The sequence below is a fragment of the Halomonas sp. DP5N14-9 genome (assembly GCF_019802175.1).
GTDB classification, from domain to species: domain Bacteria; phylum Pseudomonadota; class Gammaproteobacteria; order Pseudomonadales; family Halomonadaceae; genus Halomonas; species Halomonas litopenaei.
In genome coordinates, this window is sequence record NZ_JAHVHR010000024.1 from 1 (window position 1) to 56,452 (window position 56,452).

A 56,452-nucleotide genomic window follows, 5' to 3' on the forward strand; every position below is an offset into this window, starting at 1 on the left:
GACCATAGCGAGTGGGAACCACCTGATCCCTTGCCGAACTCAGAAGTGAAACCGCTCAGCGCCGATGGTAGTGTGGGGTCTCCCCATGCGAGAGTAGGTCATCGTCAGGCATTTATTCAGAAGAAGCCCAATTCCGAGAGAAGTTGGGCTTTTTCGCTTGCATGGGGCAGACCCCGCTTTTTATATGTGGGGCCGCACTGCGTGCGGTCCGGCCGCTCGCAGGCTCGCGTCGTTCGTCTCCCCTTGCGGCGTTGCCGCAAAAGCTCGGGGTGACTCACCCCCATGCGAGAAACATTGTTATCTTGGTGGCGTCATCCGAGAGTCTTCTGGGGAAAAGAGGTGGCCTGGACTGCAGAACGATAGGCCGGCCCGTCCGTCAGGCATTTATTTAGAAGAAGCCCAATTCCGAGAGGAGTTGGGCTTCTTTCGTTTCTGCTTCCCATGCGGAATGCTGCTCTGGATGGAACAAAGGTGCTAAAGAAAGATCGAAATGGCATATTCATCGTACACAGAGCGAAGGAGGTGCCAGATGCAACGAATTCGTCATTCCGAGGGACGGCCACAGGTGACGGGGTTCTTCGATACCGCGACATCGAGCGTCCAGTACGTGGTCACGGACCCCGATACCAGACGGTGTGCCATCATCGATCCGGTGCTTGATTTCGATGCGGCCTCCGGTGCGACGTCCACCGCCAGCGCGGATGAACTGCTTGGCTACGTGAAGGAGCACGGCCTCAAAGTCGAGTGGGTGCTGGATACCCATCCCCATGCCGATCATCTGTCGGCGGCGCAGTATCTCAAGCAGCAGACGGGGGCGCCGACGGCGATTGGGCAGAAGATCACCGAGGTACAGGCGCTGTGGAAGGATATCTATCATTGGCCGGAGTTGGCCTGCGACGGTAGTCAGTGGGACAGGCTGTGGGCCGAGGGGGATCGCTTCTCCATCGGTAGTCTCGAGGTCGAGGTGATGTTCTCTCCCGGGCATACCCTGGCGTCGGTGACCTACCGCGTCGGTGATGCTGCCTTCGTCCACGACACCCTGTTTCAGCCCGACTTCGGCACGGCCCGGGCAGACTTCCCCGGTGGCGACGCCCAGGCCTTGTGGCAGTCGATACAGGATCTGCTTGCCTTGCCGGAAGATACCCGCATATTTACCGGGCACGACTATCGCCCTGGAGGCCGGGAGCCCCGGTGGGAGAGCACGGTGGCTGAGCAGCGCCGTGACAACATCCATCTCCAGGGTCAGCACGAGGCCGGTTACATCGCCATGCGCAATGGACGCGACCAGGACTTGCCGATGCCTGCGCTGATGCTGCCATCACTCCAGGTGAATATCCTTGGAGGACGTTTGCCCAAGGCAGAGTCCAACGGTCGTCGCTACCTCAAGATCCCACTCAACGCCTTTTAAGCGCGGTGACGGCTGCTGAGAACGGCCTCCGAGAGCGGAGTCCATGAATATCCCTGCGGCGGGCGCTTGGGCATGCGTCTCTGGTGAAGTGTCTGCTTTCACGCTAGGTTGGTCAGACGGTGATTGGCTTGCAAGCTCACAAAGGAGGCAGCATGCCCCGTCTCGACCGCTATGGACTGGCGACGCGCACCATCCATGGCCAGCAACAGCGTGATCCCTTCGGCAGTCCCCATATGCCGATCTACGACACCACGACCTTCGCCTTCGATGATACGGCCTCTCTGCGAGAGGTCGGAGAAGGGAAGAAGCGTGGAGGATTCTATTCGCGCTATGGCATGAATCCGACGTTGTACGCCCTCGAGGACGTGTTGGCAGGACTGGAGGGCGCCGAGGCCGCCCTGAGTTTCAGTGCAGGGATGGGGGCCATCAGCGCCTTGCTGCTGGCCCACGGTAAAAAAGGGGTGGTGGGCTACGGTGAGATCTACGGTGGCACTCTGGGGCTGATGGCGAAGGGATTGCCAAGCCTCGGTTATCCCGTCGACCTGGTGTTGGACGATGAAGGCGACGCTCTCGAGCGGAGGCTACGCGAGGGCGTTGGTCTGGTCTTCGTGGAGACACCGAGCAACCCGACCCTTGCCATCACCGATATTGAAAAGCTGGCGAGGCAGGCGCACACCCATGGCGCACTGGTGGTGGTGGACAATACCTTTGCTACGCCGGTCAATCAGTTGCCGCTGCCACTCGGCGCGGATCTGGTAGTGCACAGTGCCACCAAGTATCTGGGAGGGCACAGTGATCTCACCGCGGGGGCGGTGATGGGCTCTCGGGCGTTGCTGGAGTCTATCGATTGGTGGCGTCAGTCGCTGGGCAGCGCACCATCGCCGCAGACAGCGTCAATGTTGTCGCGAAGCCTCAAGACCCTGTCGGTTCGAGTGGCGCAGCACAACCGTTCGGCCCAGACGATCGCCGAAACGCTGCAATCGCATGCGGCGGTACGTCGTGTCCACTATCCTGGCCTGGCGAGTCACCCCGGGCACGAGGTGGCCAGGCGGCAGATGCGTGGGTTCGGTGGCATGCTGACGCTCGAACTGGAGGCGGACCTTTCGTTGACGGAGAAGATCGCGGAATCGCTTCGCTGGTTTGCCTTGGCACCAAGCCTGGGTGGCGCCGAAAGTCTGGTGACTCAGCCCCGCACGACCACCCACGTGGACTTGAGCGACGAGGAACGCCAGCGCAGAGGTATTACGGACAGCATGTTGAGATTGTCGATAGGGCTCGAGGACGTGGAAGACCTGCTCGAGGATCTCGATCAGGCGCTGAGGCTTGCTTGAAGCAGCATGAAGAAGGTGGGGCAGGTCGACGCTATCTCGGCAGGGCGATCGTCTTGCCTGTATTTTTCAGCTTGGCCTGCGCGCGTCGGTGGTGACGCCGATCGTGTGACGGGCGCTTATGCCTTCGGCTCCAGGGCGATTGATGGAGTCCAGTGTCAGGAGAAAGGGATGTTCGATACGCTTGGTCTTGCCCTGGTGATCGGTGTCGGCGGGACGGCGCTGCTTGATCTGTGGAATTGGCTGTTGAACAAGTCGATAGGGCAACCACTGCCACCCTGGCATCTGGTCGGCCGCTGGTTTTCGGGCTTGCCCAAGGGGAGACTGGTCCATCGGCAGGGGATCGCTTCCTCGCCTGCGATCGGCGGGGAGCTCGCCATCGGCTGGATCATGCACTACGTCGTGGGCGTGAGCTTTGCCTTGGCGCTGTTGTTGGTGTGGGGAGATGGCTGGGCGTTGGCACCGACCTTTGGCCCGGCCTTGGTAGTGGGCCTGGTGACGGTAGGCGCGGGCTGGTTCATCCTGCAGCCTGGCATGGGAGTGGGGGTTGCCTGCTCGGGCGCTCCCAACCCGAGCCTCGCCCGCATGAACAACGTGGTGGGCCATATCGTCTTTGCCCTGGGCATGTATCTGACGGCGCGTCTGATCACGGCGGGCTGAGCAGATACCTCGGGGTGAAGCGAGGTTCCAGATAGACGGTCTGGGCCGTCAGAGCAATGCTCTCGAGTGCCTTGTTCAATCGCTCCGGTGTCAGATCGGCCCCCGCTGCGGCCAGGGCTTCTCCGAGCAGGGCGCCAAGGGCGTAGCCACGCAGGGCTTCGGGCCCCTGATCGTGGAGGGCGGCCCAGCTCAGGGCGTCCTGGTGCGGTATGGCGAGGATAACCTCATGGCCGGCTTCTGCCAGGGCAGCGGCGTGTTCGCCGAGATGATCCAGACAACCGACCAGGGTTCTGGGGGTGTCCAGCAGTTCACCATTTTCCAGTTCGTCGACAATATTGTCGCTCGCGACCAGGGTCACATCGGCTGCCGCCGAGAGCGGAAGACTCATGGTCATCAGCCGAAAGCGAAATTCATCGCCATGGCGGCCGAGCAGGCCCACGCGCTGTGCGCTGGTATTGCGCACTTCCCTGACGGCGGCCACCAGGCAGGCCGTCTGCAAGCGCTCTTCCAGCCGGTCGTCGATCTCGGTCAGGGTCGTCAACACGTCAGGCCGCGTCGTCACCTCGATACGTCGACCAAAAGCGCCGCCCTGGCTATTGAAGGTAGCAATGGCCGCGCTGAAGCCGATATCCAGGTCCGAATTTCCGGAGATGCCCACCAGCACTCGTGTGGGTTCGATGCCGGTGTCCGTCGCCGCCGAGAGCTGTTGCAGGTGGTCGATCAGCGAGTCCAGAACGTCGTCGTCCAGTGCATAACGTGGCATCTGCGCAGACAGTCGGCGTTGATCGGGAGCGATGCCCTGACTCAGTGCCTTCAGCAGACTCGTTCGATCATAGCCAGGCTGGTGGTCTTCGCTGGTCAATGCCGTCCAATGGACAGCAGGTGCAGTGCCATCGATCCCCAGGCCATCGACACCGTGGCAGCTTGCACAGGAGGTATGAGTCGACTCGCCGTGGGTTCCCTGCTGGTAGAGGGTCTGTCCTGACGTCAGAGGAGGGGAGTCGGCGGCTCGGGCAGAAAGCACGATGCATGAGGCCATGACGGCAAGTCGAATGCTGGCTCTCAAGGCAGGGTGCCCTCCCGCTATTGCGTGTCCATGTACAGTAACGCAGCTTCCGAGTGACTGGGCAAGCTACCATCGTCCCCTCCCCCCGCTCCTTGCTGCCCACACACTGTAGCCGGGATTGCCGACTCAGGGCGGCTGACCTCAGAGTTTGTGGTCAGTCGACACAGCCTCTGTCGGATGCTAACCGCCAACCTGTCGGTGCGACTCGAGGTGTTCCCGAAGCCGCACGATTTGGCACGTACCGAGCAAGAATCTGCCAATTGGGTCCGCCCGAAAATGACGTTCGTCCCAGTGCTGGCGGTCGCTACCTGGCGTCTCCTGGACGAGTCCGACTGGCTAGCGTCCTCAAGCGTTCGCAAAGCGCTCTCGCGGGTTCACTGAGCAAGCTTTCTTCCCGTAGCCGTCTGGCCTGGGAGTAAAGCCCAGCAGGAGTGGAGCAGAATTGGGCAAAAGACTCGGTAGACTTAGGCGATCGTCGGCTTCGGGTTGCGGATCTTGAACAATAAAACCATCCTCGTACAAGTTTGGTATATGGAAGAGCCGTGACATCGCCATGGAACAGACGCCGTCGACGGCGCGATCCTGGCTTCGCTTCGACAAGGAGGAAGAGATCCGTGACCATCTTTGAAGCCCTGCGTGAGAGCCACGACAAGCAGCGCCGCCTGCTGGAACTGCTGGTGGAGACCGAAGGCGACAGTGACGGGCGCGATGAGCTGTTCAAGCGCGTCAAGGAGGAGCTCGAGAACCACGCTGGCGCAGAAGAGCGGGCCCTGTACATGCCGATGATGGAGCATGACATGACCCAGGAGAAGGCGCGGCACAGCGTGGCCGAGCACCACGAGATCGATGAGCTGATCGAGGCGCTCGAGACGACCGACTACAGTTCACCGGGCTGGCTTGCCAGCGCCAAGAAGCTGCAGCATCTGGTCACTCATCACCTCGACGAGGAAGAGCAGGAGGTGTTTCAGCTCGCCGGACGCGCCTTTGACGATGCCACCAAGGCCAACCTCGCTGAAGAGTATCTGCAAGACATGCAGGATCGGGAAGCCGGCTGAAGGCAGACGTTTTTCAAGCCGCTTGCACAAAAGGCGCTGGAGGGAACTCCAGCGCCTTTTTCATGGAGAGCCATCAGACAGCCATATGGTCGCAGAATGGTCAGCTGTCTTGCTGCTCGTCGAGCAGGTGGCTCAGGGCGTCCTTGCGGTTTTCGTAGATGTGCGGTGCATCGGCACGGCGCTCCAGCGCGTCGCCGAGCTTGAGGCGCAGGAAGGCACTGGTGGTGTAGCGAGTGACGCGCTCGTAGAAGCGCTCGGACAATCCGCAGATCATTTCGGTGTAGCGCTCGACCAGGTGCGGCGCGATGGTGAAGTTGTCGTAGTTGACGATGGCATAGACGGGACGGCCCAGGGGCTCAAGCAGGCGTTCTACCTCCCTCTCGATGGTGGCGATGGTGTCATCGTCGTTGACCGCCAGTCCCTCGAAGTTGATGAAGAACTGGTGGGTGTCGAGATCGACGCTCAAGCGCTCGGCGATCGGGCGCTCCAGCAGGGTCTCGAGCAGGTCCATGGAGGCGCTGTCGAACAGGCGGGGATCCATGGTGGCAAGGGGCTCGTCGATGTGTGGCCGAAAGTCCATCAGCGCCAGGATGTCGCGCTCCAGTTCCACCCCCGGGGCGATCTCGATCAGCGTCAGCCCTTGCGCACGCAGTTCGAACACGCAGCGCTCGGTGACGTAGAGCACCGGCTGGCCGCGCTTCGCCGCCAGGGGGCCGCTGAAGGTGCGGTGCTCTACGCGCTCGACAAACTTGCGCTGGCTGCCGTCGGCGTCGATCTTCAGTCTTCCAGAGTCGATGGACAGCTGGGCACCGGCGGTGAAGGTGCCGACGAACACCAGCCGTTTGGCGTTCTGACTGATGTTGATAAAGCCGCCGGCGCCGGCAAGCCTGGGGCCGAAACGGCTGACGTTGACGCTGCCCTCCTGGTCGACCTGGGCGAGACCGAGAAAGGCGATGTCCAGGCCGCCGCCATCGTAGAAGTCGAACTGGCTTGGCTGGTCGATGATCGCCTGGGTATTGATGGCGGCGCCGAAGTCGAGCCCGCCCGCCGGCAGACCGCCGATGACGCCGGGCTCGGCGGTCAGCGTCAGGTACTCCAGTAGCCCTTCCTCATTGGCCACGTTGGCGATGCCCTCGGGCATGCCGATGCCCAGATTGACGATGCTGTTGGGCCGAAGCTCGAAGGCGGCGCGGCGAGCGATGACCTTGCGCTCGGTCAGCGAGAGGCTGGCGATGTCATTCATCGGCGCCTTCAGTTCGCCGGCGAAGGCACGACTGAACTGGGTGGCGAAGGTCTGCCAGTGATGCTCGGGCTGTGCCAGCACCACGGCGTCGACCAGCACGCCGGGGATCTTCACGTCCTTGGCCTTGAGGGTGCCTCGTTCGGCCAGACTCTCGACCTGGACGATGACGATGCCTCCGGAGTTGTGCACCGCCATGGCAATGGCCTGCATCTCCAGAAATAGCGCCTCACGCTCCATCGTCACGTTGCCGTCGGCGTCGGCGGTGGTCCCGCGTAATAGCGCGACCTGAATCGGCTGAGCCTGGTAGAACAGGTACTCCTCGCCATCGATGGGCATCAGCCGCACGCGATCCTCGGTGGTGCGCTCGTTGATCTTGCCGCCCCCCTGACGTGGGTCGACAAAGGTATCGAGCCCCACCTTGGTCAGGGTGCCCGGCTTGCCGGCGGCGGTGTCGCGAAATAGATGGGAGATCACGCCCTGTGGCAGGTTGTAGGCCTCGATCTGGTTGTCGATGGCCAGCTTCTGCAAGCGGGGTACCAGCCCCCAGTGGCCTCCGATGACGCGCTTTAGTAGTCCAGGGTGACCGAAGTGATCGACGCCACGGCCCTTGCCGTCGCCCTGGCCGGCGGCGTAGATCAGCGTCAGATCACGAGGATGGCCGGACTCCACGAAGCGTTGCTCCAGCGCTACCGCCAGTGCCTCGGGAAAGGCCACCCCGACGAAGCCGCCGGTGGCAAGGCTGTCGCCGTCACGGATCAGCTGTACCGACTCCTCGGCACTGACCACCTTGTTGCGTTGGCGACTGACGCTGGGAGGAGTGCGATGGGGCATGGGTGTTCCTTTTCAAGCCATGGGGATAGGGGGCACGTCGGCACGAAGCGCCTATGGACCAGTGTGAGCGACATGAAGGCGGCGAGAGGTCGAGATGCTTGACGGTGCAAAGGAGAGAGTCGTTGCTTGGCCCTTGAAGTCAGTCGCTGACTATCCCAATCTGTACAAAAGTGGTACACAACCTTCACATCACGTGCAGAGAATGGCTTCTGCCGTAGATGCCAGTTGCGTACCGCCGGCCCCCAGGGATGCCCGTGGTGGCGGGGGCCATGACGTTCGCCATGTCGATGAGCCGAAGGAGTGGATCCATGTCTACACAGCAACCCCCTCAGCAACAGCATCGTCAGCCCGGCAGCGAGTCGGCCATGCAGCCCGAGCCGGAGGTGATCCGTGACAGCTACCGTGGCAGCGGCAAGCTGGACGGCAAGGTGGCGCTGATCAGCGGCGGCGACAGCGGTATCGGTCGCTCCGTGGCGGTGCACTATGCCCGTGAGGGCGCGCACTGCGCCATCGTGCATCTGGAAGAAGATCAGGACGCCGAGACCACCCGCCAGATGGTCGAGAAGGAAGGCGGTGAGTGCCTGGTGCTCAAGGGGGACGTCGGTGATGCCGACTTCTGTCGTCAGGCCGTGGCCAGCACCATCGAGCGCTTTGGACGGCTCAATATCCTGGTCAACAACGCCGCCGAACAGTATGACTGGTCCGATATTACCGAGGTGGATGATGCGCAGCTGGAGCGGACCTTCCGCACCAATGTCTACAGCCACTTCTATCTGTCCAAGGCGGCGGTGCCCCACCTCGACGCCGGCGATACCATCATCGCTACCTCCTCGATCAATGCCTTCAAGGGCAATGACACCCTGCTCGACTACACCGCGACCAAGGGGGCGGTGCAGGCACTGGTACGTTCGCTGGCGGCGACCCTGATGGATCGCGAGATTCGCGTCAACGCAGTGGCGCCGGGGCCGGTATGGACGCCGTTGATCCCGGCGAGCTTCGACGAACAAAAGGTCGCCGAGTTCGGTGGTCAGGTGCCGATGAATCGGGCAGGCCAACCCAGCGAGATGGGGCCCGCCTATGTCTATCTGGCCAGCGAAGAGTCGTCCTACATGAGTGGCCAGACGCTGCACCTCAACGGTGGCGTGGTGCTCAATACCTGAGATGCCGCAGGAGGCTGCGCGACTCGCCTCTCCAGCGGCAGCGATGAAAGGCGGGATCGAAATGACAGGCGAGCCGGCACGGGCCGGCTCGCCTGTTGACCGTCTGGGCGACGTTACTGGTTTAGTTCCTGCTCGGTGAACAGGTCAGCGAACAGCGCCGAGCTCAAATAGCGCTCAGCGCTGTCTGGCAGTACCACCACGATATTCTTGCCGGCGAACTCAGGCAGCTTGCTGACACGCACCGCAGCCTCGACCGCTGCCCCGCAGGAAATGCCGCAGAGGATGCCTTCCTCACGCATCAGTCGATGGGCCATGGCCATGGCGTCCTCGTTGGTGACCGTCTCGACGCGATCGACCAGATCCATGTCCAGATTGTCCGGCACGAAGCCGGCACCGATGCCCTGGATCTTGTGGGGAGCGGGCTTGAGTTCCTTGCCTTCCCTGGCCTGGGTCAGGATGGGGGAGTCGGTGGGCTCCACCGCCACGGTGGTGATCGCCTTGCCCTGGGTCTTCTTGATGTAGCGCGAGACCCCGGTCAGGGTGCCCCCGGTGCCGACGCCGGCTACGAAGACATCGACCTCGCCGTCGGTATCGTTCCAGATCTCGGGGCCGGTGGTGGTCTCGTGGATGCGCGGGTTGGCCGGGTTGGAGAACTGCTGGGGCAGGAAGTAGGTCGACGGATCGGACTTGGCCATCTCTTCGGCCTTGGCGATGGCGCCGGGCATGCCCTTGGCCGGTTCGGTCAGCACCAGTTCGGCGCCCAGGGCCTTCAGTACCTTGCGCCGCTCCAGGCTCATGGAGGCCGGCATGGTCAGGGTCAGCGGGTAGCCCTTGGCGGCGGCAACGAAGGCCAGGGCGATGCCGGTATTGCCGCTGGTGGGCTCGATGATGGTCATGCCCGGCTTGAGCACGCCGCGTTCCTCGGCATCCCAGATCATCGCCGCACCGATCCGGCACTTGACGCTGTAGGCCGGATTGCGCCCCTCGATCTTGGCCCAGATCGTGGCGCCTTCATTGACCCGGTTCAGCCGCACCAGCGGGGTGTTGCCGATTGCCTGGGCATTGTCGTCGTGGATGCGAGCCATGTCTGACCTCCGTTGCAGGGCCCCAGGTAGCCAGTACAGGCGAGTCGACCAGGGGCAGATGATGGATGCGAAAGAAATCTATCGAGCGTCCACTATGCCTCAGGTTGGCGCCCGCCACGAGAGAGCGAGGGCTCGCTTACCGCCAGGGGAATTAAAGCGGCTGGCGAAACAGCACGCGCCCGCATCAAGCGGGCGCGTGATCGGCATGGTGAACGCCGTCGCCGTTCAGGACCCAAGGTCGGGTCTTCCGGCGAGCAGCGCTGACAAGGGCGGAACCTCCTACTGCTGGTCCCACGCAACGAAGGCGTCGACCACCTCCTGTGGGCGCTCCAGCGGATAGAAGTGGCTGGCGTCCAGATATTCCCAGGTGGCGTGGGGCATGATGCGGGCCAGCGCCACGCCGGAGACGTAGGGCGGCTGGAAGGGGTCATGCACGCCCCACAGCAGCATCGCAGGCTTGTTCCACATCACCATCTGAGGTGAGGCCTCAAGGGTGAGGCGGTTATCCATGGCCTTGAGGTACTCGATGAAATGGTTGCGGGTCGACTCGTTCTCGGCATAGTTGCCGTAGAGGTCCTCGAGGATCTCGTCGGTCAGGGTCTCCTCCGGCTGCATGAGACCTGCCGAGGCGAAGTTCTTGACGATCTCGCGGACGTTGTCGGCACTGAAGATCTGGCTGGCCTCGGCGGACTTGGCCTTGGCGATGGCGGCGTTGGCCTCAGGGACCGGCCACATGTCGAGCACGGCGGAGTTGCCGATCACGATCTTGCGGACCTGGTTCTGCTCCTTGAGCTCGGGATCGGTCACCATGATCTGGGCGATGCCGCCTCCCAGGTCGTGGCCGAACAGGATGTAGGGGCCGGGCATGACCTGATTGGCGAAGTCGGTCATGATTTCGGCCTGGCCCTTGAGCGAGTGGTCGGCATCCATGGGGCCGTCGGTGTAGCTGAGCCCGAGTTGGCCGGGCGCGAAGACGTGATAGCCCTGTTCCGCCAGCAGCGGGCCCACCCGGGAGAACAGCACGCTGTTGAGCGGAATGCCATGGATCAGCATGACCGCCGGGTCACCAGGCTCACCCCACTCGCGATAGGCGACGCGAAAGTCTCCTACATCAGCAAACTGGCGGCCTGGCATCTCGTCGGCAAAGGCCGCAAGTGGTGTGACGGCAAGCGGCGGGATGGCAAGGGCGAGCGACAGGGCAAGGGCGTTGATCGTGCGGATGGGCATGGCGGCTCCTGGGATGGTTATCGATAGCGCTGGCGCCGATGAGCACGGTCGTGATGGCGGTGGTGCAGGCACGAGTGTCAACGGCGGTGCTGACATGGGAGACGGTGGCCGGCCGAGGGCCGAGGCCAGTCGCTTCAAAGGCACTTCATACTCTAGATCAGCGTTACCCGATAAGAAGCCCCCCTGGATTGTCCAAGCATGTTTGAGCATAACGTGATGAAAGCTCGAGTCTGTGCCTTCTCTCCGAGGCCTGTGCCTCTTCACCATGGTCGGGGCTAAAAGAGCACAAGATCGAGCACCTACCTCGAAAGGTGAGTGCCATCTTCGAATTCAAACGCGCTAGCGTGGTAACCGAATCCATGAAATAGGGAGCTTGGCCGTTGAACCATCAAGGGACTGAAAGGTGCGTGCTGGTGACAGGGGCGTCGTCAGGGATCGGCGAGGCGATCGTCACCGCGCTGCTCGAGCAGGGGTTTATCGTCTATGCAGGCGCGCGTAGGGTCGAGCGCATGAGCCACCTGGCTGATAAGGGCGCCCGGGTGCTGGCGCTGGATATCACCGACGCCGACAGCATTGCCGCGGTGCTGACACGTATCGAGCGCGACGGCGTCGAGCTCGATGGGTTGGTCAACAACGCCGGCTACGGCAGCTATGGCGTGCTGGAGGAAGTCCCGATCGAGGAGGCCAGGCGTCAGTTCGAGGTCAACGTGTTCGGGCTGATGGCGTTGACCCGGGAGGTCTTGCCCGGCATGCGACGTCGACGGCGCGGTCGCATCGTCAATATCGGCTCCATGGCCGGACGTATCTGGTTTCCGGTGGGTGGCTGGTACCACGCCACCAAGTACGCGTTGGAAGCGCTGAGTGATGCCCTTAGGGTCGAGACGCGCCCCTTTGGCCTGTCCGTCAGCCTGATCCAGCCCGGGGTGATTCGCAGCGAATGGGCGGCGATTGCCCGCAAGCCCTTGTGCGAGAACCCTCCCGAGGCGCCCTATGCGCGGATCAAGCGCGGCATGGCCGAGATCCTCGCCGATCACTCCCGGGCCGGCACCCCCGAGATGATCGCCGAGGCGGTGGTCCATGCCCTGACCGCCAGTCGCCCGCGTCGACGCTACGCGCGGCCTCGGGACGCCAGGATATTGATCTTCCTGCACTGGCTTTTACCCACCTGGGCGTGGGAGAGAGGCGTCAGGTGGTTGCTGGCGCAGTACGCCCGCAAAGCGAGTGATAACGGCGGCGGTGCTAGTGTCGACGGAGACGAGGCCGGCCCTGACAGCGGCCCGGAAAACAGCAACGAAAGCGGTAATAAAAGCGACGGCGAAAAGCGAGGTGAGGCGGAAAGCTGAGCCGACGCCGGTCAGAACAACGTGGGAAGCATCAAGGAAAGCATCGAGGGAAGCTACAAGGGAAACCACGAAGGAAACGACAAGGGCCCGCCATGCTCAGGCGGGCCCTTGTGATTGCCATGCCGGTTACAGGCGGCTGGCGGGGCGCAGATCGTAGTCGAAGTACTGCTCCATCAGGCGCTGGAAGGTGCCGTCGGCGTAGACCTCGTTTAGAGCCTGGTTGAAGGTCTCTGCCAGGGCTTCGTCGCGGGGGCGCACGGCGATGGCGTTGCCGCGCCCGAAGATCGATTCAGGCGAATTGATACGCTCGCCGACCTGGGTGAAGTCGCCGTCCTCGGCCTTGATATCCAGCGCCTCGATGGCCACCGGGTAGTTGATGAAGGCCAGGTCCAGGCGACCGCTTTCCATGTCGAGGGCGACCTCGTCGGCGGTGGCGTAGCGGCGGATATCGAGGGTGTCGCGATAGCGCCCGGTGATGTAGGTGTCCTGGGTGGTACCGCGCTGGACGCCGACGGTCATGCCCTCGAGGCTTGCCAGGTCTTCCGGGTCGACGGCCTCGCCGCGACGGGCCACCCAGACCTTGGGCGACATGGCGTAGGGCTCGCTGAAGCGAACCTGGCGTTCACGGGCTTCGGTGATGCGCATCGACGACAGGATGGCGTCGTACTTGCGTGCCAGCAGGCCGGGGATGATGCCGTCCCAGCCCTGGACGATCCACTCGCAGTCCAGTTCGGCGCGTTTGCACAACTCGTTACCCAGATCGATCTCGAAGCCCGCGAGTTCGCCGTTGGCGTCGCGGTATTCGAAAGGTGGATAAGGCACGTCGACGGCGATACGCACCTGGCGAGCCTCGTCGGCGAAGGCGGCGGGCATCGTCAGCATCGTCGCGCAGGCGATGGCCAGGGGGGACAGCAGACGCTGGGAGATTGAGCGCATGGGGAACCTTATCGTCAGGGAAGAAGGGGGAGGGGTTATCGTTATGGTGACCGTCGACGGGGCCACCAGGGCCCCGTCGATGGTCTGTCGGGTGATTGGCACCCAGGCCGTCAGGCCGCCTGCAGGCGCTTGGCGCGACGGTGGTGGCGTACCGCCAGCACGATCGACAGTGCCGCCAGCAACAGCAGGCCAAGCGAGATCGGACGGGTGAAGAACAGCATCCAGTTCTCGTCGGACATCAGCGCGCGGCGCAGGTTGGTCTCGGCGATGGGGCCGAGAATCACGCCCAGTACCAGCGGTGCCAGCGGGTAGTCCAGCTTGCTGAGCACATAGCCGAAGACGCCGACGCCGAGCAGCAGGTAGACGTCGGTGACCCGGTTGTTCAGCGCGAAGGCGCCGATCACGCAGCACACCAGGACCACCGGCACGATGATCGACTTGGGCACCTCGGTGACGCGCAGAAACCAGCGCATGCTGAACAGACACACCACCAGTACCATCAGCGCGGCCACCAGCATCGCCATGAACATGCCATAGACCAGATCTCCGTGATCCATGATCAGGCGCGGCCCCACGCCGATGCCGTGGACCATCAGCGAGGCCATCAGCACCGCGTCCACTGCACTGCCGGGGATGCCGAGGGCGATCATCGGAATCAGGCCGCCACCGGAGGTGGCCGAGTTGCCGGACTCCGAGGCGATCACCCCTTCCGGCGTCCCGGTGCCGAAGGCCTCCGGGGTCTTCGAGGCGCGCTTGGCCTGGTCATAGGCCAGCAGGTTGGCAATGCTGCCGCCGGCGCCGGGCACGGCACCGATGAACACCCCGACCAGGGAAGAGCGCACCAGGTTGACCGGATAGCTTAAGGTTTCCTTCAGCGCCGCCATGGGGTTGAAGTTGACGTCGTCGGGCATCAGCGCCTTGCCGTGCTTGACGCCCTCGGCGTCTTCCACCTCGGACAGCAGCTGGCTGACGGCGAAGATACCGATCAGCACCACCAGAAAGGGGAAACCGTTGGCGAGCAGGTCCGAGTCGAAGGTGAAACGGGCCACCCCCATCATCGGGTCGGAGCCGACGGTGGCAATGAACAGTCCCAGCAGGCCGGTCATCAGGCCCTTGAGCATGGACTTGCCGACCAGGCTTGCGACCACCGTCATGGCGAAGATGATCAGCGAGAAGTACTCCCAGGCGCCCAGCTTGACGGCGATCAGCGCCAGCGGCGGGGCGGCGATGATCAGCACCACCACGCTGACCAGCGCGCCGAAGAAGGAGGCCCAGATACCCAGCGCCAGGGCGCGGCCAGGCTCGCCCTTGCGCGCCATCGGGAAGGCGTCGAAGGTGGTCGCCACCGACGACGGCGTGCCGGGGATGCCGAGCAGCGCGGCGGAGATCAGGCCGCCGGTATAACCGCCGACATAGACCGCCAGCATGGTGGCCACGCCCTGCAGCGGGTCCATGGTGAAGGTCAGCGGCAGGGTCAGCACGATGGCCATGGTGATGGTGAAGCCAGGAATCGCCGAGGCGATGACGCCGGCGATGACACCCAGCAGCATGGCGATCATGGTCGAGAGCGTAAACAGTTGGTCCATGCCGGACAGCAGCGCATCCATCATGAGCAATTTCCTCGAGGAGTCGTTGCCGCCTCAGCCGAACAGGCCGCGGGGCAGGCTGATGACGAAGACGTCGCGGAACAGGGTGTCGACCCCGAGCGAGAACACCAGGGCGACCACCACAGCGATGGCCAGGGCCTTGAGCGAGCGCGCGCCCAGAAGCCATTGACCCGCCAGCAGGAAGGCCAGCGAGGCCAGGCTGAAACCCAGCCAGGGCAGGGCGATGATGTACACCGCAAACAGCGCCAGCACAGCGAAGGCCAGCCGGTGACGCCAGATCCAGGCGCCGACCTGGCCTCGCTCACCGGCGCTCTGGCGCAGGAAGGCACGCGCCTCCTTGAAGGCGATGGCCAGGTTCAATGCCACCAGCGCCGCCAGCACCAGCCGCGGGAAGCTGCCCGAACCCAGTGGTTCCCACATCGACGATGGCAGCGCCTGGGCCATGACAAAGAGCGCGGTGAACAGCGCCGCCAGGGCGATGTTCAACAGCACATGGGCCAGGGGACCACCCCGGCCCGGGGCGTGCCGCTCCCCGGAGGGGGAGCGGTCGGTGGTGCTCTGGCTCATCGTGCAAGCTTCCCTGACAGACGCTCGATGGTGGCGTTGCTGGTCTCGAGGTACTCGGCGAACGCCTCGGGGCCTTCGAACACCACACTGGCGCCGGCGTTGTGTACCGCCTGGGCGAAGGCCTCGTCCTGGCTCATGGCCTCGAAGGCCTCGGCCAGGGTGTCGATGCGTTCTTCCGGGGTGCCCTTGGGTGCCAGAATGCCGCGAATGATGTTCAGCTTGAGCTCAGGATGGCCGAGCTCGGTGAAGGTCGGTACGTCCGGCGCTTCGGGCTGGCGCTCCTCGCTGCCCACCGCCAGGAATCGCAGGTCACCGTTCTTGACGAACTCGCCGCTTGAGGAGATGTCGCCGATGGCGGCGTCGATGTGGCCGCCGACCAGGGCGCGGATGCGCGAACCTGTGCCCTCGAAGCCGACGTAGCGGAATTGCAGGTCTTCGGCTTCTTCCATCATGGCGGCGTGGATATGCGGCACGCCGCCCAGGGTCACGCCGAAGCGGACCTCTCCCGGATTGGCCTTGGCGTACTCGACGAACTCCTCGAAGGTGGTGTACGGCGCGCCGGCAGGAACCGTCAGGTACTGGGGCGACTGGGTGACGCCGGCCACCGGTTCGAAGTCATCGTAGTTGAGCGGAGTCAGGCCGGTGTGATGGGCCACCATCAGGCCTTCGTGGACCTGACCGATGGTGTAGCCGTCGGCGTCACGCCGGGACAGTTCCTTGAGGCCAGTGGTGCCGCTGACCCCGGGCATGTTGATCACCGGGATAGGCTGACCAAGCTGGGATTCGGCGTGGTTGGCGACCAGGCGCATCAGGGTGTCGCTGCCGCCACCCGGCGACCAGGGCACGATGAATTCCACCGGCTTGTCAGGGTAGGCGTCCTGGGCCACGGCCACACTGGCGGCGGTCAGGGCGGAGGCAGAGACCATCAGGGCCAGCGCGGTCCGGGTGCAAGAGCGGCGGGAAAGAGCGGTCTTTGACGGGGTATGGTGCAGGGTCATGGGATTGTCCTGTGCGTCGAGGGCTTTTGTCTGTGATTGTTGGGATGGATGGTCGGGTTGATTGTTATGGGTGGATCGAAGGTCACGCGTAGTTGTTGTGGATGGATCGGTGGTGTCGTGTCGTCTCTCAGCCCAGCAGCAGGGCGCCGTAGCCCAGCCCGAAGCACACCACCAGGGCCGGGTGTACGCGGGTCTTGAGCAGCAGCAGTGCTGCCACAGCGGCGATGATCAGGGTGTGCACCAGGCCCGAGGTCGCCATGCCCTCCTTGAGGAAGCTGACGGTCAGGTAGGCCATCAGCACCATGACGACAGGACGGACCCACTGACTCATGGACTTGACCTTGATCGAGTCACGGTAGCGATAGAGGGTGCCCAGGGCCGCCAGCATCAGCAGCAGCGAGGGTCCGACGGTGGCCAGTACCGCCACCATGGCACCGCCGGCGCCGGCTACTTCATAGCCGATGTAGCCGGCCATCTTGGTGGCGATGGGGCTCGGCAGGGCATTGCCCAGCGCCAGCGTCTCGGCGAAGCCCTGATGGGTCATCCAGCCGTAGGTGCCGACCACCTCGTTCTCGATCAGCGGAATGATCGCGGGCCCACCGCCGTAGCCGACGATATTGGGGATGAAAAAGGCCAGAAACAGCTGCCAGTAGATCATCACAAGCGACCTCCTTCAGGGGCGTTGCGGGGCTTCTCGGGCCTGAGCAGGGCGGCGATCAGGATGGCGCCGATGATCAGCCCAGGGTGTACGCCAAGACCATAGATCAGGCCACCGGCGGCCACTCCCATGACCAGGGTGGCGACCACGCCGAGCCCGGCCCGGGACTTCTGGAAGAAATCGAAGGTCAACTGGGCCATCATCACCATCACCACCGGCACCACGCCCAGCCCCATGCCCTGCACCCAGCGTTGGTCGCCGTAGCGACTGTAAAGGCCGAGCAGCGCGATCATGGCGAAGATTACCGGCACGATCACCGCCACCACCGCATTGATGGCGCCGAACACCCCGCCGACCCGATAGCCGATGTAGCCGGCCATCTTGGTGGCGATGGGCCCCGGCAGGGTATTGCCGATGGCCAGGACATCGGCGAAGGCGTCGTCGTCCATCCAGGCGTGGCGCTTGACCACCTCCTGGTGGACCAGCGGAATCATCGACGGACCGCCGCCGAAGCCGAAGATGCCGATGCGAAAGAAGGCGGCAAATAGCGAAGCTTGTACGCTCATGGGTCAGAGCACCGCGATGGTGGCGTCGGTGCGGGGCTCGGTGCCGCCACAGTAGATGCCGGTCTCGGGGTCACGCAGGATCACCTGGCCACGGCCGTAGCTGCGGCTGTCGGTATCCACCTGCATGCGATGACCACGGGCCGCCATGGCACGTACCAGCGGTGCCGGATAGCCGTGCTCGATACCGATGGTGCGACCGCCCATCCACTGCCAGCGCGGTGCGTCCAGCGCCGACTGGGGGTTGAGGCCGAAGTCGACCAGGTTCATCACCACCTGGACGTGGCCCTGGGGCTGCATGAAACCGCCCATCACGCCAAAGGGCCCCAGCGCCTTGCCATTTCGGGTCAGGAAGCCCGGGATGATGGTGTGGAAGGTCTTCTTGCCGGGCTTGAGCACGTTGTCGTGGCTCTCGTCGAGGCTGAAGTCGTGACCGCGGTTCTGCAAGGCGATGCCGGTTCCCGGCACCACGATGCCGGAGCCGAAGCCGTGATAGTTGCTCTGGATGAAGGACACCATGTTGCCGTCCGCATCAGCAGTGGCCAGATAGACGGTGCCGCCGGCCCTGGGCTTGCCCGGCTGCGGGTCGATGGCCGTTTCCTGGATCAGCTCGCGACGGGCCTCGGTGTAGGCGTCGGACAACAGCTCCTCGACCGAGTAGGTCATGGCCTCTGGCTCGCTGATGTGGGTCTTGCCGTCGGTGTAGGCGAGCTTCATGGCCTCGAGCTGACGATGCAGCAGTTCCGGGTCGTCACGATGGGACGCCGGATAGCCATCGAGCAGGCGCAGCGCCATCAGCGCCACCAGGCCCTGGCCATTGGGCGGGATCTCCCAGACGTCGACGTCTCGGTAGCGGGCCGAGATCGGGGTGACCCACTCAGGCTGATAGGCCGCCAGGTCGTCCTTGCGCAGATAGCCGCCGGTGCGACGCGAGAAGGCGTCGATGGCCTCGGCCAGCTCGCCGCGGTAGAAGCTCTCCGCCTGACTCTCGGCGATGGCCTCCAGGGTCCTGGCCTGGTCTTCGTTGCGAAACCACTCACCGGCGTCGGGAGCGCGGCCATCGAAGGTAAAGGTGTCGAACCAGGGCTGGGTGGCTTCGCCTTCGAGGTGCTTGTGGAAGGTCGCGGTGTCGCGCTGCCACAGGCTGGCGATGACCGGTGACACCGGAAAACCGTCGCGGGCCAGGCGAATGGCGGGTTCGAGCAGGGTCTTGAAGTCCAGCTTGCCGAAGCGGCGCGACAGTTCGGCCCAGGCGGATGGCGTACCGGGCACCGTCACCGGGGTCCAGCCGTAGAGCGGGACCTTGTCGTGGCCGGCCTCGACCAGCGCTTCCCGGTTCAGCGCCTGGGGCGCCACGCCGCTGGCGTTGAGCCCGTGCAGCTCGCCGTTGCCCTGATCATCGTTGGCGATCCACACCAGCGCGAAGGCATCGCCGCCGATGCCGCAGCCGGTGGGCTCGACCACCGTCAGCGCGGCTGCGGTGGCGATGGCGGCGTCCACCGCGTTGCCGCCGCGGGCAAGCATATCGCGGCCGATCTGCGCGGCCTGGGGCTGGGACGCCGCCACCATGCCATCGCGAGAATAGGTCGGGCTGCGCCGGGACGGGTAGGGCGTGGCATCGGGGTAGGGAGTGGACAGGGAGCTGGGGTTCGCGCGCTGGGAAGACATGGCGTCTCTCTTCAAGGTGGCTGACTCGAGGTCGCTGATCCAAGCTGGATCGGGTCAATCGTTATTGGTGTTAAAAATCGATTTTATGACCCGACTATGCCGCGCCCTCGAAAGGCCGTCAATCCCCTGAAGAGCGATCCAACGGTTCGGGGCCCGGCAAGGCGGGCCCCGAGAATGATGGCGGGTTTGATGTTCATCGTGGCCGCGATCCAGCGGCGGCGCAGGCCCTGGCGGAATATCAGGCCCCGGAGGCGGAGCCGGCCGGCTGGCGCTCGTCGCTGCCATGACCCAGGGTCAGGCCGGTGAGTACATAGAGCAACGAGAAGGCGATGGCGCCGTAGCAGAGAATGGCGTAGACGAAGAAGTCGGCGGTGGCGACCCCTAGGGTGGCGGCGGTGAAGGCGCCGGTGACGCCCCAGGGCACCAGCGGCGACAGGGTCGTGCCGGTGTCCTCGAGGATACGTGACAGGTTCTTGGTCGGGCTGCCACTGCTGGCGACCAGTGGGCGCAGCAGCGGGCCAAGCAGCGAGAAGGTCACGTAGTAGCTGCCGGTCAGCAGAAAGGCCAGGCTATGCAGCGCCATGGAGCCACCGAGCACCTGGCGCCGGCCGGCGTGGCGTCGGGCCAGGTAGGCGATGGCGGCGTCCAGGGTGCCGGCACTCTTGAACGGGGCCCCCAACACGGCGGCGGCGATCAGCACCGCCACGGTGGACATCATGCCCTGCAGGCCACCCCGGGACAGCATCTTGTCGACCATGGCGACCCCGGTATCGGCGACGAAGCCTGCGTTCATGGCGGAACCGATCTCGGAAAGGCTCGCGCCCTGGAGCACCACCGAGATCAGCGCCGCGCTGACGATGCCGAGCATGAAGGCGGGCAGCACCGGCTTCTTGGCCAGGATGCAGCCGAACACCACCAGGGGCGGCAACAGGGTCAGCAGATTGTCGCTGAAGGTGGCGGCCAGGGTGTCGATGATCGTCTGGGTCTGGGTCGACATGCCGTCACCGGCGAGGGTCGCACCGGAGGTGGCGACGTCGCTGCCGAGCCAGGCGTAGACCGCCAGGGCGATCAGGTAGGCCGGCAGGGTCGAATACAGCATATGGCGGATGTGGGTGATGATATTGACCTCGCATACCGCCGAGGCCATCACCGTGGTATCCGACAGCGGCGACAGCTTGTCGCCGAAGAAGGTGCCGGTGACGATGGCGCCGGCGGCGTAGGCCGGGGGGATGCCGAGTCCCAGCGCGACCCCCATCAGCGCCACGCCGATGGTGCTGAGGGTGCCCCAGGAGGTCCCGGCCATGACCGACATCAGCGAGCATGACAGGCAGGCCACGACCAGAAAGAGCCCTGGCGTCAGCGACTCGAGGCCCAGGGTGACCATGGCAGGAATGGTTCCGGAAAGCATCCATACCCCCACCATCATGCCAACGCTCATCAGGATCAGAATGGGTACCAGCATGGCCTGGATGCCCTTGAGCAGATCACTTTCCAGACGGGACCAGGCGATACCCCAGGCAAGGCATAGCGTCATGGCGATGGCGCCGGCAACGATCAGCGCCACCGCGGTGGGAATGCCAAGACCCATGATGCCGACAAGCAGGCTGCCGATGGCGGCGATGAGCAGAATCAGATGGCGAAGGCCAGACAGCGAGACAGCGGGCGCTGTCGAAGGGGAAGCGTCTTGGGACATGGGCGTGTTCCGATGCTGTTGTTGTGGTGAAGGGGACAGGCTCCGCCCTGTTGGGTCAGGGTTTTCTGTGTCGGGGCATTCTGTGCCAGGGCCTGTTTTGTCAGAGATATCGACCCTTGTGGAAGAAATATCTCGATCGTTGTAAGAAATATCGTCTACTGTATTTAATATCGATATTTTGGAAAAACTATGGCCCAGCGCTTGGCGAACGTCAATTGCCGACGTACTCTGCAAGCCTGTTATTTGCGAGTGTTGTCATGATCAATTCCCAACCAGCCGAGGTGGCGGCGAGCGGCGAAACGGCGGCGAGCCAGGTGTTCAGTGCGCTGAAGCAGGACCTGATCCGTGGGCGTTTCGCGGCGGGGGAGAAGCTCGCCATCAGCGCGCTGAAAGAGCGCTACGAGGTGGGGCTGAGCCCGCTGCGGGAGGCGCTCAACCGGTTGGCCGCCTACGGCCTGCTGGAGCAGCACAATCAGCGCGGCTTCCGGGTGCCGCCGCTGTCGGCGGAAGAACTCGAGGATATCTCTCGGCTACGTATGCAGCTGGAGTGCATGGCGCTGACCCAGGCCTTCCAGGAGGGTGACGCCGAGTGGGAGTCGCAGTTGCTGGCCGCCAGCCATCGTCTGTCGCGGGCCAACAAGGCCCAGGGCGAGATCGAACAGTGGGAGCAGGCCCACCAGCGTTTTCACCGCACCCTGTTGGCGCCCTGTGGTTCGCACTGGCTGTTACGCTTCATCGAGCAGTTGCACGATCAGTTCGATCGCTATCGCCGGCTGGCCCCGGGCAACCCGGAGATTCGTGACCGCCTCGATGCCCAGCACGGCGAGCTGGTCGAGCTGGCGCTGGACCGGCGTATCCACGATGCCCGCTACCTTCTCGAAGATCATATCCGTCAGTCCTGGGAGGTCGCCAAGGGCGCCTGCGAGCAAGGCTGACATCTTGCTGACGGTCTGGCCTGTCGGCTGCTGGAAGACGCGCTGGAAGATGCGCTGGAGGACGCGCTTGAAGAGGCTAGTGGCGCGTCAGTTCCCGGAGGTCGCCAGGGGCGCCTTCAAGGGATGCCTGCGACGGATGTCAGCGCCTAGCGATTGGAAGGATGCAGCTCGAGGTAGCGATTCTTGGAGGGCAGCAGGTGCTGCCGGCATAGCTCGCGCAGCGCGTGGCGGTCCTGTTGGCGGATCGCCTCGATCATCGCCTGATGCTCGTGGCGCGCCCGGGACAGGCTGTGGCTGTCGGCGATGGCGATAAAACGAATGCCGTGGGCCTTCTGGGCGAACTCGTTGATGGTTTCGTAGAGGTAGGGATTGCCGGTCGCCGCGAACAGGGTGCGGTGAAAGGCGATATTGAGATGGAATACCCGTCGCAGATCATGGGCGTCCACGGCAGTGCTGTAGCGCTGATGGATGTGCTCGAGCTCGCTCAGCCACTGCTCCGGCGCCGGTAGTGGCAGGGCATCGACACCGGCGAGTTCGAGGATCTCACGCATGGCATAGAGCTGCTCGACTTCTTCGGGCGTGTAGGCCTTGACGAAGGCGCCGCGGTTCCTGATGCGTTCGACCAGGCCGATGCTCTCGAGCTGGAACAGCGCCTGACGCACCACGTGGCGCTTGCAGTCGAAGCGCTCGATCAGGTCCTCCTCGACCAGCCGCTCCCTGGGGTGCAGACGCCCCAGCACGATGTCCTCCTCGACACTGCCGACGATGTCCTCCGCCACGCTGGTGGCGCTGGGACGACGGGTGCTGTTGGAAGGGTCCTGCACGCTGACCTGGCTCATCTCGCATCCTCTGCGATCACGATGGTGAAGCGGCGACGAGACGGTCCCGTCGCCGACTCCAGTCTATCAATAGCGCTCATCGCCTTCATCGGCTCGAATGACTTTCCTCACTCCTGGGTCGGCACGCGACAGTGGGACTCGGGGCGGCACACCTTGAAGTCACAGCCCTGGTCGGCCTGCAGGATCTGCTCCATGAACAGCCGACGATAGCCGAGCATCGGTGGCTGCTCACGCGGCGGGGGCGTGGTCTGCTGGCGGCGGCTCTCCAGGGTCTGCTCGTCCACTTCCAGCGAGATACGGTTGGCAGAAACGTCGAGTTCGATGATGTCGCCGTCGCGCACCAGGCCCAGCGTTCCTCCTTCGGCTGCCTCCGGCGATACGTGCAGCACGATGGTGCCGGCGGCGGTGCCGCTCATGCGTCCGTCCGAGATGCGCACCATGTCCTTGACGCCCTGGGTGGCGAGCTTCTTCGGGATCGGAATGTATCCGGCCTCGGGCATGCCCGGGGCGCCCTTGGGGCCGATGTTGGCCAGCACCAGGACGTCGTCGGCGTTGACGTCCAGGTCCGGATCGTCGATGCGCGTCGCCAGATCCTCCAGCGAATGAAAGACCACCGCCCGTCCGCGATGCTGCATCAGCTCCGCAGACGCCGCCGACTGCTTGATGATGGCGCCGGCCGGCGCCAGGTTGCCGCGCAGCACGGCGATACCGCCTTGTGCGTAGACAGGACGGGAGCGTGGGCGCACCACCGGCTGCTCGACCAGATGCACCGCCGCGTCGATGTTCTCGCCCAGGGTGCGACCATTGATCGTCATGGTGTCCAGGTGCAGCAGCGGCTTCAGCTCTCGCAGCAGCGTCGGCAGGCCGCCGGCGCGATGCAGATCCTCCATGTAGCCCTCGCCGGAGGGCTTGAGGTCGACCAGCACCGGCGTCTCGCGGCTCATGCGATCGAAGGCGTCCAGGTCGATGTTGATGCCCAGCCGACCGGCGATGGCGGTCAGGTGGATCAGACCGTTGGTCGAGCCACCCAGTGACAGCAGCACCCGCAGGGCATTTTCGATGGCCTTGGGGGTCAGGATCTGAGAGGGCGTGATCCCGTCACGGGCCAGCCGTACCGCCTCGGTCCCGGACTGCTCGGCGATGCGCTGGCGGTCGGCGTAGACCGCCGGCGCGGTGGCGCTGTTGGGCAGCATGATGCCCAGGGTCTCGGCCAGGCAGGCCATGGTGCTGGCGGTGCCCATCACCGAACAGGTACCCACGGTAGGCACCAGCTTGTCGTTGACCTCGCTGATCTCGGCGTCGTCGATGTCCTGGCCGCGGTAGGCCGCCCAGTAGCGACGGCAGTCGGTACAGGCGCCGACCCGGGTGCCGCGATGGGAGCCCGACAGCATGGGCCCGGTGACCAGCTGGACGGTGGGTATATCGGCGCTGGCCGCCGCCATCAGCTGGGCCGGCACCGTCTTGTCACAGCCGCCGATCACCACCACCGCATCCATCGGCTGGGCACGGATCATCTCCTCGGTGTCCAGCGCCATCAGGTTTCTCAGGTACATGCTGGTGGGGTGGGCGAAGGACTCATGCAGCGTGATGGTGGGGAACTCCACCGGCAGCCCGCCGGCCAGCATCACCCCTCGCTTCACGCTCTCGACCAGCCCCGGCACGTTGCCGTGACAGGCGTTGTAGCCGCTGTAGGTATTGGCGATGCCGATTACCGGCCGTGACAGCGCATCGTCGGTATAGCCCATGCCCTTGATGAACGCCTTGCGCAGAAACAGCGAAAAGTCGGCGTCACCGTAGTTGGTCAGGCGGTTGGACATGCCCCGGGTGGCGTTGTTGTGGTTGTTGTCTGAGTCCTGGCTCATCGATCGGTCCTCGTATCTTTATCGCTGGCGCCGAACAGCCCCTTCGCAGGAGGGCGTTGCGTCGTGGTTCGCTAGCTAGGTTAGGACGAGAAAAGATGGTTAACAAGATTATTGACAATTTTATTGGCGACCGTCTACGTTGAATCTGGCAGTCACGACGTGCCCGGCGCCTTCGCCCCGACTCAGCGCCCCAAGACAGCGCCCCAGCGTCCTGAGACAGGGCCCAGCGCTCGGAGACAGCGCCTGAGCAGGTGCGCGATGACCGCGCCCGTCGCACGTACCAGTGCAAGACAACGATAAAGACAACGACAACCGCACAAGAGGTGCAGCCATGAAACATCGTGGAGCTTACGCCGCCATCCTTCTGTCGACCCTGCTTCTGCCCGGCGCCGCCATGGCGGAGTACTCCGCCGGCGACGAGATCAAGGTGCTGCAGGGATTCAAGGCCGGCGGGGGCAGTGACGCCCTGGCCCAGCTGACCCAGCCGTTCCTGCGCGAGTCGCTGGGAGTGGACTTCGTCAACGAGTACCTGCCGGGGGCTACCGGTGCCATCGCCTGGACTCGCCTGGCCAAGCAGACCGAGGCCGACGGCACCACCATCAGCATCACCAATACGCCGATGCTGATGACCAACTACATCATGAACGACACCATCACCTACTCGGTGGACGAGCTGACCCCGATCGCCAATGTGGTGACCGACCCGGGCATTATCGTGGTACCGGCGGAGAGCCCCTACGAGACGGTGGAGGAGTTCCTGGCCGCCGCCGAAGAGAATCCGGGCACCATCACCGTGGGCAACTCCGGCGTGGGCGGTGACGACTTCTTCTCCACCATCCTGATCGAGCAGGCCTCGGGGATCAGCTTCCAGAAGGTGCCGTTCCAGGGTGACGGACCTTCGGCCACCGCCGCCATGGGCGGGCAGATCGACGCCAGCTTCAACAACCTGGGCAACGTCTACGGACACATTCAGTCCGGCAGCCTGAGGCCGCTGGCGGTGTTTGCCCGCGAGCGCCTGTCGATGCTGCCCGACGTGCCGACCCTGAGCGAGAAGGGCATCGAGGTGGTGGCCGGTTCCTCACGCGGCTACAGCGCACCGGCCGGCATCCCCGATGAGGCACGCCAGCAGCTGATCGACGCCTTCGAGGCACTCAAGACCAACGAGGAGTTCAAGAAGGTCGCCGAGGAGCGGGCCATGAACCTCGATATCCAGACCGGCGACGACTATCGCCAGATGATCGAGGACATGGAAGGCCAGTTCGAGGAGATCTGGGCCAGCGTGAAGGACGAGATCAACGGTTGATCGGTGCGCTTGCCGACGGGCCTGGCCCGTCGGCAAGCGACCGAGGGAGTCATACTGATGAAACTCAGTCGCCTGCTGTTTGGTCTTTTCGCCCTGGGGGTGGCCACGCTGTTCGGGGTCACCTCGCTGGGCTATCCCGACGCCGCGGCGCGGATGCCGCTGATCTACGCGGTGGTGGTGGGGCTATTTGCCATCGCCATGATCGTGCAGGAGTTGACCGCGCATTCCCGCGCGCGGGCCCAGGCCTCGTCGAGCGCCGCGCCCACCCTCGAGGGCAGTCAGCTGGCCGAGGGGGAACTTGCCGAAGGCGATAGCGCGCCCGCGCCGCCCGCCAGGCCGCTCAAGGCGATGGCGGTGTTCGTGTTCGCCGCCGTCTACATCTACAGCATCTCCTGGCTCGGTTATGTGGTCGCCACGGCGGCCTTCATGGGCCTGTCGCTGTGGCTGGTGCGCCATGTGTCGCTGCGCTTCAGTCTGATCGGCATCGCCGGTCTGATCACCGTGGTCTGCCTGGTGTTCATCGGCTTTCTGGGCCTGCCCGTGCCGCTGTTGCCACCGCTGTTTTAAGTCCTGTCGTGCGCTTCGCCACACCGATCGGCTTCGCTGAGGTCGTCATTGCACCCGCGCGAACCTGGAGCCTGACCCTATGAACGACTCGCTTGTGATGGTGGGGCTGAGCAACGTGCTCACCTTCACCAATATCGCGCTGATCCTCGGCGGCACCCTGCTGGGGCTGTTCGTCGGCGCCATGCCGGGGCTGTCCGCCACCATGGCGCTGGCGTTGCTGTTGCCGCTGACCTTTACCATGGACCCGGCGACGGGGCTCAGCATGCTGGCCTCGCTGTACGTCGGCGCCTCCTACGGCGGCTCCATCGCCGCCATCCTGCTGCGGACCCCGGGCACGCCCTCGGCGGCGGCCACCGTGCTCGACGGCTTTCCGCTGTCCCAGCAGGGGCAGGCGGGCAAGGCGCTGGGGGTGTCGCTGTTCGCCTCCTTCTTTGGCGGCCTGATGAGCGGTATCGCCCTGCTGACCGCCGCACCGTTGCTGGGGGTGCTGGTGTTGAAGTTCGGCCCGGTGGAGCTGTTTGCCATCGCCGTGCTGGGCATCACCATCATCGGCTCGCTGTCCCAGGGCTCCATCGTCAGCGGGTTGCTGTCCGGCATCATGGGGCTGTTGCTCAGCACCGTGGGCATGGACCTGATCACCGGCACACCGCGCATGACCTTCGGCAACATCAACCTGTTTTCCGGCATCGAATTCACGGTGGCGCTGATCGGGCTGTTCTCGATTCCCCAGGCGTTGATCCTGATCGAAAACGCCCACGACAGCGACAAGGTGGCCAGCAAGATCACCGATCGGCTGGTGCCGCGGCTGAAAGAGCTGCGCACGCTGATGCCCAACATCCTGCGCTCCGGCGGCATCGGTATCGTTACCGGCCTGATCCCCGGCACCGGCGGCGACACCGCGAGCTGGTTTGCCTACAACGAGGCCAAGCGCTTTGCCAAGGACAAGAGCCGCTTCGGCAAGGGCGACATCGCCGGCGTCGCCGCCCCCGAGGCCGCCAACAACGCGGTGGTCGGCGGCGCGCTGATTCCGACCATCGCCCTCGGTATCCCCGGCAGCTCGTCCACCGCCATCCTGCTGGGGGCGCTGATGGTCCAGGGCATCCTGCCAGGCCCGAACCTGCTCACCGACTATGGCGATGTCACCTACACCCTGATCTGGGCGGTGATCTTCGCCAATGTCGGCCTGCTGGCGGTGGGGCTGATGTTCACCCGGCTGTGTGTCGGGGTGACCAAGGTGCCGGACAGCTTCGTCGCCTGCGCCATCATCACCCTGTGCGTGATCGGCGCCTTCGCCATCAACAACAGTCTGTTCGAGGTGGGGCTGATGCTCGGCTTCGGCCTGTTCGGCTACTGGATGAACAAGGCCGGCATCTCACCGGCGCCGATGGTCATCGGTCTGATCCTGGGGCCGGTGATGGAAACCAGCTTCCAGCAGTCGATGCTGATCGGCCAGAACAGCCCGATGATCTTCGTCGAAAGCCCCATCGCCATGGTGCTGCTCGGCATCGCGGTGCTGTCGATCCTCCAGGCCACGCCGGTCTTCCGCTGGCTGCGAAGCTCGTTGCGGCGCGGGGCACGCACCGGCTGATCGAGGCGACCACTCATCGCTTCAATAGCGGTGACAGCGCTTCATCAACGCCAGCAACCACGCTAGCGACAACCACAACAATGTCTTGAAAGGAGCCCACCATGACGCGTATCAGCGACGTCCGTGCCCGCACCATCAGTGTTCCGCTGGACCATCCCACCAGCTTCTCCAATCGCCAGGTGTTCAAGCGCGACTACGCCCTGGTGGAGGTCGAAGGCGACGACGGCGTGGTCGGGATCGGCTTCTGCTACGGCGGCAACAATGCCGGTCTGCTGGTATCACAGGCGGTTCGTGAGCTGCTGAGGCCAGTACTGCTGGGGGCCGACGCCCACGCCACCGAAGGCCTGTGGCAAGCCATGTATCAGGAGTCTCTGCTGCATGGTCGCTGCGGCTCGGTGATGCGGGCCATCAGCATTCTCGACACCGCCCTGTGGGATCGCAACGCCCGGGCGGCAGGGCTGCCTTTGTACAAGTACCTGGGGGCGAGTGACAGCGATAGCGTCCCGGCCTACGCCAGCGGCGGCTACTACCTCGACGGCAAGACGCCGGAGATGCTGGGCGAGGAAATGGCCGGCTACGTGGCGCAGGGCTTCAAGGCGGTGAAGCTGAAGGTGGGCCGCGAGGACCTGGCCGGGGAGGAGGCGCGACTGGCGGCGGTGCGCGAAGCAGTCGGCCCCCACGTGGCGGTGATGATGGATGCCAACAACGCCTGGCGCGACCTGCCATCTGCGCTCGAGTTCATGCGCATGGCCGAAGCGTACTCGCCGTTCTGGATCGAGGAGCCGTTCAGCCCCGACGACATCGACAACCACCGCCGTCTGGCCGAGCGTACCCCGGTGCCGGTCGCCACCGGCGAGATCGAGGCCGGACGCTGGCGCTTCAAGGAGCTGCTGGACAAGGAGGCGGCGATGATCCTGCAGACCGACGCCGCCGTGTGCGGCGGCATCACCGAGTTTCGCCGCATCACCGCCACGGCGGCGAGCTACGGGGTCGAGGTCTATCCCCACTGGTTCCACGACCTGCACGTGCACCTGGTGGCCTCGGCGCCCAACGCGCGCATGGTGGAGTTCTTCGCCGATGACCAGGTCCTCAACTTCCGCCGGCTGATCGACACCCAGCTTCAGTTCTCCGACGGCAACCTGCTGCTGCCGAGCGCCCCGGGCCTTGGCTTCAACTTCGACAGCGAGGCGCTGGAGCGCTACGCCAGCGAGCCCTGGTCGTGACCCGTCGTCATCGGCCGCTGGTCGGGCGGCGCTCCACCCCATTTAAGGAAATCGCATCATGACAGCCACCAACCTGGCCCATGCCGGCGACGCCTGGTCGCCGGTGATCACCCCCTTCACGTCGGATCTCGCCGTCGATACCGAACGCTTCATTGCCCACTGCCGCTGGCTCGATTCCCACGGGGTCGGACTCGCGGTGTTCGGCACCAACTCCGAGGCCAACTCGCTGACCCTTGGCGAGAAGCGCGAATTGCTCTCACAGCTGGGACAGGCGGGCATCGATCCCTCCCGGCTGATGCCGGGCACCGGCCACTGCGCCATCGACGATACGGTCGCGCTGACCCGCGACGCGGTAGACATGGGCGCGGCCGGAGTGCTGATGCTGCCGCCGTTCTACTACAAGGGCGTCAGCGACGAGGGCCTCTATCGCTACTATTCCGAGGTCATCGAGCGGGTAGGCGATGCGCGCCTGCGGCTGTATCTCTACCATATTCCGCCGGTGGCCCAGGTGCCGCTGTCGATCGAGCTGATCGCACGTATGCGCGAGGCCTTCCCCGAGATGGTCGCGGGGATCAAGGACAGCGGTGGCGACTTCGCCAACACCCAAGCACTGATCGACGCCTTCGGCGCCGACGGCTTTGCGGTGTACGCCGGCAGCGAGCGTTTTCTGCTGGATACGCTGCGCGGCGGGGGAGCGGGCTGCATCAGTGCCACCGCCAACGTCAATCCGGCGGCCATCGCCGGGCTCGCCGCTGACTGGCAGACAGCCGAGGCCGATGAACGCCAGGCAGGGTTGAACGCCATGCGCGATCTGTTCGAGCGCTATCCGCTGATACCGGCGATGAAGGCGGCTACCGCACATTTTTCGGGACAGGCGTCCTGGGCGACGCTACGCCCGCCCTTGATTGAACTGGCGTCAGGGCGCCGCCAGGAGCTGATCGCGGCGCTGGAAGAGCGAGACTTCGCCATGCCGGGACTCAAGGAGGAACAACATGGATAAAGCACCCGCTGCCCGCGATCGTGGTAAGGCGCCTCGTATCGTCGCCCTGAGGCGGCTGGGCGAGGAGGAACTCGCGGCCTTGAACGAGGTGGGCCAGGTGGACTATTTCGAGGATCTGAACGAGGGCAATCGCGAGGCCTTCGAGGCAGCGATGGCCAGCGCCCACGGTCTGATCGGCGGCAAGCTCGAACTCGATGAGGCGATGCTCGAGCGCTCGCCTCATCTCGAGGTGGTGTCGACCATCTCGGTCGGCTATGACCAACTGCCGCTCGAGGCGATGAATCGTCGGGGCATCCTGCTGTGCAATACCCCGGACGTGCTCACCGAGACCACCGCAGATACCGCCTTTGCCCTGATCATGGCGACCCAGCGGCGGCTGGTGGAGCTGTCCTGCATGGTGCGGGAAGGGCGCTGGACGTCTCATGTCGGGCCCGACCAGTTTGGTCACGACGTGCACGGCAAGACACTGGGTATCGTCGGCGCCGGGCGTATCGGCGCGGCGATCGCCAGGCGCGGCGCGCTGGGCTTCGGCATGTCGGTGCTGTACACCGCGCGGGCACCGAAGCCTGAGCTCGAGCAACACCTCGGCGCCGAACACTGCTCCCTGGACGAGCTGCTCGGGCGTGCCGACATCGTCTGTCTGGCGGTGCCCTACAGCGATGACACCCATCACCTGATCGACGCCGACGCCCTTGCCCGGATGAAGCCCTCCGCCGCGCTGATCAACATCGCCCGGGGCAAGGTCGTCGACGAGACGGCACTGATCGAGGTGCTGGAACAGGGCACCATCCGCGCCGCCGGGCTCGACGTCTTCACCCGGGAGCCGCTGGACGCCGACTCACCGCTCGCGCGCATGGACAACGTAGTGGTGCTGCCGCATATCGGTTCGGCCACCCACGAGACCCGTGCGGCCATGGCGCGGCGCGCGGTGGACAACCTGATCGGCGCGCTGGTCGGCGAAGGCCCGGTCAACGCCGTCAACCAGGCGTCCTGGCGAGCAGGGAGGGCATCATGAAGCGACGTCTCGAGCGCATCCTGAGTCTGGACGACTTCGAGCGGGCGGCGCGTCGCCACCTGCCGCGGCCCCTGTTCGGCTATGTCGCCAGCGTGGCCGAGGAGGGCGAGACGGCAAGGGCTGGTCGCGAGGCCTTCAATGAAGTGCACTGGCTGCCCCGGGCGCTGGTCAATGTGTCGTCGATTTCCACCGAGGTGGAGCTGCTGGGGCAGCGGTTTTCGCAGCCCTTCGGTATCGCCCCCATGGGCATCAGCGCGCTGACCGCCTACCGGGGCGACATGGTGCTGGCAGAACAGGCCCAGCGTGCCGAGATCCCGATGATCGTCAGCGCCTCCTCGTTGATACCCATGGAAGAACTCGCCGAGGCCACCGGTGCGGACTGGTTCCAGGCCTACCTGCCCGGCACCCTGGAGGGCATCGACGCCCTGCTTGAACGGGTCATCCAGGCCGGCTACAAGCGTCTGGTCATCACCGTCGACTACCCGGTGCCGCCCAACCCGGAAAACCATCGTCGCTCGGGCTTTTCGAGCCCCTTGAAGCCGAGCGCGCGGTTGGCCTGGGATGGACTGACTCGCCCTCGCTGGCTCACCGGCACCTTCCTGCGCACCCTGCTGCGTCATGGCGTTCCCCACTTCGAGAACAACGCGGCGACGCGAGGGGTGCCGGTGCTGGCGAAGCACGCCGCCCGCGACTTCGCCGGCCGGCGTCATCTTGACTGGTCGACCCTCGAGCACGTGCGCTCGCGCTTTCCCGGCCAGCTGGTGGTCAAGGGGATCCTGCATCCCGACGACGCACGCCGGGCCTGCCAGGCGGGCGCCGACGGTCTGATCGTGTCTAACCACGGCGGTCGCCAGCTCGACGCTACGGTGGCGCCTATGACCATGCTGCCCGAGGTGGTGAAGGCGGTGGAGGGCAAGGTTCCGGTGATGATCGATGGCGGCTTTCGCCGCGGCGGCCAGGTGCTCAAGGCGCTGGCGCTGGGGGCCGACTTCGTGTTCGTCGGCCGGCCCTTCAACTATGCGGCGAGCGTCGCCGGAGGGGCGGGGGTCGCCCACGCCATTCGTCTGATGAGCGAGGAGATCGAGCGCAACATGGCGCTGCTCGGGGTAACCGCCATCGACCAGCTCGGCCCCCACCTGCTGCGCCGCAGCGATGGTGGCACGGCGGGTGCCACGACAGCCGCCGATACGGGTGTCGGGGCAGCCGTCGAGACCGGCGACAAGGCATCCGACTGAGCCGCTCGCGCCGGGTGTGCGTCAGGCCCCGTGGTAGCCCTTTTGCTCGGGCTCTTCATCGGCGTCATCGGTGGCTGCTTCGGGCAGTTCGGCCACCCACTCCATGGCCGCGCTGTGCTCCTTGTGGGAGAAGGTGCGGATCTCGATCTTCCTGACCAGCTTGTCCTCGAGATGGGCGATGTGCTTGATCCACTCCTTGTCGGTGATCACCGCGGCGCGATGGTAGTGGTCAAGCTCGCCGATCTGGGTCAGGCCATAGCCCAGGTCACGTAGCAGCGCGGTCAGGGTCATCCATCGCAGGTTGTCGAGTTCCGCCACCAGGCTGACCTTGGGGCAGCGCTTCTTGGTCATTTCGATCAGATCGATGGCTTGCTGGAGTTCCTGGGCGGTCACGGTACCGCCGGCGCGGATGGCGACCACGTGTTCGGCCGGGTGGGGAATCTGCTCGAGCATCTTGAATCTCCTTGTCGGGGACGGCGGGACTCACGTCGCGATGCAGCGTGACGGGATTTTCTCAGCATAGTCGCTGTGGCATCCATGGCGGCCGATCTTCCGTGTTCGACGCCAACGCTTTGCCGTCCTTGCACTCGGTCGTAAGGCCTGACGTAACGATAGCGACAACGACAGGTAGGCCCCGACCTTGCTTCGAACGTAGCGATAGATACAGGTGTGAACACAGCAATGTCGGCGCCATGACCAGACCAGGCATCATCATGCAAAGGAGGGTGGCGAACATGCAAGCGGATGGAGAGAAAGGCCAGACGGTGGGGTGGGCGAGCTGGGCCCTGGCCTTCGGCCTGGTGGGGGCACTGGGCTGGGTCGCGCCGGCCCATTCACAGCAAGCCCAGGCAGCCGACACGTCCTCCGGTCAGGCAACCGTCATCGAGTTGACCCAGGTCGGCTGTCAGTTCCTGGAAAGCGAGAACGGCACCGATCACGGCATTCACCCGCAGAGCAAGGCTGACTGCGAGGCCTTCAACGACGACACCGGTGAGGCGCGGCTGGCAGAGGCCAGGGTGCTGAAAGTGCCCGCCGGAGACTATGTGTTCCGGGTCAAGAACGAGGGCGTGCCCTATGACCTGGGTTTCTGGCTGCGTGGCGACGGCCTGCTCAACCGCGCTCGGCTACCCAGCGTGTCCGGCGGTGGCCTCGGCACCGGCCAGGCCGGGGATTTCGCCGTCAGCCTGGAACCCGGTGAATACGTCTACTCCTGCCCGCTGAATCCGACCCTGGACTATAAGCTGGTTGTCGAAGGCCAAGGATAAAGCGGAAGGCTTGCGCGAAAAGTGCCGGTGCTCGCCGACCTTCCGAAGAAAGCGCGAGGCTTGTCTGAAAGGTGCCTGCGATTGTCGACGGCGGGTGCGAGGCGAGGCCAGGTCAATTCTAGCCAGGCTAGACTAGACCCCGGTCAGTGCGCGCGTGCCTCAGACCCACAGGATCGCGACACCTGACGATCGCCTACGCATCCGACGAAAAAGCTTAACCACCTTGATACCCGCTGTGTCGTTTCGACACGGCGGGTTTTTTGTATCTCCAGCATCAGAGTTTTCCCGTCTAGGCTCTCAGCAATAGCTGTCGTACGCCAAAGCGTCAGGAGGGCCAGATGGCAAAGGTCGAACCCCGCGCACCCAAGCCGCGTATCGGAATGATCACCCTCGGTGTTCACTCGCTCGAACGGGCCATCGACTTCTATCAACAGGGGCTTGGCTGGCCTCGCCTGGAAGACAGCGCCCCCAGGATCGCCTTCTTTTCGCTGCAGGGTACCTGGCTTGCCTTGTACGGCTGGCACGATCTGGCCGATGACCTGATGGTCAACGCCGGTGGCGAGGGCTTTCGCGGCGTGACCCTGGCCTACATGGCCGAGGACCCCGAAGAAGTGGACGCGGTGCTGCTCCAGGCCCGGCGAGCGGGCGGGAACCTGCTCAAGCCTGGGCAGAAGGCCTTCTGGGGCGGCTACTCCGGCTACTTTGCCGACCCTGACGGGCACCTCTGGGAGGTGGCCCACAATCCCTTCTTCTGGCCTGGGCCGGGCGAACCCCAGGCCAGGTCCAGCAGCGCCAGATCCAGCGGCGCCAGATCCAGCAACGATAATTGATCTCGGTCCACGTTCTGGCGGATATCCAGGATGCTGTTTTTCCAATAAAAACAAAGCTGTTAAGCAGGGGGTAGGACGTCGAGGAGAGCCTGGTGGCTACGGGTGCTGTGCTTTCAGGAAGGGACCCTCGACGCAAGGCCGTTACCAATAACCTGCCGCAAGGGAGTCGCTCATGAGTGCAGTCATCGTGTTGGTCCTGGGGTTGGCCGCCATGGCCCTCGGGTACTTCATCTACTCGAAGTTCATCGCCGAGAAGATCTTGAAGCTGTCCAGGGACTTCGTCACCCCCGCCCACGAGTTCGAAGATGGCGTCGACTTCGTGCCGACCAACCGCTACGTGCTGTGGGGCCACCACTTCACCTCGGTGGCCGGAGCGGCACCCATCGTCGGCCCGGCCATCGCGGTCATCTGGGGCTGGGTACCGGCCTTCTTGTGGGTCATCTTCGGCACCATCTTCTTCGCCGGGGTTCATGACGCCGGCGCGATCTGGGCCAGCGTGCGCAACAAGGCCAAGTCGGTGGGCGCGCTCACAGGGGAAGTGGTCGGCACCCGCGCCCGCAGCATCTTCATGATCGTGATCTTCCTGCTGCTGCTGATGGTCAACGCGGTCTTTGCCGTGGTCATCGCCGGCCTGATGATGAAGTTCCCCTCGGCGGTCATCCCGGTATGGGGCGCCATCCTGGTGGCGCTGGTCATCGGTCAGTTGATCTATCGCCGGATCATCGGCCTCGGCCTGGTATCGGTGATCGGTGTGGTGGCGCTCTACGCCCTGATCGGCATCGGACCGGCGGTGCCGATCCAGATGCCCACCGAGGTCGGCGTGCTGTCCGGTCAGGCGGTGTGGATCCACCTGCTGTTCGGCTATGCCGCCATCGCCTCGCTGCTGCTGGTGTGGATGCTGCTGCAGCCGCGCGACTACATCAACGGCCTGCAGCTGTTCATCGGTCTGATCATCCTCTATGGCGCCCTGGCGCTGTTGAACCCGGACATCGTGGCGCCTGGCTTCAACAGCGATGTACCCGAGGGCACGCCGTCGCTGTTCCCGCTGTTGTTCGTGACCATCGCCTGCGGTGCGATTTCGGGTTTCCATGGTCTGGTGTCTTCCGGCACCACCTCCAAGCAGCTGGATCGCGAGACCGACGTGCGCTTCGTCGGCTACTTCGGCGCGGTGGGCGAGGGCATGCTGGCGCTGGGGTCGATCCTGGCGGCCACCGCAGGCTTCGCCACCCTCGGCGACTGGCAGGCCATGTACGACGCCTTCGGCAAGGGTGGGGTCAACGCCTTCGTCGAGGGCGGTGCCTTCATCATCCACAACGGCATCGGCCTGCCCCAGGCCACCGCCGCGACCCTGCTCACGGTGATGGCGGCACTGTTCGCCGGCACCACCATGGATACCGGCCTGCGCCTGCAGCGCTACATCTTCCAGGAGTGGGGTGAGATCTACGACCAGCCGTGGATGAAGAAACCGGCGGTGGCGACCCTGCTGGCGGTGCTGTCGTGCCTGGTGCTGGCCTTCGGCGCCGGGGCAGACGGTTCCGGTGGCCTGATCATCTGGCCGCTGTTCGGCACCACCAACCAGCTGCTGGCCGGCCTGACCCTGCTGGTGGTCACGGTGATGCTGATGCGCAACCATCGCCCGGTCTATTACACCCTGATTCCCCTGGTGTTCCTGCTGATCGTCACGGTGCTGGCGCTGCTGGCCCAGCTCAAGAGCTTCTTCGTCGCAGGCAACTACTTCCTGCTGGCGCTCGATATCGTGGTGCTGATCGCCTCGGTGCTGGTGGCGATGGAGTGCGCCTCGGCGCTCAAGCGGCTGCGTCATGAAGTGCGCGGGGAGGCGCCGTGAGCGATCACGACGAGGGTCTGGCCAAGTGGCGTCGCTGGTTGTCGTCGGCGCGCCACTTCGCCGAGGAGTCCTACTCGGCGCCGTATCGCGGTGCCATCGCCCGCGCCCGGCGCGACGAGGACGACCTGTTCATGCTGCTGGTGTTCTCGGAGCTGATGGGCATGCCCAATCCGGTGGGCTACTACACCCTGGAGCTTCAGCCACTGTTGATGGAACGGTTCCATGACTGGCACCAGCGCATGGGCATGGAGCGCTCACCGCTGGATGACTTCCGCTGCTGCTGAACCGGCGGCGGAGGACCATCACGACACCCTCTAGCAACAATTGCCGGGACCGAGCGTGCGCTGGACAGGGGGTAACGCTGTACCGGGCTGACAAGGACAGGGCTGACAAGGGCAGGGCTGACAAGAGCTGGGCTGACAAGGGACCAGAATGGACAAGGGAAGACCATGAAGGAACTGCTGGATCGTCGCCGACTGTGGGTCGGCGGCAAGGGCGGCGTCGGCAAGACCTCGATGTCGGCGGCGCTGGGCGTGCTGGCGGCACGCCGAGGCAAGCGCGTGCTGGTGGCCTCCACAGACCCCGCCCATAGCCTGGGCGACGTCTTTGCCAGTGAACTCGGGGATACCCCGCGGCGGCTATTGCCCGGCCTGGACGCCATGGAGATCGATCCCGATCGCGAGGTCGAGGCGCATCTGGCGCGGGTAACCGCCCAGATGCGGCGCTATGCGGCGCCTGCCATGATGGATGAGCTGGAACGTCAGATGCGCCTGTCGCGGCAGTCGCCGGGGACCCAGGAGGCGGCGCTGCTGGAGCGGCTGTCGCGACTGATGACCGACGACAGCCTGCCCTACGATCTGGTGCTGTTCGACACCGCGCCCACCGGTCATACCCTGCGCTTGTTGAGCCTGCCCGAGGCCATGGCCGCCTGGACCGACGGCTTGCTCGCCCATAGCCGCAAGTCCGAGCATCTGGGCAAGGTGCTGGCCCATCTGACGCCTGGCTCTCGGCGCGACGTGGCCTCGCCGTTCGAGTCGGACGACGAGGCAGCGTCCCGGGATCAGGACCCGCGCACCCGGGATATCGCCGAGACCCTGCTGGCGCGACGGCGGCTGTTTCATCAGGCCCGCCGGCGCATCCAGGACGCAAGTCACAATGGCTTCCTATTCGTGCTGACGCCGGAGCGCCTGCCGATCCTCGAGACCGCCCGTGCCGTGGCGTCACTGGAAGAGGCGGGGATTCCCGTTGCCGCCACCCTGGTCAACCGCGTACTTCCGGTAGAGGCGGACGGCGACTTTCTTGCCGCCCGTCGCGTGCAGGAAGAGACCTACCTTGCGCGTATCGATACGACCTTCGCCCACCTGCCGCGTCCGCGGGTGCCCTGGCTCGCCACCGACGTCCAGGGTGTCCCGGCGCTGGAGACCCTGGCCGACTGCCTGGAGAACGCAGGTTTTTAGAACGCTGGTTTCCAGGACAACGGTTCAGTGGGCGTCCGGCGACTGTTCCATCTCTCGCTCCAGCTTGCGCGCCACGTCGCCGGGCGAGCCGGTGCGCCGTGCCATCAGATCGTAGGCCACTGGTACTACGAACAGCGTAAAGAAGGTGGCGGCGGCGACGCCGGTGAAGATCACGGTGCCGATGACGATGCGCGTCTCGGCGCCGGCGCCGCTGGACAGGATCAAGGGCACGCTGCCGGCGATGGTGGTGACCGAGGTCATCACGATGGGACGCAGGCGGGTCATGGCTGCACGCATCAGCGCCTCGCGGAACTCGGTGCCTTCGTCCCTGAGCTGGTTGGCGAACTCGACGATCAGAATGCCGTTCTTGGCGGCGAGCCCCACCAGCATGACCAGGCCCACCTGGCTATAGATATTCAGCGACTGACCGGTCAGCCACAGGCCGAGCAGGGCCCCGCCGATGGCCAGGGGCACCGTCAGCATGATCACCAGCGGATGGACGAAGCTCTCGAACTGGGCCGCCAGCACCAGGAAGACCACCAGGGTGCCGAGTACCAGCAGGAAGGTGGTGGCGCCGGTGGACTCGCGATAGTCCCGGGCCGCGCCCTTGACGTCGGTCTGCACGCCCGCCGGCAGCACCTCACTGACGGCGTTCTCGAGGTAGTCCAGCGCTTCGCCCATGGAGTAGCCGTCGGCCAGATCGGCCTGCAGGGTGATCGCGCGCAGGCGGTTGTAGCGGTTGAGCTGGCTGGGCCCGGCGAAGGCCTCGACGGTGACCAGGCTAGACAGCGGGATCAGCTCACCGGTGCGGTCCGAGCGCACCCGCACGTTGTCCAGGGAACTCGGCGTGGGGGTGGAGCCGCGCTCGCCTTCGAGGATGACGTCGTATTCTTCGCCCTGGTCGGTGAAGCGGGTCACGGTGCGGCCACCCAGCAGTGTCTCCAGGGTGCGGCCGATCTCGCTGACGGTGACGCCGAGATCCGCGGCGCGGGTGTAGTCGATATTGACGTTGAGCTGGGGCTGGTTTTCCTCGTAGTCGCTCTCGAGGTTCAACAGTCTCGGATTGGTCTGGCGAATATGGTCCATCAGGGCGTCGCGCCAGGTCACCAGCTGCTCGTAGCTGCCCCCGCCAAGCACGAACTGTACGCCCTGTTCGGTGCCGCCGCCGAAGCCCTGGCGCATCACCGGGAAGGCGCGGATGCCGGGCAGGTCGGCCAGTGACTGGCGCACCTCGTTCATGATCGGCCAGGCGGGTCGACGCTCGGCCCAGTCCGACAGGCCGACGATGGCGAAACCGGAGTTGAAGTTCTCGGTGTTGCCGCGCCCCTGGGGAGCGATGATCAGCACCCGTTCGACCTCGCCGGTCTCGCGCAGGGGCAGCAGCCGTGCCTCGACCTCGTCCATGTAGTCCTCCATATAGGAGAAGGTGGCGCCGGGCGGGCCGCTGATGATGACGAAGAAGGTGCCGCGGTCTTCCCGCGGGGTGTACTCGGCCGGCAGTTGAGGATACAGCCAGGCGATCCCGGCCAGCATCGCCACAAAGCAGGCTACCACCAGCCAGCGCGCCTTGAGCACGACCTCCAGGCAAGCCCGGTAGACGCCCTGGGCCCAGTTCAGCCCTTCGTCGACCCAGTGGGCCAGGCGCCCCTCGTGAAGGCTTGGCGACAGGATCTTGGAGGCCATCATCGGGGTCAGGGTCAGCGCCAGCAGGGTGGAGATGGCCACCGCCGCCGACAGGGTCAGGGCAAACTCGGTGAACAGCTTGCCGACGTCGCCCTGAATAAAGCTCAGGGGCACGAACACCGCGATCAGCACAAGGCTGGTGGCGATGACCGCAAAGGCCAGCTGGCGGGCGCCGCGGAAGGCCGCCACCAGCGGTGTCTCGCCATACAGATGCATGCGTCGATGGATGTTCTCCAGCACCACGATGGCGTCGTCCACCACCAGGCCGATGGCCAGCACCAGCGCCAGCAGGGTCAGCAGGTTGATGGTGAAGCCCATGGCCGCCAGGGCGGCGAAGGTGCCGATCAGGGTGACCGGTACGGTGACCGCCGGCACCAGGGTGGTGCGCAGGTTACCGAGGAACACGAAGATTGCCACCACCACCAGGCCGATGGCGATCAACAGGGTGCTGACCACCTCGCGGATGGCGCCGGAGACGAAGGTGGAGGCGTCGTAGTTGAGTGACAGGCTCATGCCGTCCGGCAGGCGAGGGGACAGCCGTTGCATTTCGGCGCGCACCGCCTTGGACAGCGCCATGACGTTGGCGGTGGACTGCTTGACCATGCCAAGGCCCACCACCGTCTGGCCGTTGCCGCGAAACAGCGAGCGCTCCTCCACGGTGCCGAGTTCCACCCGGGCCACGTCGGCCAGCCGCACCAGATAGCCGCCTTCGCCGCGATCGAGCACCAGGGCGCGGAAGTCCTCGGGGGTCGAGAAGCTTCGTGGCAGGCGCACCATGAACTGGCGATCCTGTGACTCCACCGCACCGCCGGGCAGCTCGACGTTTTCAGCCCGGAGCGCGGACTCCACGTCGCTGACGGTCAGCCCGCGGGCGGCCAGGGCGTCATTGTCGAGCCACACCCGCATGGCGTATTCCTTGGCGCCGCCGACGAACACCCCGGAAACGCCTTCCTGCACCGAGAAGCTGTCCACCAGGTAGCGCTCGGCGTAGTCGGTCAGCTCCGCCGTGGTATAGCCCTCGCCGGACAGCATCAGCCACATCACCACCTCGGAGCTGGTGTCCTCCTTGCGCACCTCCGGCGGGTCGGCTTCGTCCGGCAGATTGTCGGCGGCGCCGGAAATACGGTCGCGCATGTCATTGGCGGCGGCGTCGATGTCGGTGGACAGGCTGAACTCGACGTTGATATTGGAGCTGCCGTCGGTGGAGGTGGAGGAGATCACCTCGATGCCGGCGATGCCGGCGATGCGCTCTTCCAGTACCTGGGTGATACGGGTCTCGACCACGTCGGCGGACGCCCCGGGGTAAGCGGTGCGGATGCTGACGATGGGCGGATCGATGGTCGGGTATTCCTGCAGCGGCAGACGGGTCAGCGCCAGCAGGCCGAAGGCGACGATCAGGGCGGCGAGGACGGTGGCCAGCACCGGGCGCTGGACGGAAACGTCGGACAGGCGCATCAGGTGTCGTCTCCCTGGCGCTGCTCGAGCAGGATGTCGCTGACGCTGGTGGTCTCGTCCTCGATGCCGATCAGCGTGATCCGGGAGGCTTCATGCAGGCGGTCATTGCCGTGGGTGACCACCAGCTCGCCGGCCTCGAGTCCCTTGACGACTTCCACGTCGCCCTCGCGCCGGGAGCCCACCTCGATATCCCGGCGGACCACCTCACCGGCCTCGGTCGACGTCGGCTCGCGGGTGGTCAGTACCCACACCCGCTGGCGCTGGCCTTCCGGGACCAGCGCGGACTCGGGAATCACCAGCGCCTGACGGGGGCTTCTGGCGATGGTCACCCGCATCAGCATGCCGGGACGCAGCAGCCTCTCTTCGTTGTCGAGCAGGGCGCGTACCGAGATGCTGCGGCTGATCGGGTCGATGCGCGAGTCGATGGTGGCGATCTCGCCCTCGAACACCCGGTCCGGGTAGGCCGCGGTGGTGGCGGTAAGCGTGAGCCCCCGCGACAGCGAACCGAGCTGCACCTCCGGCACGTCGAAGTCGAGCTTCATGTGGGAGACGTCGTCCAGGGTGGTCAGCTCGGTGCCCGGGGTGACCAGGGTGCCGACGCTGATATCGCGCACCCCGACCACGCCGTCGAAGGGTGCCTTGACCCGGTAGTTCTCGAGCATCGCCTCGAGCCCGGCGATGGTGGCGTCCACCTGCTGAAGCTGGGCACGGCTGTCCTCGACGTCGGCGCGGGGCGCCAGATTGCGGCTTTCGAGCTGAGCGAAGCGATTGACCGCGTTCTGTCGCTCGGTGCGCAGTGCCTGGGCCTCGCGCAGGGCGGCGCGTTCCTCGATGTCGGACAGCTCCACCAGCACATCGCCTTGGCTGACCTCTTCGCCGCCCTCGAAGTTGAGCGCCGAGACGGTGTCGGTCACCGTGGCCGACAGGGTCACGCTCTCGTTGGCCGATAGCGTCCCCAGCGACTCCAGCGGATCGGACCAGGCCTCCTGGGTCACCTCGGCGGCGATCACCGGGGTGGGGGGAGGCCCCAGGGTGCCGGCACCGCGCTGCTGCGCCAGGCTGGGCGACACCACACCCGCCAGCACCGGGGCCAACACCAGAGCCAGGGCCAGGCGAACCCCCATCCTCCCTGGTCTCGACGTGCGATGCGATAGGGTCCTGGGGCAACGAACTGACGGCATGGCAAGCTTCCTGCGTTGGGCATTCTACGGTGGACGGCGCTCGAGGCGTGGCCGACGCACAGCGTAAACGATCGGATACGATGGTCGTACACAAGTGTCCGAGGATAGCGACAGCATGCCTGAGACATGGCCTCGCTGGCTTGAGCAAGGTGCGGGTTGCACAATCTTTTCGCAAGTCGTTCGCCGAGTAACAACAGGCCGTTGCATGCCACGGTGTTTCAGGGCGAATCGAGTGGACGGCTCTGCTAGTATGGCGGGCTTTTGTTGCGCCAAGGGTTTCGGCAGCGCGCTTGCACATGGCGACAAGCCCAGGGTGAGGCGCGGCCGACGAGGGCGCCAGGGCGTGATGCGAACAACGGGCGGTGAGGGGAATGATCCATGAAGGTTGACGTGGTAGTGATTGGTGCCGGAGCCGCCGGTCTGATGTGTGCGCTGACGGCGGGCTACGCCGGACGCTCGGTGCTGGTGATCGATCACGCCAACAAGCCGGGCAAGAAGATCCTGATGTCCGGCGGCGGGCGCTGCAACTTCACCAATATGGCGACGACCCCGGCCAACTTCTTCTCCGCCAATCCCCACTTCTGCATCTCGGCGCTCAAGCGCTATCGCCCCGAGCACTTCGTCGAGCTGGTCGAACGCCACGGCCTCGAGTACGTCGAGAAGGCGCCGGGACAGTTGTTCTGCGCCGACTCCGCCAAGGACCTGCTCCAGGTGCTGCTGACCGAGTGCGATTGGGCCGGCGTCGAGCTACGCCTGAAGACCAGTGTCGAGCGCATCGAACGCCAGGGCGAGGGCATGCGCCTGGCCACTTCCGCCGGGCGCATCGATGCCGGCGCGGTGGTCGTCGCCACCGGTGGGCTGTCGATCCCCAGCATGGGCGCCACCGGCTTTGGCTACGATATCGCCCGTCAGTTCGGCCTGGAGGTCACCGATACCCGGGCGGCGCTGGTGCCCTTTACCCTGACTTCGCAGTGGAAGGAGCGGGCGGCGGCGCTTGCCGGGGTGTCCACCGACGTCGTCGCCCGCTGTCGCGGGGGCGAGTATCGTGAACCCTTGCTGTTTACCCACCGTGGGCTGTCCGGTCCCGCCATGCTGCAGATCTCCAGCTACTGGCAGCCCGGCGACGACCTCGAGATCGACCTGATGCCCGGCAAGGACGCCTTCGAGGCGCTGTGTCAGGCCCGCCGCGATACCCCCAAGCGTCGCCTGTCCACCTGGCTGTCCGAGCACTACCCCAAGCGCCTGGCGCAGTCCCTGGTGGAGTGGCAAGGCGATGACGGCGTACTCGCCGAGCGCTCCAACGCAAGCCTTGCGGCCTGGGCGGACTTCCTCAACCGCTTTCGCATCAAGCCCTCCGGCACCGAAGGCTGGCGCACCGCCGAGGTGACCATGGGCGGCGTCTGCGTCGACGCCATCTCGTCGAAGACCTTCGAAGTCCAGGGCCTGCCCCAGCTTCGCTTTATCGGCGAGGTGCTCGATGTCACCGGCGAACTCGGCGGCTACAACTTCCAGTGGGCCTGGGCGTCGGCCGTGGCCTGCGGCCAGTCGGTGTAGACGCTTCGTCCCCCCCTGCCTACTCGTGCGACGGCAAGGCCTTCATCTCGCTGACCAGGTGGTCGATAAAGCGGCGGATGCGGATCGGCAGGTGATCGGCGTAGGGGTAGACCGCGTAAATGTCGGCGTTGGGTAGCTGGTAGTCCGGCAGCACCCGTACCAGGCGTCCCTGCTCCAGATGTTCGTGCACGTCCCACTCGGCGCGCACGGCGATGCCGTGGCCGCGAATGGCCCAGGTCAGCACGCTCTCGCCGTCGTTGGCCGACAGGTTGCCACGGACCTTGACCTGATGGTGACGCTCTCCCCGGGTGAAGCGCCAGTTGCCGTAGGTGTCCTCGTTCTGTCTGAGCACGATGCAGTTGTGTTCGCTCAATGCTTCCGGGGTGCCGGGATGCCCGTGTTTCTTCAGATATTCGGGTGATGCACAAAGCAGACGTCGGTGGGAGGCGATCTTTCTGGCATGCAGTCCCGAGTCGGGAAGGGTGCCGAATCGGATACCGATATCGAAGGCATTTGCCACCAGATTAAGCGGGTGATCCGAGAGGTGAAGCTGACAGTCGATATCGGGGAATTGTTCGACGAAAGATGCGACGAAAGGAGCAATATGACGTCGACCGAATCCGAAGGGGGCGTTGATTCTTATCTGTCCCGAGGCTTCGTCGGCGTTCACCTTTAGTGCATGGTGAAGCGCTTCCATGTCGGCCAGCATTCGCTTCGCGTAGCGCAACATGACGACCCCGTCCGGGGTCAGACTCATGGCTCTCGGGGTGCGGTAAAAAAGCTGGGTGTCCAGGGATTTTTCCAGATTTGCCAAGCGCTTGCTGGCAGCAGCCGGGGTGATGTCGAGATCCTTTGCGGTGCGCGACAGGCTGCCCGCTTCACACAGGATGATAAAGAATTCGAGGTCGGCAAGCGATTTCATGGTTAACCCAGGCGTCATGGTAGCTTCAACCGCCAGTCTATTGCCGCCAATTGTCCCTGTCACCTAGCCTTCGTGAACCCGGCAAGACCTCCGGTTTACAGAATCTTCAGTGAGGTGACAGCAGATGAGAACGCATAAGGTGGCGGTGATTCCCGGTGACGGTATCGGCCTTGAGGTCATCGAGGCAGGCAAGCAGGTCATCGAGGCGCTGGCCAAGAAGAGCGGCGACTTCAGCTTCGAATTCGAAGACTTCGACTGGAGCTCGAAGCGCTATCTGGAACAGGGCGAGTACATCCCCGAGGGTGGCCTTGCGAAGCTCGCGAAGTTCGACGCCATCTACTTTGGCGCCGTGGGCAGCCAGGACGTGCCCGACCACGTGTCGCTGTGGGATCTGCGCCTGGCCATCTGCCAGGGCTTCGATCAGTACGCCAATGTGCGCCCCGCTCGGGTGCTGCCGGGTGTGAAGAGTCGTCTCGAGGGCGCCGACAAGATCGACTGGGTGATCATCCGCGAGAACAGCGAGGGTGAGTACTCAGGCAACGGCGGGCGCGTGCACCAGGGGCTGCCCGACGAGATCGGCACCGAGCTTTCCATCTTCTCGCGCAAGGGCATCGAGCGGATCCATCGCTTTGCCTTCGAGATGGCCCAGAGCCGCCTGCGCAAGAAGCTGACCCTGGTGACCAAGTCCAATGCCCAGCGTCACGGCATGGTGCTGTGGGACGAGGTGTTCTTCGAGGTGGCCAAGGACTTCCCCGAGGTCGAGATCGATCGTGAGCTGGTCGATGCGGTGACCACCCGCATGGTGCTCAAGCCCGAGACCCTGGATGTGGTGGTCGCCACCAACCTGCACGCCGACATCCTCTCGGATCTTGCGGCAGCGCTTTCCGGCAGCCTGGGTATTGCGCCTACCGCCAACCTCAACCCCGAGCGCAGCTTCCCCTCCATGTTCGAGCCGATCCATGGCTCTGCCTTCGATATCGCGGGCCAGGGGATCGCCAATCCAGTGGGTTCGTTCTGGACCGCGGCGATGATGCTCGAATACCTCGGCGAGAATACCGCCGCCGAGCGCCTGATGGCAGCCATCGAGCGCCTGACCGAGTCCGGCATGCAGACCAAGGACCTGGGCGGCGACGCCATGACCCGCGACGTGACGGCTGCCATCTGCGCCGACATCGAGGCCCAGGGCTGAGCCTGAGCCCCCGTCGTTTCCTGCCCCTGCGGGCAGGAGGCGATGACCTTGTCCCCGTCGGATGGCATCGATGCCGAAACACCGACGCGGGATTCGGGGAGGCTCGGCTTCCGCGCAGAGACTCCCCGCTCCACGAGCCCATCGAGAGGCTTGGCAGTAACAATCACAACGCCAAGGAGCAACGCCATGAAATCCCAAACCCTTCTTTTCAGTGCAGTGATCGCCGCGGTGGCGGCGAGTCCGAGCATGGCCGCCGACGACCAGAGTGACTGGCCCCAGAGTGTCACCATCGGCACCGGTAGCCAGGGCGCTACCTACTACATCTACGGCAGCGGCTGGGGCAACCTGGTCGGTGAGCGCACCGGCATCTCGTTCGGCGCCGAGGTTACCGGTGGCCCGGTACAGAACGTCACCATGGTGCAGATGGGCGAGCACGAGTTCGGCATGGTCACCATGGGACCGGCCTACCAGGCCTGGCAGGGCAACAGCCAGCTGGCTCCGGGGGTCGAGCACACCGACGTGCGCGCGGTCTTCCCGATGTACCAGACGGCGCTGCAGGTGATCGCGCTCGAGGACTCGGGCATCGACTCCATCGATGACCTCGACGGCAAGACCGTCGGTATCGGGCCGGCCGGTGGTACCGGTGATCTGTATTTCCCGCAGATCTTCGACAAGCTCGGGATCGAGGCAGATACCCGCAACGGCGGCGCTGCCGACCAGGCCGGTCAGGTCCAGGATGGCTTGCTCGATGCGTTCGCCTTCGCCTCGGGGATTCCGGTATCGGCGTTCAGTCAGCTGGAAGCCCAGGCCGACGTCAACATCTTCTCGTTCTCGCCGGAGGAGAGTGAGCAGTTCCTCGAGGACTTCCCAGCACTCAGCGCCTCGTCGATCCCGGCCAGCGCCTATCAGTCGCTGGACGAGCCGACACCGGCGGTGTCGATCTGGAACTTCGCCATCACCCACAAGGACATGCCGGAGGGACTGGTCTACGAGGTCACCAAGGCCGTGATGGAAGAGCATGAGCGCATGCTCAAGGTCCATGGCTCGGCCAAGGAGACGCTGCCGGAAAACTTCTCCCAGAACAGCTTCATGCCTTGGCATCCGGGCGCCGTGCGCTGGTTCGAGGAGAACGGCTACGACATCCCGGACGATCTGGAAGGCTGAAGTGCTATGGCGCCGGCCGTCTGAGACGGTCGGCCCTTGAAGCTCGTGAGCCGGGGTCCGACAGGGCCTCGGCCCTCGTGACCTGAGGTACAGCGAGATGACAACGACAAGACAACCGGAGCCCGCCGACGAGGTGGCTCCGCTTCAGACGGTGGTGGCGGATGGCGCCGACGAGCTGCCCCGTGCCCACAACGAGCGCGTCCTCGGCGGGCTGGTCGGCAGGACAGTGATGCTCGGCTGCGTGCTGTTTACCGCGATGCACCTCTACGCGCTGAATATCGCGCCGATCGAGACCTGGACCTTTCGCATTCTGCACATCGCCGGTGGACTGATGGTCGGCTTCGCCATCACCGCAGCGATGTCGGTGGACCCTGAAGGCGGGGCCGGCAAGGGCTCAAGGCCAGCAGGACTCGAACGTCTCGCTGCGCTGATCACGGCACTCGCCAGTGGCTACGCGGGTGCCTGCGCGCTGGCCCTGTGGGGGCTGAGCGAAGGCCCCGGTGTGGCGGTGACCAACTGGCTGCCGCTGCATCTGGCGGTGGCGCTGGCGATCGCCAGCGTGGCGGGGGTGGTATCGAGCTGGTGCTTTCCCAGTCGTGGTGATCGCATTCACTGGCCGGATCTGGCGCTGATGGTATCGGCGCTGGTGGTGGCGGCCTTCCTGATCTTCGTACTGGGACGCTGGCGCATGGCGGCGGGCACTCCGCTGGTGGGCACGCCTGAACTGCTGGTCTCGGCCAGTGGGGTGCTGTTGATCATGGAGCTGACCCGGCGTATCGCCGGTCTGGCGCTGATCGCCATCACCAGTGTCTTCCTGCTCTATGCCTTTGCCGGGCCCTACCTGCCGGGCATCCTCGAACATGACGGCTACACGGCCAAGCGCTTCTTCACCTACCTGTACACCGACAGCGGGGTGCTGGGGCCGACCACCGCGGTGTCGTCCACCTACATTATCCTATTCATCACCTTCGCCGCCTTTCTGCAGGCCTCCAAGGTCGGGGACTACTTCGTCAACTTCGCCTTCGCCGTGGCCGGGCGTTCGCGCGGTGGTCCGGCCAAGGTGGCGGTATTCGCCTCGGGGCTGATGGGCATGATCAACGGCACCTCGGCGGGCAATGTGGTGGCCACCGGCTCGCTGACCATCCCGTTGATGAAGCGGGTGGGCTACCATCCGCTCAGCGCGGGCGGCATCGAAGCGGCAGCCTCCACCGGTGGCCAGATCGTGCCACCGATCATGGGCGCCGGCGCCTTTATCATGGCCGAGATCACCGGCATCCCCTATACCGAGATCGCCTTCGCCGCGCTGATTCCGGCGGCGCTGTACTTCCTCGCCATCTATCTGATGGTGGACCTGGAAGCCCGACGCGACGGCATGCAGGGTCTGCCCAAGGACCAGTTGCCGCTGGTCACCGAGATGCTCAAGCGGGTCTATCTGTTCCTGCCGATCATCATCCTGATCACCACCCTGTTCATGGGCTATTCGGTGATCCGTGCCGGTACCCTGGCGATGGCCAGCGCCGCCGTGGTGTCCTGGCTGACGCCGCACTGGATGGGGCCCAAGGCCTTGCTGCGGGCGCTGGAACTGGGGGCCCGAATGTCGGTGCCCTTGATCGCAGTGTGCGCCTGTGCCGGCATCATCGTCGGCGTGATCTCGCTGACCGGCGTCGGTGCGCGCTTTGCCTCCATGCTGCTGGGGCTGGCCGACACCAGCCACTTCCTGGCGCTGTTCTTCGCCATGTGCATCTCGATTCTGCTTGGCATGGGCATGCCGACCACGGCGGCCTACGCGGTGGCGGCGTCGGTGGTGGCGCCGGGGCTTCAGCAGATCGGTATCTCGCCGCTGGTGTCACACTTCTTCGTGTTCTACTACGCGGTTCTGTCCGCGATCACGCCACCAGTGGCGCTGGCCGGCTACGCGGCGGCGGCGATCTCCAACACCAATGCGCTGAAGACCGCGGCCACTTCGTTCAAGTTCGGCCTGGCGGCGTTCATCGTGCCCTTCATGTTCTTCTACAGCCCCGAGCTTCTGATGCAGGGGACCTGGTGGGCGATCCTGAGGGTGGCGATCACCGCCGGTATCGGCATCTATCTGCTGGCGGCGGCGCTTCAGGGCTATTTCCTGGCGGCTCCGGCGAATCTGCTCCAGCGTGTGGTGCTTGGGGCAGCCGCCCTGGCGATGATCTCCGGTGGCCTCGTCACCGACTTGATCGGCCTGGGACTGGGCGCGGCGATCTGGGGCGTGCAACGCTGGCGCCACAAGAGCGCCGGTACGCTGCCCTCCTGAGGAGCGCAAGGCAGCAAAGCCAGGACGCCGCGGTACCTGGCGTCCTGGACCTGAGCGCAAGCCCAGGTGGTAAATCGCGGGGGAGGCGGCCTACGGGCCGCCTCTTTTTGTGCTACTACCGTTTGCAGACGTGGAGGCTTCCTGTTCAAGCGATGCCTGTCCGCCACTTTTTTTCTCAGCCGCCCAAGGAATCGGCTACCAGCGACGTCTTTACATGTAGATGCCCCCCTGTGGGCTGATGTGTATTTCCGAGAGCCCGACCGCGAGGAGCGGCCACTTGTCGATTCAAGAGCCCGAAACCCGGGCGCCAACGGATGTAGAACTGGTGAAGGGCGCCGCCGGAGGCGAGCGTGAGGCCTTTGCGTGCCTGCTGTCTCGCCACTACGACCGGATGTTTGCGCTGGCCTGGCGGCTGACTGGCAGCCGCGCCGAGGCCGAGGATCTGACCCAGGACATCTGTCTTGCGTTGCCCGACAAGCTAATCCGCTTCGATGGGCGCGCCGCCTTTACCACCTGGCTCTATCGGGTCGCGGTCAACGCCGCCCACGATCGTCGCCGGCAGCAAGCCACGCGGCGCAAGGCTGCCGAGGGCTGGGAGGCCTGGGAGCGTGGCCGACACCAGCGCAATCGACAGCGCGACGATGAACAGCGCTGGCTCGCCAGGGCGATGGCGACTCTATCGACTGACCTGCGTGACACCGTGGCGCTGTCCCTGGGCGAAGGCATGACCCAGGCGCAGGTGGCCGAGGTGCTGGAGGTTTCAGAAGGTACCGTGGCCTGGCGCATGAGCGAGGTGAAACGACAATTGAGCGCGCTGGCCCAGGCGGAGGAGGAAAGATGAGTGATGAGCTGAAGCGCCTCGAACGGGCCCTGTCATCGGCACCCGCGCCGGAGGCGGAGGTGAAGTCCGGGCATCTAAAGGCGGCGCTTGACCGGTTCGATCAACGTCAGGCCGCCGACCAAGAGTCCAACGCCGAGCCACGTCTCTCGGGGGAAGGTCGCGACGACATCAGGTCGCGGCCGCGTTCACCCCGGAGGGATGCCAGCATGAACCGATCGCTTAGCCACAGCCCGTCACACCGTCGCCCATTGCATCGTCGACCATCAGTAGCTGCCGCCGCCTCGCTGGCGGCGTTGTCACTGGGGCTTTACCTGCTGTGGCCCCAGGCCCAGGACTTCGACGCCATGACAGGGCCCGAGCCGAGCCAGGATGCCGAGACGGCCGTCTCGCTACCTCGAACTGCCAGCAAGCCCGAGTCTGCCCCTGAGTCGAACGAGGGCGAACGTCTGGCGATTGTGGCGAGCAAGACAGGACCGGTGGCAGACCAGATGATCGGTGACATGTCCCTTGATACGGCCGTCGTGACCGCTGTCGAGACGGAAAGCAAGTCTGCGGGGCAGGTCACTCAGTTGGCCGAGGCACCGAGGCTCTCTGTGTCGCGATCTCCCGCGCTCTCTTCTCCACCATCGACGTCGCTCTCTCCTTCGACATCGATGGAGATGCGCGGCCTGATGCCGAGTCAGGAGGTCGCACGGATAGCACCCTTGCCGAGCCCGGGACCTTCCGTCCAGGTGCCCACCGCCACCTCGGAAGCCTATCCCGAGTTCGACGCCTCGAGTGTCAGGGTGACCGCCGAGACGCCGGTATCGACCTTCTCGGTGGACGTGGACACGGCAAGCTACGCGGTGGTGCGTTCTTCGCTGATGCAGGGACAGTTGCCGCCGCCCCAGGCGGTGCGCATCGAGGAGATGATCAACTACTTCGGCTACGACTACCCCCAGCCGGACGCCGAGGCCTTTCGCCCGATGGTCGATGTCTTTGCCTCGCCGTGGAATCCCGAGCGTCAGCTGGTGCGCGTGGCGCTGCAGGGCAGGGCGGCCACGCCTGGCCCCCGCTCGCCGGTCAACCTGGTGCTGCTGATCGACACCTCCGGCTCGATGCGCTCGCCAGACAAGCTGCCCTTGCTCAAGCGCTCCATGGCGCTGTTGCTGGGTGAGCTGAATGACGACGACGAGGTCGCCATCGTCACCTACGCCGGCAGCGCCGGGGTGGCACTGGCACCGACTGAGGCATCGAACACAGAGGAGATCATGCAAGCGCTCGAGAGCCTGGCGCCCAGCGGCGGTACCGCCGGCGAAGCCGGCCTGAGCCAGGCCTATCGGCTGGCGGGGCAGATGAACGGCGAGGACGAGACGACCCGGGTGCTGCTGGCCACCGACGGCGATTTCAATCTTGGCCTGAGTGATCCCGAGGCGCTCGAGCGCTTTATCGCCGACCGGCGTGAGGGCGGCGTGTATCTGTCGGTGCTGGGCATTGGCCGAGGTAATCTCGACGACGCCGTGATGCAGTCGCTGGCCCAGTATGGCAACGGCCAGGCCGCCTATATCGACAGTCTGGCCGAGGCGCAGAAGGTGCTGGTGGACCAACTGGCGGCGTCGCTCGAGCCCATCGCCAACGACGTCAAGGTGCAGGTCGAATTCAATCCGGCGCGGGTGCAGGAGTACCGCTTGATCGGCTACGAGACCCGCGCGCTCAGGCGAGAGGACTTCCGCAACGACCGCGTCGATGCCGGCGACATCGGTGCGGGTCATCAGGTGACGGCGCTCTACGAGATTGCCCCGGTGGGCTCGAGCGCTGCCCTGACCCGGCCATCTCGCTATCAGCAGGGACAGCAAGTGACGGGGGGCCAGCATGACGAGCTGGGGCATGTGGCGCTGCGCTACAAGGTGCCGGGGGAGTCGCAAAGCCGCCTGATCGAGACGCCGATCTCGCCAGGCCTGACGACAGCCGACAGCGAGGCGTCCTTCGCCGCCGCCATCGCCGGCTTCGGCCAGCTGCTGGGTGACGATCGCTACCTGGGCGACTGGGGTTGGGATGAGGCTATCGTGCTGGCCGAGGCCAGCAAGGGCAAGGACCGCTACGGCTATCGCGCCGAGGCGGTACGCCTGATGCGCCTGGCCGGCGGACTGTCGGATCGCTGAGTTTCTGCGCTACGCTTGAATGCATCATCTATTTCTTGTTCAGGAGAGAGTGTATGGCCAAGGCGCTGGGACAACGGCGGCTGGGGACGGTGCTTGAAGCCGTCATCCTCGAGATGCTCGATGAGGCTCGTCAGGCCTATCCGCGCATCCAGGACCCCGAGGACAGCGAAGGGCTGCACGACTTTCGGGTGGCCTTGAGGCGCCTTCGCAGCACCATCAAGGAGTTTGGCGATCAGCCGGGGTTTACGATCGACAAGGCGCTGTTGCGCCAATTGACGGCGCTGGCGCGAGCCACCAACGACGCTCGCGACGGTGAGGTGATGCTGGCCTGGCTCGATAGTGTGGCCGAGACGACGGGAGCGCCGGAGCGTGGCGCCATCGGTTGGTGGCGGGAGCGCCTGGCGGCGCAGGTGGAACAGGAGTACGCCTCCATCGACGCCAGTGTGGCGGGGTTTCCGCTGCTCGACACCCGCCTGCGCGAGGCTGCCGGCAAGGCCGCTCTCAAGGACAAGGGCAAAGACAAGGACAGCAAGAAGAAGGACAAGAACAAGGACAAGAAAAAAGGCAGCAACAAGACCGGCAGGGAGCCGCGGTTTGGTGACGCCTCGGCCCAGGTACTGGCCCGGCTTGGTGAGGGCTGGCTTGAGGAACTCGCCGCGGTAAAAGGGCGTGAGGAAGAAGAGACGCTGCACCGGCCGCGTATCACCGGCAAGCGACTGCGCTACCTGCTGCGACCCTGGCGGGAACAGGGCGAGGTCTTCGCCGAGCTCGAGGAAGAGCTGAAGACGTTTCAGGATGCCTTTGGCGATCTCCACGACGACCTGGTGAGGGGCGACGTCCTGACCACGGCGGCGCTCTTGCATACCGAGGAAGAAACCCTGGATCGCCTGGAGGCAGCGCTCGAGCAGGCCTCACCCAGGGCCACCGCGCCTCGCCATCTACGCGGCTTCATGCTGCTGCACGCGCACCACGAGGCGCAGACAGAGCAGAATCTCAAGCGAGTGCAGGCGCTATGTCGCAAGCCGCGCCTGGAGCGTCTCGAGGCCAGGATCAATGAGGCCGTGACACTGATGAAGGCGCCGCAATAGCGCTGAAACAGACCGCGGGCGGAACTGAGGGCGCCCAAGAACAAGCCTCGGGCCGTTCAATCAGGCCAGGCGCTGTTCGATCTCCTTCCACAGGCTGGCGTAGGCGCGGCACGCTGGGGTATAGGGGGCAAAGTGGCGTACTGGGGCGCGCTCAAGCCCCATGCGCTCCACCGCACTGGCCGCCGGGATGACGCTGGACAGCCGCAGCGGCCAGCGCTTGCCGAAGCTTTCCATCACCTCGCGATGCATGGTGCGGCGCCGATCGGCCAGGGTGATGAAGGGCCACAGCGGGCAGACCAGGTCCTGGTCGTCGAGGAAGGTCTCGAGTTGCTCCAGGGTGCGTAGCGAAAGGGTGGAAGGCACCACCGGCACCAGCAGGGCGTCGACGCTGGTGAACATGTTCTCGGACATGTGGGACAGCGTCGGTGGGCAGTCCAGGATGACCAGATCGTACTCGTCGCGTACCTTGCCGAGGATCTGACGCAGATGACTGGAGCCATGATGCTCGAGCAGCTGGTCCATCTCGCGGGAGTCCAGCGAGGCCGGCAGCACATCGAGGCCATCCACGTTGGTCGAGCGGATGACCTTGTTGAAGGCCGCCTTGCCTTTCACCAGCTTCTCGACGCCACCGCGGATCTTGGGCTTGATCTTCAGATAGAACGTCGTTGCCGCCTGGGGATCCAGGTCCCACAGCAGCACCCTGTGGCCACAGGCGGCGGCTTCGCAGGCTAGATTGACCGCCGACGCCGTCTTGCCCACGCCCCCCTTGATGCTGTAAAGCGACAACATCCGCATCGCAATTCGCCCCGTGAATTTGATGAACTAGAACAACGACTTTAGCACAGCTTTGTGCAGTGAATGGCGTTGTTCACCAGGGGATATTGACGTTGTTTTGTATACGGTCTTGGTAGTCGCTGCAACAACAAACTTTCTTGGCTGAAGGTTGGGGCGCTGAAGGTCTGGGCGCAGAGGGGCTGGGTGCTGTAGAGCTGGACAGTGGGGTGGCGGTGTCCTGTCAGCGCTTGACCAGGCGCCTGACGCGCTGGATGGCGAGACCGGTCACAACCAGCTTGCGACCCCAGCGAGCCAGTCGGCCGGGGTGGCGCAGCACGGGAATCAGCGCCGTGCCGGCGGCAAGCAGGGCCGGCGTACGATAGCGACTAAGCGCCTGCCAGCCGGCGTCGATGCGCTCTCCGGCAAGATGGAAACGGCGCGAGGCCAGCAGGATGTCCAGCCGCTGCTGTTCGATGGTGGCCTCGAGTTCGGCCTTGCGCTCGGCGCGAGAGGGGCTCGCACGGCGGTCATCGCGGCTCATGGCATTGCTCCCTGACGTGTCGGCAGAAAGATGGCGGCTCATCGACGATGTGGCTCATCGACGTCCGGCCGCATCGATTCTTCGGCAAGCTCTCGATCCAGTGCCAGGTGCTTCAAGGTGCTGACCAGCAGCGTGCGACGGCGTGCCAGGCGCATTGCCGCCAGGGCCAGCCCGACGCCTCCTGCCAGAAGCACCGCCGCGCATACGGCGATGGCGGTAAGCCGGAAGGAGTTCCAGAACAGCACCACGACGAAGGCCGTCAGGGTGGCGATGCCGAGCATCAGCAGCACCATGCTCAGCCCCAGCAACAGGGCTAGGGTTACCAGTCGAGCGCGTTCTTCCTCGAGTTCCAGAACGGCGAGACGCAGGCGCGTCTCGCCGGTGGCGATCAGGGTCGAGAGGACCCGCTTGCCCGCCCCGAATAGCCGTTGTGCCGGTCCTTGGCTGTCTGCCATCAGCGCCGCCCGATCAGCATACCGACGATGCAGCCGACGGCAGCACCGATGCCGATGCTCTTCCAGGGGTTGTCGTGGACGTAGCGATCACAGGCATCGACCTGGTCGGTGACGCTGTCGCGGGTCTGACGATAGACGCGCTCTCCAGTGGCTTCGAGGCGAGCACGGGTATCCTTCAGTCGCGCTTCTGCCTTGCTGCGCCATTCCTTGACGGTCTCGCTGGAGTCGTCGGCGGTGGCGCTCAGCAGGTCCTCGAGGGTGCTCGACAGCTGCTTGAGGTCGTCCCTGAGTTGCTCGGTGGAGGCGCTGGAGCTGCTGGTGTCCGCGTCGCTTGCAGCGCTCTTGGCGTTGGACTTGCTGGCGGTGGTGCTGGAGCTTCGTGTAGCCATCGTGTCTTCCTTTGACGCAGGTGGATTAACGGTACCAAAGATGAATCTTTACCCGTTCATGCTCGCATCAGAATAGCAGTCACGGCAATGGCCGGCGGCCGACTGTGCAAAGAAGCACAATTGGCCGCCGCCGGCATCACGGATTGAAGCTGCCTGCCGAGAACAGCGGGTTAAGGCTGAAGCCGATACCCAGGCGGTTCACCCGCTCGTCGTAGTCGATAAGGCTCTCGCCGTAGCCATAGTAGTACTGCACGTGCCCACGCACCTTGCCGAACAGCGGCCAGGAGTAGTCTAGCTGGGTGCCGTAGTTGCCTTCGTCGGGATTGCCGCGCATCAGCAGGCTGGCTTCGTGGGTGTCGAACATCTGCCGGGCCACGGTGACGTCGGCATAACCCACGTAGTCCTCGATGTCGGGGTTGTCGTCATCACTATCGTCTTCCGGGATGCGCCAGAACGGCGAGACTGCCAGCGCCCACTCGTCGTTGACCCAGGCAGTGGTGCCGATGACGCGGTTCCAGCTGCGTGACAGCGGGTCCGAGCGACCATTGGACTGGTGATTGAGCGAGATGCGGTTGTTGACGTTGGTCCAGCCCCACAGGGTGGTGTCGTTCTGGAAGTCGATGAAGAACTCAGGCTCGTAATTGGTCTCGCGAAACGGCGAGGACTCGTCGCTGTTGTAGGCCTGCCACCAGCTCTTCTGGGTGTAGGCGAAGTAGAGGTCGGCGTTGTC

Annotated in this window: 49 protein-coding genes and 1 rRNA gene (1 of these 50 cut by a window edge); 27 read left to right on the forward strand and 23 right to left on the reverse strand. The window is 64.8% G+C overall.

The window, feature by feature from the left end; translation table 11 throughout:
- The 4 genes from rrf to KUW00_RS12995 all read left to right on the forward strand — a co-directional run.
- A 5S ribosomal RNA gene (rrf, locus tag KUW00_RS12980) occupies positions 1–110 on the forward strand; the annotation flags it as partial.
- Positions 111–529: 419 nt separating this feature from the next.
- Positions 530–1,408 (forward strand): MBL fold metallo-hydrolase, encoded by an 879-nt coding sequence (locus KUW00_RS12985; protein WP_222569247.1) that lies wholly within the window; start codon positions 530–532, stop codon positions 1,406–1,408.
- Positions 1,409–1,560: 152 nt separating this feature from the next.
- Positions 1,561–2,739 carry a trans-sulfuration enzyme family protein gene (locus KUW00_RS12990; RefSeq protein WP_222569248.1) on the forward strand — a complete coding sequence of 393 codons (1,179 nt, stop codon included), beginning with the start codon at positions 1,561–1,563 and terminating at the stop codon, positions 2,737–2,739.
- Between the two features lie 168 nt (positions 2,740–2,907).
- Positions 2,908–3,396 carry a DUF2938 family protein gene (locus KUW00_RS12995; protein ID WP_222569249.1) on the forward strand — a complete coding sequence of 163 codons (489 nt, stop codon included), beginning with the start codon at positions 2,908–2,910 and terminating at the stop codon, positions 3,394–3,396.
- On the opposite strand, the gene KUW00_RS13000 is transcribed toward KUW00_RS12995, so the two are convergent.
- A complete protein-coding gene (locus KUW00_RS13000) occupies positions 3,383–4,435 on the reverse strand; it encodes a c-type cytochrome (RefSeq protein ID WP_222569250.1) in 1,053 nt (350 codons plus the stop codon). The genes KUW00_RS12995 and KUW00_RS13000 overlap by 14 nt on opposite strands.
- Positions 4,436–5,076: 641 nt before the next feature.
- On the opposite strand from KUW00_RS13000, the gene KUW00_RS13005 reads away from it, so the two are divergent.
- Positions 5,077–5,517, forward strand: a complete 441-nt coding sequence (locus tag KUW00_RS13005) for a hemerythrin domain-containing protein (protein WP_108447580.1) — start codon at positions 5,077–5,079, stop codon at positions 5,515–5,517.
- 100 nt (positions 5,518–5,617) lie between these two features.
- Here the strand turns inward: KUW00_RS13005 and KUW00_RS13010 are convergent, their stop codons facing one another.
- Positions 5,618–7,591 carry an acyl CoA:acetate/3-ketoacid CoA transferase gene (locus KUW00_RS13010; protein ID WP_222569251.1) on the reverse strand — a complete coding sequence of 658 codons (1,974 nt, stop codon included), beginning with the start codon at positions 7,589–7,591 and terminating at the stop codon, positions 5,618–5,620.
- 308 nt (positions 7,592–7,899) lie between these two features.
- Between KUW00_RS13010 and KUW00_RS13015 the strand changes: the two genes are divergently transcribed.
- A complete protein-coding gene (locus tag KUW00_RS13015; RefSeq protein WP_045993342.1) occupies positions 7,900–8,751 on the forward strand; it encodes an SDR family oxidoreductase in 852 nt (283 codons plus the stop codon).
- A gap of 113 nt (positions 8,752–8,864) precedes the next feature.
- Here KUW00_RS13015 and cysK read toward each other — a convergent pair whose 3' ends face one another.
- The gene (cysK, locus tag KUW00_RS13020) at positions 8,865–9,836 is read right to left on the reverse strand and encodes a cysteine synthase A (protein ID WP_045993341.1); all 972 of its coding nucleotides are present in this window, start codon (positions 9,834–9,836) and stop codon (positions 8,865–8,867) included.
- A 279-nt stretch (positions 9,837–10,115) separates the two neighbouring features.
- Positions 10,116–11,063, reverse strand: a complete 948-nt coding sequence (locus tag KUW00_RS13025) for an alpha/beta fold hydrolase (protein ID WP_185696413.1) — start codon at positions 11,061–11,063, stop codon at positions 10,116–10,118.
- A 407-nt stretch (positions 11,064–11,470) separates the two neighbouring features.
- Here KUW00_RS13025 and KUW00_RS13030 point away from each other — a divergent pair, with 407 nt between their 5' ends.
- On the forward strand, positions 11,471–12,406 hold the full coding sequence (locus tag KUW00_RS13030; protein WP_222569252.1) for an oxidoreductase: 936 nt from the start codon (positions 11,471–11,473) through the stop codon (positions 12,404–12,406).
- 126 nt (positions 12,407–12,532) lie between these two features.
- Here KUW00_RS13030 and KUW00_RS13035 read toward each other — a convergent pair whose 3' ends face one another.
- From KUW00_RS13035 to KUW00_RS13070, 8 genes are all read right to left on the reverse strand, one after another.
- On the reverse strand, positions 12,533–13,342 hold the full coding sequence (locus tag KUW00_RS13035; protein WP_222569253.1) for a transporter substrate-binding domain-containing protein: 810 nt from the start codon (positions 13,340–13,342) through the stop codon (positions 12,533–12,535).
- Between the two features lie 110 nt (positions 13,343–13,452).
- Entirely contained in the window at positions 13,453–14,952 is a 1,500-nt protein-coding gene (locus KUW00_RS13040; RefSeq protein WP_249743023.1) for a tripartite tricarboxylate transporter permease, read from the reverse strand.
- 30 nt (positions 14,953–14,982) lie between these two features.
- Positions 14,983–15,516 carry a tripartite tricarboxylate transporter TctB family protein gene (locus KUW00_RS13045; RefSeq protein WP_222569254.1) on the reverse strand — a complete coding sequence of 178 codons (534 nt, stop codon included), beginning with the start codon at positions 15,514–15,516 and terminating at the stop codon, positions 14,983–14,985.
- A complete protein-coding gene (locus KUW00_RS13050) occupies positions 15,513–16,514 on the reverse strand; it encodes a Bug family tripartite tricarboxylate transporter substrate binding protein (RefSeq protein ID WP_222569255.1) in 1,002 nt (333 codons plus the stop codon). The genes KUW00_RS13045 and KUW00_RS13050 overlap by 4 nt, the downstream gene beginning before the upstream one ends.
- A gap of 127 nt (positions 16,515–16,641) precedes the next feature.
- Entirely contained in the window at positions 16,642–17,172 is a 531-nt protein-coding gene (locus KUW00_RS13055; protein ID WP_045993337.1) for a chromate transporter, read from the reverse strand.
- A complete protein-coding gene (locus tag KUW00_RS13060) occupies positions 17,172–17,738 on the reverse strand; it encodes a chromate transporter (RefSeq protein ID WP_222569256.1) in 567 nt (188 codons plus the stop codon). The genes KUW00_RS13055 and KUW00_RS13060 overlap by 1 nt, the downstream gene beginning before the upstream one ends.
- 3 nt (positions 17,739–17,741) lie before the next feature.
- Positions 17,742–19,403 carry a gamma-glutamyltransferase family protein gene (locus tag KUW00_RS13065; protein ID WP_261392161.1) on the reverse strand — a complete coding sequence of 554 codons (1,662 nt, stop codon included), beginning with the start codon at positions 19,401–19,403 and terminating at the stop codon, positions 17,742–17,744.
- A 238-nt stretch (positions 19,404–19,641) separates the two neighbouring features.
- Positions 19,642–21,096: a Na+/H+ antiporter NhaC family protein gene (locus KUW00_RS13070; protein ID WP_222569257.1), complete on the reverse strand. Its 1,455-nt coding sequence runs from the start codon at positions 21,094–21,096 to the stop codon at positions 19,642–19,644.
- A gap of 257 nt (positions 21,097–21,353) precedes the next feature.
- Here KUW00_RS13070 and KUW00_RS13075 point away from each other — a divergent pair, with 257 nt between their 5' ends.
- A complete protein-coding gene (locus tag KUW00_RS13075; RefSeq protein ID WP_045993333.1) occupies positions 21,354–22,031 on the forward strand; it encodes a GntR family transcriptional regulator in 678 nt (225 codons plus the stop codon).
- 146 nt (positions 22,032–22,177) lie between these two features.
- Here KUW00_RS13075 and KUW00_RS13080 read toward each other — a convergent pair whose 3' ends face one another.
- Together KUW00_RS13080 and KUW00_RS13085 are read right to left on the reverse strand one after the other, a co-directional pair.
- On the reverse strand, positions 22,178–22,870 hold the full coding sequence (locus tag KUW00_RS13080) for a GntR family transcriptional regulator (protein WP_222569258.1): 693 nt from the start codon (positions 22,868–22,870) through the stop codon (positions 22,178–22,180).
- Positions 22,871–22,977: 107 nt separating this feature from the next.
- Positions 22,978–24,732 carry an IlvD/Edd family dehydratase gene (locus KUW00_RS13085; RefSeq protein WP_222569259.1) on the reverse strand — a complete coding sequence of 585 codons (1,755 nt, stop codon included), beginning with the start codon at positions 24,730–24,732 and terminating at the stop codon, positions 22,978–22,980.
- A 331-nt stretch (positions 24,733–25,063) separates the two neighbouring features.
- Here KUW00_RS13085 and KUW00_RS13090 point away from each other — a divergent pair, with 331 nt between their 5' ends.
- The 7 genes from KUW00_RS13090 (at position 25,064) to KUW00_RS13120 (ending at position 32,663) form a co-directional block, all read left to right on the forward strand.
- Positions 25,064–26,035 carry a tripartite tricarboxylate transporter substrate binding protein gene (locus KUW00_RS13090; protein WP_045993331.1) on the forward strand — a complete coding sequence of 324 codons (972 nt, stop codon included), beginning with the start codon at positions 25,064–25,066 and terminating at the stop codon, positions 26,033–26,035.
- A 57-nt stretch (positions 26,036–26,092) separates the two neighbouring features.
- Positions 26,093–26,602, forward strand: a complete 510-nt coding sequence (locus tag KUW00_RS13095) for a tripartite tricarboxylate transporter TctB family protein (RefSeq protein WP_222569260.1) — start codon at positions 26,093–26,095, stop codon at positions 26,600–26,602.
- Positions 26,603–26,681: 79 nt separating this feature from the next.
- Positions 26,682–28,190, forward strand: coding sequence for a tripartite tricarboxylate transporter permease (locus tag KUW00_RS13100; protein ID WP_045993329.1), 1,509 nt, complete (start codon positions 26,682–26,684; stop codon positions 28,188–28,190).
- A gap of 101 nt (positions 28,191–28,291) precedes the next feature.
- Positions 28,292–29,413: a mandelate racemase/muconate lactonizing enzyme family protein gene (locus tag KUW00_RS13105; RefSeq protein ID WP_045993328.1), complete on the forward strand. Its 1,122-nt coding sequence runs from the start codon at positions 28,292–28,294 to the stop codon at positions 29,411–29,413.
- Positions 29,414–29,471: 58 nt separating this feature from the next.
- Positions 29,472–30,413 (forward strand): dihydrodipicolinate synthase family protein, encoded by a 942-nt coding sequence (locus KUW00_RS13110; RefSeq protein ID WP_222569261.1) that lies wholly within the window; start codon positions 29,472–29,474, stop codon positions 30,411–30,413.
- Positions 30,406–31,428 (forward strand): 2-hydroxyacid dehydrogenase, encoded by a 1,023-nt coding sequence (locus tag KUW00_RS13115; RefSeq protein ID WP_222569262.1) that lies wholly within the window; start codon positions 30,406–30,408, stop codon positions 31,426–31,428. The genes KUW00_RS13110 and KUW00_RS13115 overlap by 8 nt, the downstream gene beginning before the upstream one ends.
- A complete protein-coding gene (locus KUW00_RS13120; RefSeq protein ID WP_222569263.1) occupies positions 31,425–32,663 on the forward strand; it encodes an alpha-hydroxy acid oxidase in 1,239 nt (412 codons plus the stop codon). Before KUW00_RS13115 ends, KUW00_RS13120 begins: the two co-directional genes overlap by 4 nt.
- A 21-nt stretch (positions 32,664–32,684) precedes the next feature.
- Here KUW00_RS13120 and KUW00_RS13125 read toward each other — a convergent pair whose 3' ends face one another.
- Positions 32,685–33,116: an STAS/SEC14 domain-containing protein gene (locus KUW00_RS13125; RefSeq protein ID WP_045993324.1), complete on the reverse strand. Its 432-nt coding sequence runs from the start codon at positions 33,114–33,116 to the stop codon at positions 32,685–32,687.
- Between the two features lie 281 nt (positions 33,117–33,397).
- Here KUW00_RS13125 and KUW00_RS13130 point away from each other — a divergent pair, with 281 nt between their 5' ends.
- From KUW00_RS13130 to KUW00_RS13150, 5 genes are all read left to right on the forward strand, one after another.
- Positions 33,398–33,928 (forward strand): hypothetical protein, encoded by a 531-nt coding sequence (locus KUW00_RS13130; RefSeq protein ID WP_222569264.1) that lies wholly within the window; start codon positions 33,398–33,400, stop codon positions 33,926–33,928.
- 338 nt (positions 33,929–34,266) lie between these two features.
- Positions 34,267–34,758: a VOC family protein gene (locus tag KUW00_RS13135; RefSeq protein ID WP_222569265.1), complete on the forward strand. Its 492-nt coding sequence runs from the start codon at positions 34,267–34,269 to the stop codon at positions 34,756–34,758.
- A gap of 172 nt (positions 34,759–34,930) precedes the next feature.
- Positions 34,931–36,604, forward strand: a complete 1,674-nt coding sequence (locus KUW00_RS13140) for a carbon starvation protein A (RefSeq protein ID WP_222569266.1) — start codon at positions 34,931–34,933, stop codon at positions 36,602–36,604.
- A gap of 17 nt (positions 36,605–36,621) precedes the next feature.
- Positions 36,622–36,888, forward strand: coding sequence for a cory-CC-star protein (locus KUW00_RS13145; protein ID WP_045993347.1), 267 nt, complete (start codon positions 36,622–36,624; stop codon positions 36,886–36,888).
- A gap of 165 nt (positions 36,889–37,053) precedes the next feature.
- Positions 37,054–38,061: an ArsA family ATPase gene (locus KUW00_RS13150; RefSeq protein WP_124804298.1), complete on the forward strand. Its 1,008-nt coding sequence runs from the start codon at positions 37,054–37,056 to the stop codon at positions 38,059–38,061.
- A gap of 24 nt (positions 38,062–38,085) precedes the next feature.
- Here the strand turns inward: KUW00_RS13150 and KUW00_RS13155 are convergent, their stop codons facing one another.
- On the reverse strand, positions 38,086–41,199 hold the full coding sequence (locus KUW00_RS13155) for an efflux RND transporter permease subunit (RefSeq protein ID WP_222569267.1): 3,114 nt from the start codon (positions 41,197–41,199) through the stop codon (positions 38,086–38,088).
- On the reverse strand, positions 41,199–42,323 hold the full coding sequence (locus KUW00_RS13160; protein WP_222569268.1) for an efflux RND transporter periplasmic adaptor subunit: 1,125 nt from the start codon (positions 42,321–42,323) through the stop codon (positions 41,199–41,201). The genes KUW00_RS13155 and KUW00_RS13160 overlap by 1 nt, the downstream gene beginning before the upstream one ends.
- 435 nt (positions 42,324–42,758) lie before the next feature.
- Here KUW00_RS13160 and KUW00_RS13165 point away from each other — a divergent pair, with 435 nt between their 5' ends.
- A complete protein-coding gene (locus KUW00_RS13165; protein WP_222516917.1) occupies positions 42,759–43,934 on the forward strand; it encodes an NAD(P)/FAD-dependent oxidoreductase in 1,176 nt (391 codons plus the stop codon).
- A 19-nt stretch (positions 43,935–43,953) separates the two neighbouring features.
- Here KUW00_RS13165 and KUW00_RS13170 read toward each other — a convergent pair whose 3' ends face one another.
- Positions 43,954–44,856 carry a LysR family transcriptional regulator gene (locus KUW00_RS13170; protein ID WP_222569269.1) on the reverse strand — a complete coding sequence of 301 codons (903 nt, stop codon included), beginning with the start codon at positions 44,854–44,856 and terminating at the stop codon, positions 43,954–43,956.
- A gap of 124 nt (positions 44,857–44,980) precedes the next feature.
- Here KUW00_RS13170 and KUW00_RS13175 point away from each other — a divergent pair, with 124 nt between their 5' ends.
- The 6 genes from KUW00_RS13175 to KUW00_RS13200 all read left to right on the forward strand — a co-directional run bounded on the left by KUW00_RS13175 (position 44,981) and on the right by KUW00_RS13200 (position 53,563).
- Positions 44,981–46,045 carry a tartrate dehydrogenase gene (locus KUW00_RS13175; RefSeq protein ID WP_222569270.1) on the forward strand — a complete coding sequence of 355 codons (1,065 nt, stop codon included), beginning with the start codon at positions 44,981–44,983 and terminating at the stop codon, positions 46,043–46,045.
- 186 nt (positions 46,046–46,231) lie between these two features.
- The gene (locus tag KUW00_RS13180) at positions 46,232–47,209 is read left to right on the forward strand and encodes a TAXI family TRAP transporter solute-binding subunit (RefSeq protein WP_222569271.1); all 978 of its coding nucleotides are present in this window, start codon (positions 46,232–46,234) and stop codon (positions 47,207–47,209) included.
- Positions 47,210–47,306: 97 nt separating this feature from the next.
- Complete coding sequence (locus KUW00_RS13185) at positions 47,307–49,493, forward strand: TRAP transporter permease (RefSeq protein ID WP_045993314.1); 2,187 nt, start codon at positions 47,307–47,309, stop codon at positions 49,491–49,493.
- Positions 49,494–49,770: 277 nt separating this feature from the next.
- The gene (locus tag KUW00_RS13190) at positions 49,771–50,334 is read left to right on the forward strand and encodes an RNA polymerase sigma factor (protein WP_222569272.1); all 564 of its coding nucleotides are present in this window, start codon (positions 49,771–49,773) and stop codon (positions 50,332–50,334) included.
- Positions 50,331–52,475 (forward strand): vWA domain-containing protein, encoded by a 2,145-nt coding sequence (locus KUW00_RS13195; RefSeq protein WP_222569273.1) that lies wholly within the window; start codon positions 50,331–50,333, stop codon positions 52,473–52,475. Before KUW00_RS13190 ends, KUW00_RS13195 begins: the two co-directional genes overlap by 4 nt.
- 53 nt (positions 52,476–52,528) lie before the next feature.
- Positions 52,529–53,563 (forward strand): CHAD domain-containing protein, encoded by a 1,035-nt coding sequence (locus tag KUW00_RS13200; RefSeq protein WP_222569274.1) that lies wholly within the window; start codon positions 52,529–52,531, stop codon positions 53,561–53,563.
- 60 nt (positions 53,564–53,623) lie between these two features.
- On the opposite strand, the gene KUW00_RS13205 is transcribed toward KUW00_RS13200, so the two are convergent.
- The 5 genes from KUW00_RS13205 to KUW00_RS13225 form a co-directional block, all read right to left on the reverse strand.
- Complete coding sequence (locus tag KUW00_RS13205) at positions 53,624–54,358, reverse strand: ParA family protein (protein ID WP_124804312.1); 735 nt, start codon at positions 54,356–54,358, stop codon at positions 53,624–53,626.
- Positions 54,359–54,578: 220 nt separating this feature from the next.
- A complete protein-coding gene (locus tag KUW00_RS13210; protein ID WP_045993311.1) occupies positions 54,579–54,878 on the reverse strand; it encodes a YqjK-like family protein in 300 nt (99 codons plus the stop codon).
- Between the two features lie 38 nt (positions 54,879–54,916).
- On the reverse strand, positions 54,917–55,333 hold the full coding sequence (locus KUW00_RS13215; RefSeq protein WP_045993310.1) for a phage holin family protein: 417 nt from the start codon (positions 55,331–55,333) through the stop codon (positions 54,917–54,919).
- Positions 55,333–55,722 carry a YqjD family protein gene (locus KUW00_RS13220; protein ID WP_045993309.1) on the reverse strand — a complete coding sequence of 130 codons (390 nt, stop codon included), beginning with the start codon at positions 55,720–55,722 and terminating at the stop codon, positions 55,333–55,335. Before KUW00_RS13220 ends, KUW00_RS13215 begins: the two co-directional genes overlap by 1 nt.
- 136 nt (positions 55,723–55,858) lie before the next feature.
- On the reverse strand, positions 55,859–56,452 hold the 3' portion of the coding sequence (locus KUW00_RS13225) for a phospholipase A (RefSeq protein ID WP_222569275.1). Its footprint extends 531 nt past the window's final position; 594 of the gene's 1,125 nt are visible here — the last part of the coding sequence; the start codon falls outside the window, past its right edge — the gene reads right to left on this strand; its stop codon occupies positions 55,859–55,861.

Excerpts from the sequence above, each read along its gene's own strand:
- KUW00_RS12985 (WP_222569247.1), top strand. The coding sequence starts at position 530 with ATGCAACGAATTCGTCATTCCGAGGGACGGCCACAGGTGACGGGGTTC.
- KUW00_RS12990 (WP_222569248.1), top strand. The coding sequence starts at position 1,561 with ATGCCCCGTCTCGACCGCTATGGACTGGCGACGCGCACCATCCATGGC.
- KUW00_RS12995 (WP_222569249.1), top strand. The coding sequence starts at position 2,908 with ATGTTCGATACGCTTGGTCTTGCCCTGGTGATCGGTGTCGGCGGGACG.
- KUW00_RS13000 (WP_222569250.1), bottom strand. The coding sequence starts at position 4,435 with ATGGCCTCATGCATCGTGCTTTCTGCCCGAGCCGCCGACTCCCCTCCT.
- KUW00_RS13010 (WP_222569251.1), bottom strand. The coding sequence starts at position 7,591 with ATGCCCCATCGCACTCCTCCCAGCGTCAGTCGCCAACGCAACAAGGTG.
- KUW00_RS13015 (WP_045993342.1), top strand. The coding sequence starts at position 7,900 with ATGTCTACACAGCAACCCCCTCAGCAACAGCATCGTCAGCCCGGCAGC.
- cysK (WP_045993341.1), bottom strand. The coding sequence starts at position 9,836 with ATGGCTCGCATCCACGACGACAATGCCCAGGCAATCGGCAACACCCCG.
- KUW00_RS13025 (WP_185696413.1), bottom strand. The coding sequence starts at position 11,063 with ATGCCCATCCGCACGATCAACGCCCTTGCCCTGTCGCTCGCCCTTGCC.
- KUW00_RS13035 (WP_222569253.1), bottom strand. The coding sequence starts at position 13,342 with ATGCGCTCAATCTCCCAGCGTCTGCTGTCCCCCCTGGCCATCGCCTGC.
- KUW00_RS13040 (WP_249743023.1), bottom strand. The coding sequence starts at position 14,952 with ATGATGGATGCGCTGCTGTCCGGCATGGACCAACTGTTTACGCTCTCG.
- KUW00_RS13045 (WP_222569254.1), bottom strand. The coding sequence starts at position 15,516 with ATGAGCCAGAGCACCACCGACCGCTCCCCCTCCGGGGAGCGGCACGCC.
- KUW00_RS13050 (WP_222569255.1), bottom strand. The coding sequence starts at position 16,514 with ATGACCCTGCACCATACCCCGTCAAAGACCGCTCTTTCCCGCCGCTCT.
- KUW00_RS13055 (WP_045993337.1), bottom strand. The coding sequence starts at position 17,172 with ATGATCTACTGGCAGCTGTTTCTGGCCTTTTTCATCCCCAATATCGTC.
- KUW00_RS13060 (WP_222569256.1), bottom strand. The coding sequence starts at position 17,738 with ATGAGCGTACAAGCTTCGCTATTTGCCGCCTTCTTTCGCATCGGCATC.
- KUW00_RS13065 (WP_261392161.1), bottom strand. The coding sequence starts at position 19,403 with ATGTCTTCCCAGCGCGCGAACCCCAGCTCCCTGTCCACTCCCTACCCC.
- KUW00_RS13070 (WP_222569257.1), bottom strand. The coding sequence starts at position 21,096 with ATGTCCCAAGACGCTTCCCCTTCGACAGCGCCCGCTGTCTCGCTGTCT.
- KUW00_RS13075 (WP_045993333.1), top strand. The coding sequence starts at position 21,354 with ATGATCAATTCCCAACCAGCCGAGGTGGCGGCGAGCGGCGAAACGGCG.
- KUW00_RS13080 (WP_222569258.1), bottom strand. The coding sequence starts at position 22,870 with ATGAGCCAGGTCAGCGTGCAGGACCCTTCCAACAGCACCCGTCGTCCC.
- KUW00_RS13085 (WP_222569259.1), bottom strand. The coding sequence starts at position 24,732 with ATGAGCCAGGACTCAGACAACAACCACAACAACGCCACCCGGGGCATG.
- KUW00_RS13090 (WP_045993331.1), top strand. The coding sequence starts at position 25,064 with ATGAAACATCGTGGAGCTTACGCCGCCATCCTTCTGTCGACCCTGCTT.
- KUW00_RS13095 (WP_222569260.1), top strand. The coding sequence starts at position 26,093 with ATGAAACTCAGTCGCCTGCTGTTTGGTCTTTTCGCCCTGGGGGTGGCC.
- KUW00_RS13100 (WP_045993329.1), top strand. The coding sequence starts at position 26,682 with ATGAACGACTCGCTTGTGATGGTGGGGCTGAGCAACGTGCTCACCTTC.
- KUW00_RS13105 (WP_045993328.1), top strand. The coding sequence starts at position 28,292 with ATGACGCGTATCAGCGACGTCCGTGCCCGCACCATCAGTGTTCCGCTG.
- KUW00_RS13110 (WP_222569261.1), top strand. The coding sequence starts at position 29,472 with ATGACAGCCACCAACCTGGCCCATGCCGGCGACGCCTGGTCGCCGGTG.
- KUW00_RS13115 (WP_222569262.1), top strand. The coding sequence starts at position 30,406 with ATGGATAAAGCACCCGCTGCCCGCGATCGTGGTAAGGCGCCTCGTATC.
- KUW00_RS13120 (WP_222569263.1), top strand. The coding sequence starts at position 31,425 with ATGAAGCGACGTCTCGAGCGCATCCTGAGTCTGGACGACTTCGAGCGG.
- KUW00_RS13125 (WP_045993324.1), bottom strand. The coding sequence starts at position 33,116 with ATGCTCGAGCAGATTCCCCACCCGGCCGAACACGTGGTCGCCATCCGC.
- KUW00_RS13130 (WP_222569264.1), top strand. The coding sequence starts at position 33,398 with ATGCAAGCGGATGGAGAGAAAGGCCAGACGGTGGGGTGGGCGAGCTGG.
- KUW00_RS13135 (WP_222569265.1), top strand. The coding sequence starts at position 34,267 with ATGGCAAAGGTCGAACCCCGCGCACCCAAGCCGCGTATCGGAATGATC.
- KUW00_RS13140 (WP_222569266.1), top strand. The coding sequence starts at position 34,931 with ATGAGTGCAGTCATCGTGTTGGTCCTGGGGTTGGCCGCCATGGCCCTC.
- KUW00_RS13150 (WP_124804298.1), top strand. The coding sequence starts at position 37,054 with ATGAAGGAACTGCTGGATCGTCGCCGACTGTGGGTCGGCGGCAAGGGC.
- KUW00_RS13155 (WP_222569267.1), bottom strand. The coding sequence starts at position 41,199 with ATGCGCCTGTCCGACGTTTCCGTCCAGCGCCCGGTGCTGGCCACCGTC.
- KUW00_RS13160 (WP_222569268.1), bottom strand. The coding sequence starts at position 42,323 with ATGGGGGTTCGCCTGGCCCTGGCTCTGGTGTTGGCCCCGGTGCTGGCG.
- KUW00_RS13165 (WP_222516917.1), top strand. The coding sequence starts at position 42,759 with ATGAAGGTTGACGTGGTAGTGATTGGTGCCGGAGCCGCCGGTCTGATG.
- KUW00_RS13170 (WP_222569269.1), bottom strand. The coding sequence starts at position 44,856 with ATGAAATCGCTTGCCGACCTCGAATTCTTTATCATCCTGTGTGAAGCG.
- KUW00_RS13175 (WP_222569270.1), top strand. The coding sequence starts at position 44,981 with ATGAGAACGCATAAGGTGGCGGTGATTCCCGGTGACGGTATCGGCCTT.
- KUW00_RS13180 (WP_222569271.1), top strand. The coding sequence starts at position 46,232 with ATGAAATCCCAAACCCTTCTTTTCAGTGCAGTGATCGCCGCGGTGGCG.
- KUW00_RS13185 (WP_045993314.1), top strand. The coding sequence starts at position 47,307 with ATGACAACGACAAGACAACCGGAGCCCGCCGACGAGGTGGCTCCGCTT.
- KUW00_RS13195 (WP_222569273.1), top strand. The coding sequence starts at position 50,331 with ATGAGTGATGAGCTGAAGCGCCTCGAACGGGCCCTGTCATCGGCACCC.
- KUW00_RS13200 (WP_222569274.1), top strand. The coding sequence starts at position 52,529 with ATGGCCAAGGCGCTGGGACAACGGCGGCTGGGGACGGTGCTTGAAGCC.
- KUW00_RS13205 (WP_124804312.1), bottom strand. The coding sequence starts at position 54,358 with ATGCGGATGTTGTCGCTTTACAGCATCAAGGGGGGCGTGGGCAAGACG.
- KUW00_RS13210 (WP_045993311.1), bottom strand. The coding sequence starts at position 54,878 with ATGAGCCGCGATGACCGCCGTGCGAGCCCCTCTCGCGCCGAGCGCAAG.
- KUW00_RS13215 (WP_045993310.1), bottom strand. The coding sequence starts at position 55,333 with ATGGCAGACAGCCAAGGACCGGCACAACGGCTATTCGGGGCGGGCAAG.
- KUW00_RS13220 (WP_045993309.1), bottom strand. The coding sequence starts at position 55,722 with ATGGCTACACGAAGCTCCAGCACCACCGCCAGCAAGTCCAACGCCAAG.